Source organism: Streptomyces shaanxiensis (assembly GCF_039537145.1).
Lineage (GTDB): Bacteria > Actinomycetota > Actinomycetes > Streptomycetales > Streptomycetaceae > Streptomyces > Streptomyces shaanxiensis.
The window spans coordinates 1-57,671 of record NZ_BAAAZY010000021.1; the positions used below are offsets into that span (position 1 = coordinate 1).

A 57,671-nucleotide genomic window follows, 5' to 3' on the forward strand; every position below is an offset into this window, starting at 1 on the left:
GTCGGCGGGCGGTGGGGGGAGCGTCGAGAGGGCGGTGGGCGGGGATATCGGAGGGGTGGTGGGGGTGTCGTGCGGGCATCGGGCGGGGCGCTGAACGGGCGGCGGGCAGGGCATCGGACGGGCATCGGGCAGGGCGCCGCACCGGCATCGGGCAGGGCGTCGGCCCGGTGGCGGGTGGGCATCGGTGAGGGCGCCGAACCGGCGCGGCGGCTGGCCGGGGTGGGTCCATCCCGTGGACGTACCGGCGACGGAGCCGCTGCGCGGGCGATCATGTCGGCATGCCCGTTGTCGACATCCCCGGTTCCAAGTCCATCACCGCCCGCGCCCTCTTCCTGGCGGCGGCGGCCGACGGTGTCACCACCCTCGTACGGCCGCTGCGCTCCGACGACACGGAGGGCTTCGCCGAGGGGCTGGCCCGGCTCGGGTACCGGGTCGGCCGGACCCCGGACACCTGGCAGGTCGACGGCCGCCCGCAGGGCCCCGCGGTCGCCGAGGCGGACGTCTACTGCCGCGACGGCGCGACCACGGCCCGCTTCCTGCCGACGCTGGCCGCGGCCGGCCACGGCACGTACCGCTTCGACGCCTCGCCCCAGATGCGCCGCCGCCCCCTGCTCCCGCTGACCCGCGCCCTGCGCGACCTCGGCGTGGACCTGCGGCACGAGGAGCAGGAGGGCCACCATCCGCTGACGGTCGCGGCGGCCGGCGTCGAGGGCGGGGAGGTGACGCTGGACGCGGGTCAGTCGTCGCAGTACCTGACGGCGCTGCTGCTGCTCGGGCCGCTGACCCGAACGGGCCTGCGGATCACGGTGACCGACCTGGTCTCGGTGCCGTACGTCGAGATCACGATCGCGATGATGCGGGCCTTCGGGGTGGAGGTGCGGTGCGAGGGCGACGTCTTCGTCGTCCCGCCCGGCGGCTACGGCGCCACGACGTACGCGGTCGAGCCCGACGCGTCGACCGCGAGCTACTTCTTCGCGGCGGCCGCCGTCACCGGCGGCGAGGTGACGGTCCCGGGGCTGGGCGAGGGGGCGCTCCAGGGCGACCTGGGCTTCGTCGACGTACTGCGCCGGATGGGCGCCGAGGTGTCGGTGGGCGCGGAGTCGACCACGGTCCGGGGGAGCGGCGAACTGCGGGGCGTCACCGTCAACATGCGGGACATCTCCGACACCATGCCGACCCTCGCGGCCGTCGCGCCGTTCGCCTCCGGGCCGGTGCGGATCGAGGACGTGGCGAACACGCGGGTGAAGGAGTGCGACCGGCTGGAGGCGTGCGCGGAGAATCTGCGGCGGCTGGGGGTGGAGGTGGCCACCGGCCCGGACTGGATCGAGATCCAGCCGGGTCCCGCTGGTGGTCCCGTCGGCGCGGAGATCAAGTCGTACGGCGACCACCGCATCGTCATGTCCTTCGCGGTGACCGGGCTGCGGGTACCGGGTATCTCGTTCGACGACCCTGGGTGCGTACGGAAGACCTTTCCGGGTTTTCACGAGGAGTTCGGGGCGCTGCGGGCGCGGTTGTGACGGGGGCCGGCGGGTGAGCTGCAGGCTGCGGGAGCCGGGCCTGGAGGGCGTGTTGGTGCGGCTGGAGCGGCTGGGGCGCCTGCACGCCGCCGATCCGTCGGTGGCGGCGGAGGAGGAGGGCCGCGGGAGCCACGCGGTCACCTGCGTGCCAGGGGCTCGTGAGGTCGGCGACTGCATCGACGCGCAGCCCGCCCGCGCGGCGACGGGCCGGCCGGTGCCGTACGCGCAGGTCTCCGTCGCCTCGGGCCGCGCGGTCGGTGCCACCTCCCAGTGGGCGCCGCGCTGCCGGTGCTCCGGCGACCGACTCGACGCCGTCGAGGTCGGTTTCACCTGGCCGACCCGGTCCGTCCAGGGCACGGCGTCACCGCCGAGGCCGAACTGCTGCTCTTCCGCACGCCCAACCGCTGCTCCGCTCCCGGCGCCCCTGTCGCGGGCGCCGTAGCCCGCCCCCCGGCCCAGTGGACGTCGGCGCATTGGCTCGCCACGGCAGGGATCGGCGACCATCGACGCCATGACCGCCTACCTCATCCTCCACGGCTGGCAGAACCACCGCCCCGAGGACCACTGGCAGCACTGGCTCGCCGACCGTCTCGCCGGCATCGGCCACCAGGTCGTCTATCCGCAGCTCCCCGATCCCGACGACCCCGAACCGGAGGTCTGGCTGGAGGAGTTGGCACGGCACCTCGGCGAGCTCGACGCGGGGGCGGAACGGGTCGTGGTCGCGCACAGCCTGTCCGCCGTGCTGTGGCTGCACGCCGTCGCACGCGGGATGCCCGGGCTCGACGCCGTGGACCGGGTACTGCTCGTGGCCCCACCGTCCGGCGCCGTACTCGCCCGGCACCCGGAGGTCGCCCGATTCGCCCCGCCGCCCCTGGAGTTCACCCTTCCCGGCCCCACCCGCCTGGTCGCGGGCGACGACGACCCGTACTGCGAGGAGGGCGCCGACACCGTCTATGGCGCCCCGCTCGCCCTCCCGACCGACATCCTCCCGGGCGCCGCCCATCTCGACCTGGATGCCGGGTACGGGCCGTGGCCCGCCGTGCTGGGCTGGTGCCTCGACCCCACCACGCCGATCATGGCTCGTCCGGAGTGACCTTCCCGTCCCGCAGCTCCGGCGTAGCGGCGCCCACGTAGGCCACCGCCAGTACGCACAGCAGCCCGCCCGTGACCAGGGCGGTCGCGCCGGAGGACCAGCCGGCGACCAGGCCGCCGCGCAGATTGCCGAGGTGCGGGCCGCCCTGGCCGACGATCTGCTCGGCGGCCGTCACCCGGCCCAGCAGGGCGTCGGGAGTACGGGTCTGGACGATCGTGGTGCGCGAGACGACCGCCAGGGCATCGGCGGCACCCGCCACCGCCAGCAGCCCGAGCCCGGCCCACGGGTCGGTCGTCAGGCCGAACAGCGCCAGTGCCACGCCCCACGTGCCCGACGCGCCCAGCATCACCAGGCCGGGGCGGCCCAGCCGGGTGACCGAACCCGACAGGGCCGTCGCCGTGACGCCGCCCACCGCGAGGGCGGAGACGAACAGGCCGAGGGTGCGCGGGTTGCCGCCGAAGCGTTCCGCGTTGACCAGTGGGAAGAGGCTGGCCGGCATGGCGAGGACCGTGGCGGCGAGGTCGGTGATGAGCGCGCCGCGCACCACGCGGTGGCCGGCCAGGAAGCGCAGGCCGTCCAGGACGCCGTGCAGCCCGGCCCGCGACGGCTCGCCCTCGGGCGGCAGCGCGGGCAGGCCGAAGGCGCCGTAGAAGGCGAGGCCGAAGCTCAGGGCGTCCAGCAGATAGCAGACGCCGATACCGAACCAGCCGAGGAACAGCCCGCCCAGCGCCGGACCGAGCAGCATCATCGCCTGGCCGGTGACCTGGTTGAGGGCCAGCCCCGCCGCCACCTGCTCCTTCGGCAGCAGCCGCGGCACGAACACGCCCGCCGCCGGCGCGCCGACCGCACCGAAACAGGCCCCGGCAGCCACCAGCGCGAGGATCCCGGCCACCGGCATGCCGCCGGTGAAGCCCTGCACCGCGAGCAGCAGCGCGCACACCGCCTGCCCCACGGTGGCGATCAGAAAGATCCGCCGCCGGTCCCCCCGGTCCACCCAAGCCCCGGCGAAGAGCCCCACCCCCACCATGGGCACCACCTGCGCCACCCCGACCGCACCACTCCAGACCGCGCTGTGCGTCATCTCCCAGACCTGGTACATGACGGTCACCATGGTCATGAAGCCACCCAGCACGGACACCGTCCGCCCGATCAGCAGCCGCCGGAAAACGGGGGAGGCGCGCAGCGGCCGTACGTCGATGAACGTACGGGCGAGGCTCATGAGGGCATGACGGGGCGGGGGGTGGGTTCGGGCACGAGGGGGGACGTTATACGGCGGGCCCTACGCGGGACCAGCGAATTACGGTCGCCGGCGGTCACCGCCGCCCGCCACGACCGGTGCGCGCCCGGCCTGAACCACCTCGCCTTCCACGGGTTCGAGGTGGAACTCGTGGCCGTCCCCTGACGGCGCAGCGGGCTCGGCGCCTCTGCCGTCGGCGTGGGCGTGGGCGCCTAGGCCGACTCGTTCAGCAGCCGTGCCAGGTGGTCGCGGCCCGCGTCGAGCAGTTCGGGCAGCGGGGCGGCGTCCTCGTACCACCGCTTCTCGTACTCCCAGCACAGCCAGCCGTCCCAGCCGTGGCGGGAGAGGACCTCCACGCACTCGGCGATGGGCAGTACTCCGGCGCCGAGCGGGAGCGGGGTCGTGTCGTCGGCGGAGGCGATGTCCTTGAGCTGGACGTAGCCGAGGTACGGGGCGAGGGCCGCGTAGCTCTCCGAGGGCTGCTCGCCGCCCAGCCAGGTGTGCATGACGTCCCACAGCGAGCCGACGTGGCGGTGGCCGACCAGGCCCAGGACGCGGATCGAGTCGGCTGCGGTGCGGTGCGAGTCGTGGGTCTCCAGCAGGATCCGTACGCCCATGTCGGCGGCGTACTCCGCGGCCGTACCCAGCCGCCGCGCGGCGATCGCGTCCGCCGACTGCCGGCTCTGCTCGGGGTCGGCGCCGGGGAAGACGCGGACGAAGGGGGCGCCGAGGTCGTGGGCGAGGTCGACGAGCCTGCGGACCTCCTCGATCACGGGCCCGTCGTCACCGGGCGCGGCGACCCGGGCGTACCCGGCCAGGCCCAGCAGCTCGACGCCGGCGGTCTTGAACTCGGCCGCCACGTCGGCCCGTTCGGCGGGGCCGAGCCCCAGATGCACCGGTTCCTCCGGGTGCGTGCGCAGCTCGACGCCGTGATACCCGTGCGCCGACGCCAGGCGCAGCACCTCGGGGAGGGGGAGACCGGGGACACCAAGGGTGGAGAACGCCAGTTTCATGCAACCCACCTTGCCAGGGAAACCGGGGGACGCCCATCCGGCGGGGGCGGTCGGCCGAGCAGGCCCGAGCGGGCCCGAGCGGGCCCTGGGCTTGCCCGGAGCGCCCCCCCCGGGCCGCCCCGGCGCCTCACTCCGACGTGCCGTGCAGGTCCAGGCGCCAGTCCTGCCCGTTCAGGTCCTTGCCGAAGGAGCGGTGGGGTTTCTCGGTGACGAGGACGAAGCCGTGGCGCTGGTAGACGCGGCGGGCGGCGGCCAGGACGTCGTTGGTCCACAGGACGAGTTCGCGGTAGCCGACCCCGCGGGCGAAGTCGACGACGGCGGCGACGAGCCGGTCGCCGATGCCGAGGCCGCGCGCGTCGGGCTCGACCAGCAACAGCCGCAGCCGTGCGGTCGCCGGGGCCTCGTCCCGTACGCACATCACGCAGCCCACCGGCCGCCCGTCCAGCTCGGCGATCCACACCCGCTCCAGATGCGGATCGTGATCCTCCGCGAAGTCCGCGACGATCCTCGCCACCAGCCCCTCGTAGTCGGCGTTGAAGCCGTACTCGGCGGCGTACAGCGCGGCGTTGCGCTGCACGATCCAGCCGAGGTCGCCGGGGCCGGGCTCGCGCAGCAGGACGTCCTCGCGCAGGGGCGGCCGACCGTGGGACAGGATGGTGCGTACGGTCGTCAGCGCCTCGGCGAGGCGCGGCCGTTCGTCCGCCGGCACGGTCGACAGCAGCGAGCCGACCGATTCGTTGGCCCGCTCCTCCAGCAGCTTGCCGGTCTCCCGGCCGCGCGCGGTGAGCGTGACGCGACGGCGGCGCGGGTCGTGCCGGGAGGGCGTGCGCTCGATGAGCCCGTCCTGCTCGAACTTGTTCAGGATCCGGCTCAGATACCCCGCGTCCAGCGAGAGCTCGGCCCGCAGATCGGCCGCGTCCGTACGCGGGGAGTGCGCGAGCTCGTACAGGACGCGGGACTCGGTGAGGGTGTACGGGGCGTAGAGGTGGCGGCTGTAGTCGAGGGCGCCGATGACGTTCGTGTAGAAGCGGTTGAAGGCGCGGATGTCATGGACGGTCATGGTCGTCGATCCCCGGATGCTTGACTCAGATGTTTGACTCAGTCAGAGATATCGCCATGTCGAGCCTAGGACGCCCGCGCCTTTACGGCTACCCCTCGGCTACCCCTCCGCGGCGGCCGGCCGGTAGACGCACACCTGGGCGCCCGTCTTCGCGGCGGTCGTGGACACCAGCTCGAACGGCCGCTTCCCACCGTCGGCCGGGAAGACCGACTTGCCGCCGCCGAGCAGCACTGGCATCACGATGAGCTGGAGCTCGTCGACCAGGCCCTCCTGGATGAGGGTCCGTACGAGGGTGGGGCTGCCCATCATCGCCAGGTCGCCACCCTCGGCCGCACGCAGCTCGCGGATCCGGGCGACGGCTTCGGAACCGGGGATGAGGCTGGTGTTCTCCCAGGTCAGGTCGGCGTCGGTGAGGGTGCTGGAGACGACGTACTTCTTGATCGAGTTCATCCGGTCGGCAAAGGGGTCCCCGGCCCGCTCCGGCCACGCCCCGGCCATGGTCTGCCAGGTACGGCGCCCGAACAGCAGCGCCTCGGCATTGCGCATCCCCGCGTCGAACGCGCCGCCGAGGACCTCCTCGTCGAAGTACGGATGCGACCAGCCACCGTGCGCGAAGCCGCCGTCGGTGTCCTCCTGGGGGCCGCCGGGCGCCTGCACGACGCCGTCGAGGCTGATGAACTCGGTGATGACGATGCGCATGGGAGGTGCTCCTGTTTCTCGCTCGGGTGAGGACGCAGGGGAGACCGGGGCGGGGCCCGGAACTCATCGGTGGGAGAGTCCTACGTTCGGAACGAGGGATTCGGCAGGGGCTGGGGGCTGAGGGCTGGGGGCGGGGGCCTTCGTGAGGTTCGCGACCTTTGCGATCGAGGTCCTCTGCCGTCAGCTCCTCGCGCCGCGGCCTCGGTGGCGTAGCCGTGACCCCAGGCCGAGCGGGCGAGCCGCCAGCCGATCTCCACTCGTGGACGGCATGTTGAAGTCGTACGAAGGGTCCCGGAAGTGTTGCCTGACCGGCTCCAGCATGTCGCCTGAAGCCGGAGAAATCCCGGTCATCCCCCTCACGCGGCAATGGCCCCCGACCGCCAACTCGCGGAAACGACCTGCCGGATGGTGTCCATCCTCTGCTGAAACAGGACCGGCCGCCCTCCCGAGCGGTTGGCGACCTGCGACCTCCGACGGACACCAGCCGCGAAGGCCGGCCGCACCCAGCCCCGAAGGCCGACCACACCGAGCCCCGAAGACCGACCGCACCCAGCCCGGCCCGAACCCCGACCTACCCCCGAGGCCCCCCAGAAGACCCCCGAACCATCAACTCCCCCCGAATCGTCGCGATCCCCCCGGGCGGCGCATCCTCCCGCCCCATCGCGATCCGCCCGGCCCGCGCCCCGGCCTCCGCCAACGGCAGCCTCACCGTCGTGAGCGAAGGCACCGCGTCGATGCTGAACGGCAGGTCGTCGAAGCCCGCCACCGACACGTCGTCCGGGATGCGCAGCCCGGAGTCGCGCAGTGCCGCGCACGCGCCGAGGGCGACGGAGTCGTTCGCCGCGACCACGGCAGTCAGGGACGGGTCCCGGCGCAGCAGCTCCAGGGTCGCCTCGTAGCCGGACTGGCGGTCATAGCGGCCGTACACCGTCCATCGCGGGTCTTCCGAGATCCCGTGCGCCTCCAGCGCGGCCCGGTGGCCCTCCAGGCGGTGCCGGGTGGTGGTCCGCTCCTCCGGGCCCGCGATGTAGCCCAGCCGCCGGTGCCCGAGCCCGATGAGGTGTTCGGTCAGCTCACGGCCGCCCCCGCGGTTGTCGAAGGTCAGCGCGATCGCACCCGTGTCCGGCGCCGGCGGCCGACCGCACAGCACCACCTTCGTCCCGGCGTCCGCCAGCTTGCGCAGCTTGGAGGCCACGGCCGCCGCGTGGGGTGCGTCCTCCACGGCGCCGCCGGTCAGGACGACCGCCGCGGCCCGCTGCCGCTGCAGCAGGGTCAGGTAGGTCAGCTCCCGCTCCGGCGAGCCGCCCGTGTTGCAGACCACCGCCAGCCGCTCACCGCCCGCGCGTCCGCCCGGCCCGCCGATCTCCGACTGGATCGCGCTCGCCATGATCCCGAAGAAGGGGTCGGCGATGTCGTTGACCAGGATGCCGACCAGGTCGGACGTGGCCGCGGCCAGTGCGCTCGCCGGCCCGTTCAGCACGTAGTCCAGCTCGTCCACCGCCCGTAGCACCCGCTCACGGGTGGTGGCGGCCACGGGGTAGTTCCCGTTCAGCACGCGCGACACCGTCGCGGGGGAGACCTGGGCGCGGGCCGCCACGTCCGCCAGGGTCACCGTCATCTCGTCGTCCTCCGGTCGTGCATCTCGTCGTACACCTCGTACGCGCTCACAGGCGGGCTTGCGCCCCCGTACTCACTGGCAGGCCTAAGCCCACGTACTCGCAGGCAGGCTTACGCCCACGTAGACAGGCCGCCCACGTCCACGGTTCCGTGTGTGCCGAGCAGACCATACGGCCAACTGGACCCGTTGTTCGTCCCCTCGAACAACTCAGGCTGGTCACGGTCTTGTCCAGACCGCTGCTCAGAGGCTAGCTTCTAATGACATAGAAAGCGCTTGCTGTGACGCTCGCCAGTTGAAAGACAGGGCGTACGCGGCGCCTACCCCGCGTACGAAGGGAACGACGTGACACGCAAGACGGTGCGTATCGCCATGAACGGTGTGACGGGGCGCATGGGCTACCGCCAGCACCTGGTCCGCTCCATCCTGGCCATCCGCGAGCAGGGCGGACTCGACCTCGGCGACGGCACCGTGCTGTGGCCGGAGCCGATCCTGGTCGGTCGCCGTGAGCACGCGCTGAAGGCGCTCGCCGAGCAGCACGGCCTGGACCCGGAGAACATCTCGACCGACGTCGACGCGGTCCTCGCCGACCCCACCGTCGAGATCTACTTCGACGCCCAGGTCACCTCCGCCCGCGAGGAGGCGATCAAGAAGGCGATCGCCGCCGGCAAGCACATCTACACCGAGAAGCCGACCGCGACGGGGCTGGAGGGCGCCCTGGAGCTCGCGCGCCTGGCCGCCGACGCAGGCATCAAGCACGGCGTCGTCCAGGACAAGCTCTTCCTCCCCGGCCTGCTCAAGCTCAAGCGGCTCATCGACGGCGGCTTCTTCGGCCGGATCCTCTCCATCCGCGGCGAGTTCGGCTACTGGGTCTTCGAGGGCGACTGGCAGACCGCGCAGCGCCCGTCCTGGAACTACCGCGCCGAGGACGGCGGCGGCATCGTCGTCGACATGTTCCCGCACTGGGAGTACGTCCTGCACGAGCTGTTCGGCCGGGTGAAGTCCGTCCAGGCCATCGCCACCACCCACATCCCGCAGCGCTGGGACGAGAACGACAAGCCCTACGACGCCACCGCCGACGACGCCGCCTACGGCATCTTCGAGCTCGACGGCGGTGCCATCGCCCAGATCAACTCCAGCTGGGCCGTGCGCGTCAACCGCGACGAGCTGGTGGAGTTCCAGGTCGACGGCACGGAAGGGTCCGCGGTCGCCGGTCTGCGCAACTGCCGCGTCCAGCACCGCTCCCTCACCCCCAAGCCGGTCTGGAACCCGGACATCCCGGCCACCTACTCCTTCCGCGACCAGTGGCAGGAGGTCCCGGACAACGCCGACTTCGACAACGGCTTCAAGGCCCAGTGGGAGCTGTTCCTCAAGCACGTCTACGCCGACGCCCCCTACCACTGGGACCTCCTCGCCGGCGCCCGCGGCGTCCAGCTCGCCGAGCTGGGCCTGAAGTCCTCGGCCGAGGGTCGCCGTCTCGACGTGCCGGAGATCTCGCTGTGACCATCCAACTGCCTGACTTCAAGGGTGGGTTGAGGGCGTACGAGCCCCGCCCGGAACCCCTCGCCCTCACGCCGGGCGCGCCCTTCAGCTCGCGTACGGTCTTCTCCGCGGCGCACGTCGTCGCCGACCCCTACGCCGACGCCACCCCCGACTCGCCCGCCGCCGTCGACTGGGACGCCACCCTCGCCTTCCGCCGCCACCTGTGGTCCCACGGGCTCGGCGTCGCCGAGGCGATGGACACCGCCCAGCGCGGGATGGGCCTGGACTGGGCCGGTGCGGCCGAGCTGATCCGGCGCAGTGCCGCCGAGGCCAAGTCGGTCGGCGGGCTGATCGCCTGCGGTGTCGGCACCGACCAGCTCACCGGCCCGGCGTCCCTGGACGAGGTCCGGGCGGCGTACGAGGAGCAGCTCGCGCTCGTCGAGGAGTCCGGCGCGCGGGCGATCCTGATGGCCTCCCGCGCCCTCGCGGCCGCCGCCTCCGGTCCCGAGGACTATCTGGAGGTCTACGGCCACCTCCTGCGCCAGGCCTCAGAGCCGGTGGTCCTGCACTGGCTGGGCCCGATGTTCGACCCGGCGCTGGAGGGCTACTGGGGTTCGTCCGACCTGGACGCGGCCACGGACACCTTCCTGGAGGTCATCGCCGCGCACCCGGACAAGGTGGACGGCATCAAGGTGTCGCTGCTGGAGGCCCAGCGGGAGATCGACATCCGCCGCCGCCTCCCGCAGGGCGTGCGCTGCTACACGGGCGACGACTTCAACTACCCCGAGCTGATCGCCGGCGACGAGAAGGGTTTCAGCCACGCCCTGCTCGGCATCTTCGACCCGCTGGGGCCGCTGGCGGCTCAGGCGGTGCGGGTGCTGGACACGGGGAACGTGCCCGGCTTCCGCGAACTCCTCGACCCCACGGTCGAACTGTCCCGCCACCTCTTCCAGACCCCCACCCGCTTCTACAAGACGGGCGTGGTCTTCCTGGCCTGGCTGGCCGGCCACCAGTCGCACTTCACCATGGTCGGCGGCCTGCAGTCGGCCCGCTCCCTCCCGCACTTCGCCCGTGCCTACGAGCTCGCCGACGGACTGGGTCTGTTCCCGGACCCGAAGCTGGCCGAGGAGCGGATGAAGAACCTGCTGTCGCTGTACGGAGTCGCCCAGTGAGCGCCACGGATCCCGCCGATCTCGCCCGTTTCTCCATCAACCAGATGACCGTCAAGCAGCTGTCGATGCCGGAGCTGGCCGAGGAGTGCGGCCGGCTGGGCATCGGCAACGTCGGCCTGTGGCGCGAACCCGTCCAGTCGTACGGCCTGGAGGCGACGGCCAAGCTGGTCCGCGACGCCGGCCTGACGGTCACCACCCTCTGCCGCGGCGGCTTCTTCACCGCGATCGACCCGGACGAGCGGGCGAAGGCGCTGGAGGACAACCGCCGGGCCGTCGACGAGGCGGCGACGCTGGGCACGGACGTACTGGTGCTGGTCTCCGGCGGCCTGCCCGCCGGCTCCAGGGATCTGCACGGCGCGCGGGAGCGGATCGCCGACGCGCTGGGCGAGCTGGGCCCGTACGCCGAGGAACGCGGCGTCAAGCTCGCCATCGAGCCGCTGCACCCGATGTACGCCTCCGACCGGTGCGTGGTGTCGACCCTGGCCCAGGCTCTCGACCTCGCGGAACGCTTCCCGGCCCAGCAGGTCGGCGTCACGGTGGACACGTACCACATCTGGTGGGACGACACGGCGCCGGAGCAGATCGCCCGGGCGGGGGCGGGCGGCCGTATCCACACCTTCCAGCTCGCCGACTGGACCACCCCGCTGCCCGAGGGCGTGCTCACCGGGCGCGGTCAGATCGGGGACGGGGCGATCGACATGCGGGAGTGGAAGGGGTACGTGGAGGCGGCGGGCTACACCGGCGCCATCGAGGTCGAGCTGTTCAACGACGGGCTGTGGGCCCGGGACGGGCGCGAGGTGCTCGCGGAGACGGCGTCTCGGTTCGTGGAGCACGTCATCCGGTGACCTCGTGCGATCTGCCCCGCATCGGCGTTCTCGTCCGTGCGGGGCAGTTTCATGCCAGGAACGAGTTGGTGAGAGTTCCCTCTACACAGGCCACAGGCCCCTCAAGGACGGCAGCACGGTCACGCTCCAGGTGAAGAAGGGCACCGCCTATCTCCTCGCCGCCCGTTTCGTGAGCACCGCCAGCTCCACCGGAATCACCATCTGCACCACCCGTGACACCGCCTCCGGCGCCAGACCCGTCCGCCGGGCCACCGCGTGGGCCACCGACTCGGCCTCCTCGGCCAGCACCCCGGCCATCAGGCCACCGGTCGCGAAGCCCCCCAGCGTGGCCACGCCCGTGAGCGGGGCCTCGTGCGGTGTCGCGACCGTGTCGGCCTCGCCGGACAGTGCCGTCACCGTCGTACCGACCATCTGCCGGGCGCCCGCCTCGTCCGTGCCCAGCAGCCCCGCGATGTCCCAGATCCGATCGTCGCCGAGCTCTGCGAGCACGTCGTCCTGGAGTGACGTGAGGGGGTTTTCGTCTACCTCGGACATGCCTAAACGCTACGTCCGCCCCGAATCGTCGGCACGCCGAGAGGGTGCCGGGGGACGCGGAAAAAATTTCGCGGACACCGTGCAACCCTCCGCCCACTTCGCGGGTCGTACTTGGCATCAGGACTTCTGGAGGGGGATCTGGGGGGATCGCGGGGGTCCTGACGGGAGGGGAAAACCCGAGGGGCTCGGTCGACGGACCGGGCCCCTCGAAGCTTTCCCGCGGCCGGCGAGGCGTCCCGGAGGCCCGGGTCCTCAGCTGCGGTCGGCCCTCATCGGACGCAGTCGGCCCTCAGAAGAAGACGCCGCAGCGCAACAGCACATTCGCGTACGGCCGTGCCTCACCGGTCCGCACGACCAGCCGCGCCCCGGCCGACAGCTCCTTCAGCCGCTCGTGCGTGACCAGCTCCAGCTCGGGAAACTCCCCGTCCAGCAGCGCGGCCGCCGCCGGGTTGGCATCGCGCATCTCCTTCGCCGCCGTCGCGCCCTCCACGACCAGTTCGGCCAGCAGGCCGTCCAGCACCACGGCGAACGACGGCACCCCGGCCCGGAAGGCCAGATCCACGACTCGGGGGCCGTCGGGTATCGGCATGCCCACGTCGCATACGAGCACCCCGTCGCCGTGGCCCAGCTCGGCCAGCGCGCCGGAGAGGTGACGGTTCAGGATTCCGGCCTTCTTCACCGGGCCTCGACCTCCGCCGCGGTCGGGAAGGACTCCTGCGCGCCCTCCTTCGTGACCGCCGCCGCCCCGACCCGGGCCGCGTACGCCGCCGCCTCGGCCAGGGACGAGCCCGCCCCCAGCTTCCAGGCCAGCGCGGCCGCGAACGCGTCGCCCGCGCCCGTCGTGTCCACCGCGTCCACCTTCACGGACGGCACCCGCGTCACGCCCTCCGCGGAGGCCACCAGCGCGCCCTTCGCGCCCAGGGTCACCACCACCGAGCGGGGCCCCTTGGCCAGCAGGATCCGCGCCCAGTCCTCCGGCGTCTCGCCCACCGCGGAGTCGCCGAGGATGACCTTCGCCTCGTGCTCGTTCACGATCAGCGGGTCGCAGGCCGCCAGCACCTCGCTCGGCAGCGGCCGGGGCGGGGACGGGTTGAGGACGAAGCGGCTGCCGTCCGCCAGGCTGCGTACGGCCTCCACGACCGTCTCCAGCGGGATCTCCAGCTGGGCCGACACCACCCGGGACGCCTGGAAGAGGCTCGCGGCGGCCCGTACGTCCTGCGGAGTGAGCCTGCCGTTGGCCCCGGGCGAGACCACGATGCTGTTGTCCCCGGACGGATCCACCGTGATCAGCGCGACGCCGGTCGGCGCACCGCCGACCAGGACGCCCACGGTGTCCACGCCGGCCGCCCGCTGAGAGTCGAGCAGCAACCGGCCGTGGCCGTCGTCGCCGACCCGGGCCAGCAGCGCCGTACGGGCGCCGAGCCGGGCGGCCGCGACCGCCTGGTTCGCGCCTTTGCCGCCCGGGTGGACGGCCAGGTCGGAGCCGAGCACGGTCTCCCCGGCCCCCGGCCGGCGCTCGACACCGATCACCAGGTCGGCGTTGGCCGACCCTACGACCAGGAGGTCGTAGTCATACATGAGGTTGCTCCCCTGATTGGTCCCCGTAGTGACGCCTGGTCTCCGCAACGAGTACGGCGGGCGGATCCCCATTGGACCCGCCCGCCCGACGGTCTGTCCGTCTCAGCCCGTGAATCCGGCCACGTTCTCCTTCGTGACCACCTTCACCGGCACCATCACCGACTTCTCGACCTTGTCGCCCTGCGCGGCCTTCACCGCGTTCTGCACGGCGATCCTGCCGAGCTCCGTCGGCTGCTGCGCCACCGACGCGAACAGAGTGCCCGCCTTGACGGCTTTCAGGCCGTCCGCGGTTCCGTCGAAGCCGATGACCTGGACGGACGTGCCGGCCTTGGAGCCGAGCGCCTTGATCGCGCCGAGTGCCATCTCGTCGTTCTCGGCGAAGACGCCGTCGATGTCCGGGTTGGCCTGCAGCAGGTTGGTCATGACGTCCAGGCCCTTGGTGCGGTCCCAGTCGGCGGGCTGCTTGGCGACGACCTTGATGCCCGGGTAGGCCTTCAGGCCCTCGGCGAAGCCGGCGCCGCGTTCACGGCTGGCGGAGGTGCCGGCCTGGCCCTGGAGGATCACGATCGTGCCCTTGCCGCCCAGCTTCTCGGCGAGCGCCTCGGCGGCGAGCTTGCCGCCGGTGACGTTGTCGGAGGCGACGAGCGCGGCGGTGGTGGCGTTGTTGACCGCCCGGTCGACGGCGACGAGCGGGATGTCCGACTTGTTCACGCCCTTCGCCGCCGGCGTCACCGCGTCGGAGTCCACCGGGTTGACGATGATCGTGCCGAGGCCCTCACTTGTGAAGTTCTGCAGCTGGTTGGCCTGCTGCGAGGCGTCGTTCTGCGCGTCCGTGACCGTCAGGTCGACGCCCAGCTTCTTCGCCTCCTCCTGCGCCCCGGCCCGGATCGACACGAAGAACGGGTTGTTCAGGGTCGACAGGGAGAGGCCGATCTTCTGGCTCTTCGCCTCCGAGGAGCCGCTGTGCAGGAGGGACGTGGCCCCGACGACCGCCGCCGCGACCACGGCCGCGAGCAGATACGTCGCCGCCTGCTTGCCCTTGCCGCCCTGGGACGTGCCCGCGGCCACCGGGGTCGCCCCGGCCTTGCGGCGCACGGTGTCGAGGAGCACGGCGAGCGCGATCACGACACCGATGACCACCTGCTGCCAGAAGGCGGACACGGAAAGGAGGTTCAGCCCGTTGCGCAGCACCGCCAGGATCAGCGCGCCGATCAGCGTGCCGGACGCCTTGCCCGTGCCGCCGGCCAGCGAGGCGCCGCCGATGACGACCGCCGCGATGGCGTCGAGCTCGTAGCCCTGCGCGGCCTGCGGCTGCGCGGAGGAGAGCCGGGCGGCGAGCACGATGCCCGCGGCGGCGGCGAACAGACCGGAGAAGGCGTAGATGGCGAGCTTCTGCTTCTTCACCCGCAGCCCGGAGAGGCGGGCCGCCTCCTCGTTGCCGCCGATCGCGTACATCGAGCGGCCGATGTACGTCCGTCCCAGCACGAACGCCGTGATCAGCCCCATGCCGACCATCACGAGCACCGGCACCGGCAGCCAGCCGCCGAGCGTGTCGCCGAGGTGCGAGACCGAGTCGGGGAACGCGATGGGGGAGCCCTGCGAGATCACCAGGGACAGGCCGCGGGCCACCGACAGCATGGCCAGCGTCGCGATGAACGGCGGGAGTTTGCCGTACGACACCAGGAAGCCGTTGACCAGGCCGCACGCTATGCCGGTCGCGATGGCCAGGAGCACGGCGAGGAAGACCGGGACGCCCTCCGACGTCGCGCTCCAGGCGAGGACGGTGGCCGACAGGGCGGCGACCGAGCCGACCGACAGGTCGATGCCCGCCGAGACGATCACGAAGGTCACACCGAAGGCGAGGATGGCGGTCACGGCCGCCTGGACGCCGACGTTGAGCAGGTTGTCCGTCGTCATGAAGTCGCCGGACAGCGCCGACATCGCGATGACGAGGACGATCAGCGCGGTGAGCGCGCCGTTGTCGAGCAGGAGGCGGCGAAGCCCCGAGGCGCCACTCGCGCCCGTCGTGCTCTTGAGCGTGTCAGCGGCCACGGGGGGCCTCCTTCTCAGTGGTGGGGTTGCTGACGGCGAGCGCCATCACGGCGTCCTGGGTGGCCTCGTCGGCGGGGAGTTCGCCCGCGATCCGGCCCTGGGCCATGACCAGGACCCGGTCGCTCATGCCGAGGACCTCGGGCAGGTCGCTGGAGATCATGAGGACGGCGGCACCGGCTGCCGTCAGTTCGTTGATGAGCTGGTAGATCTCGACCTTGGCGCCGACGTCGATCCCGCGCGTCGGCTCGTCGAGGATCAGCACCTTGGTGTCGGCCAGCAGCCACTTGCCGATGACGACTTTCTGCTGGTTGCCGCCGGACAACGTCCGTACGTGCTGGCCGAGTCCGGCCATCCGCACGCCGAGCTGCTCGGCGATCCGGGCGGCGGCCTCCCGCTGCCCCTTGAGATCGACGAGCCCGCCGCGGGTCGCGGACCGCATGGTCACCAGGCCGAGGTTCTCCTCGACGGACGCGTCGAGGACCAGCCCCTGGCCCTTGCGGTCCTCGGGGATCAGCCCGATGCCGGCCGCCATGGCGGCGCCCACGTCATGGCCCTTCAGGGCCGTCCCGGAGACCTTCACGGCGCCCTTGTCGTACGGATCGGCCCCGAAGACCGCCCGCACGACCTCGGTACGGCCGGCGCCCACGAGCCCGGCGATACCGACGACCTCGCCGGCGTGCACCTGGAAGGCGACGTCATGGAAGACGCCGTCGCGGGTGAGCCCCTCCACGGAGAGCAACGCGGCTCCCGCCTCGGCCCGTTCACGCGGGTACTGCTGCTCGATGGAGCGCCCCACCATGAGCCGTACGAGCTCGTCCTCGGGCGTGGCGGCCGGGACCTGCCCGACGCTCCTGCCGTCCCGGATGACCGTCACCCGGTCGCCCAGGGCGGCGATCTCCTCCAGGTGATGCGTGATGAAGACGATCCCGACGCCGTCCTCGCGCAGCTTGCGCACGATCGAGAAGAGCTTCTCGACCTCCTCGGAGGTGAGCACGGCGGTCGGCTCGTCCATGATCAGCACGCGCGCGTTCAGGCTCAGCGCCTTGGCGATCTCGACCATCTGCAGGCGCGCGATGCCGAGTTCACGCACACGCGCGCGTGGCGACACGTTCACGCCCACGCGCGCGAGGAGGACCTCGGCGTCGGCCTCCATCCTCTTCCGGTCGATCATCCCGAAGCGGCGCGGTTGGCGGCCCAGGAAGATGTTCTCGGCGACCGTGAGGTCGGGTACGAGGTTGAACTCCTGGTAGATGGTGGCGATCCCGAGGCGCTCGGAGTCCTGCGCACCGTGGATGCGCGTCTCCTCGCCGCCGACCAGGATCCGCCCGGCGTCGGGCGTGTAGGCGCCGGAGAGCATCTTGATGAGGGTGCTCTTGCCCGCGCCGTTCTCACCGAGCAGCACATGCACCTCGCCCCGGCGCAGATCGAAGTCGACGCCGTCCAGCGCGACCACGCCCGGGAAGGCCTTCCTGATGCCCTCGATGCGCAGCAACTCGTCCGCGTTGCTCACGACTGGCTCCTGTTCGTTACGGGGGTCTCGGCGGGGTCCTCGCCGCAGGAGCGGCGTACGACGAGACGGGCGGGGAGGGTGACGGACTCGCCGGGCCGTCCCTCGATGCGGTCGACCAGGGCGCGTACGGCGGCCCGGCCCAGGTCGCCGGTCGGCTGGGCGATGGCGGTGATCGGCGGATCGGTGTGCACGAACCACCGGATGTCGTCGAACGCGGCGAGCGCGATGTCGTCCGGTACGCGCAGCCCACGCGCGCGTACGGCGTCCAGCGCGCCGAGCGCCATCAGGTTGTCGGCCGCGAACACGACCTCGGGCGGCTCGGGCAGGTCGAGGAAGCCCTCGGTGACGCGCCGCCCGCTCTCGGCCTGGAAGTCGCCCTGGCCTATGTAGGCGTCGGGGAGTTCGAGACCGTACGCGGCGAGCGCCTCCCGGAAGGCCTCGACGCGCTCGCGTCCGGTGGTGGTCGCCGCGGGGCCCGCGATGATGGCGAGCCTGCGATGCCCCAGCCCGTGCAGATGCGCCACGAGATCCCGTACGGCGGCCTGCCCGTCCGCCCGCACCACCGGCACGTCCACGCCCGGGATCCACCGGTCCACGAAGACCATCGGCGTCCCCGCCCGCACGGCGTCCAGCATCAGCGGCGAGCCGCCGTCGGTGGGGGAGACGAGCAGGCCGTCGATACGGCGGTCCAGCAGGTTCCGTACGTGGTGGTCCTGGAGGTCGGGCCGCTCGTCGGCGTTGCCGATGATGACGCTGTAGCCGAGCGCGCGGGCCTCCTCCTCGACGGAGCGGGCCAGCTCGGTGAAGTAGGGGTTGAGCACGTCGCTGATGACCAGGCCGAGGGTGTGGGTCTGGTCGGTGCGCAGGGAGCGGGCGACGGCGTTCGGGCGGTAGCCCAGGGTCTCGACGGCCGCCAGCACGCGCGTGCGTGCCTCGGCGCTGACCGACGGATGGTCGTTCAGGACGCGCGAGACCGTGGCGACGGAGACCCCCGCCTCGGCAGCGACGTCCTTGATGCTCGCCATCGCCGCTCCACCTCCTTGTGGATCGTTCGTGGAGTCGATGCGGATCGGTCGCGGATCGCGCTTGGAATCGATTACATCGACGTGTACGGAGGATTGGAATCGATTACACGGGGGTTAATCAAGCCCTCAACCACATCCCGAAACCGGATCGTGATGTCGCGGCGCACTCCGGGGCGGTCCAACCTGGAGGAACAGGGGGCGTTCTCGCAGGCCCTCGTGGGCCGGAGCGGAGGAGTCATGACGGCAGCGACCCGCGACGAGGTACCCGTCGCCCTGGCAGGCGACGGCGTGGAGGTGCGCACCAAGCCCATGGGCGGCGGCATGTCCGTCGGCTACATCCGCCTGCCGGAGGGCACGGACATGGGCCCCGCCCTCAAGGGCCTCGACGGCGACGCCTGCCAGTGCCCGCACTGGGGCTACCTGCTGAAGGGGCGGCTGCGGATGCTCACGGCCGAGGGCGAGGAGCACTACGAGGCGGGGCAGGCGTACTACTGGGCGCCCGGTCATGTCCCCGTGGCCCTGGAGGACTGCGAGTTGGTGGAGTTCTCGCCGACCGAGGACTTCCAGAAGGTCATCGACCACGTGACGTCACAGGCGGGGTGAGGCCGACGGCCGCCGGGTGTGCACAGGCAGCCCGCGTTGTCGGACCCGGCCGGTACCGTCGGATCATGTCCAATCAGGCGGGGACTTCCACGGGCGAACGGCGGCTCGCCGTGCTCGAAGGCGTGCTGGAGCGGATCACGTACGCCAACGAGGAGAACGGCTACACGGTCGCCCGTGTCGACACCGGGCGCGGCGGGGGCGACCTGCTCACGGTCGTCGGCGCGCTGCTCGGCGCCCAGGCCGGCGAGTCGCTGCGTATGGAGGGCCGTTGGGGCTCCCACCCCCAGTACGGAAAGCAATTTCTCGTCGAGAACTACACGACCGTCCTCCCGGCCACCGTCCAGGGCATCCGCCGCTACCTCGGCTCCGGCCTGGTCAAGGGCATCGGCCCGGTCTTCGCCGACCGCATCACCCAGCACTTCGGGATGGACACCCTGAAGATCATCGAGGAGGAGCCCAAACGGCTCATCGAGGTCCCCGGCCTCGGCCCCAAGCGCACCAAGAAGATCGCCGACGCCTGGGAGGAGCAGAAGGCGATCAAGGAGGTCATGCTCTTCCTCCAGACGGTGGAGGTGTCCACGTCCATCGCCGTGCGCATCTACAAGAAGTACGGCGACGCCTCGATCTCCGTCGTGAAGAACCAGCCCTACCGGCTGGCCGCCGACGTCTGGGGCATCGGCTTCCTCACCGCCGACAAGATCGCCCAGTCCGTCGGCATCCCGCACGACAGCCCGGAGCGGGTCAAGGCGGGCTTGCAGTACGCGCTGTCGCAGGCCACCGACCAGGGCAACTGCTATCTCCCCGAGGAACGGCTGATCGCGGACGCGGTCAAGCTCCTCCAGGTCGACACCGGCCTCGTCATCGAGTGCCTCGCGGAGCTGGCCCAGGTCCCCGAGGACGGCGGCGACCCCGGTGTCGTACGGGAGAAGGTCCCCGGTCCCGACGGCGGTTCGGGCGATCCCGTCACCGCCGTCTACCTCGTCCCCTTCCACCGGGCCGAACTCTCCCTCTCCGCCCAGCTGTTGCGCCTGCTGCGCACCGACGAGGACCGCATGCCGGGCTTCCGTGACGTGGCCTGGGACAAGGCGCTGGGCTGGCTGAAGGGCCGCACCGGCGCCGACCTCGCCTCCGAGCAGGAGGCCGCCGTGAAGCTGGCACTGACGGAGAAGGTCGCCGTCCTCACCGGCGGCCCCGGCTGCGGCAAGTCCTTCACCGTGCGCTCGATCGTGGAGTTGGCCCGCGCCAAGAAGGCCAGGGTCGTGCTCGCCGCCCCCACCGGCCGCGCCGCCAAGCGCCTCGCCGAGCTCACCGGAGCGGAGGCCTCCACGGTCCACCGCCTGCTGGAGCTCAAGCCCGGCGGCGACGCGGCCTACGACAAGGACCGCCCGCTCCAGGCCGACCTGGTCGTGGTCGACGAGGCGTCCATGCTGGATCTGCTGCTGGCCAACAAGCTGGTCAAGGCCGTACCGCCGGGCGCCCATCTGCTCTTCGTGGGCGACGTCGACCAGTTGCCCAGCGTGGGGGCGGGGGAGGTCCTCAGGGACCTGCTCGCCGACGGCAGCCCCATCCCGGCCGTGCGCCTCACGCGCGTCTTCCGTCAGGCCCAGCAGTCGGGCGTGGTGACCAACGCGCACCGGATCAACGCCGGGCAGCACCCCGTCACCGACGGCATGAAGGACTTCTTCCTCTTCGTCGAGGACGACACGGAGGAGGCCGGACGGCTCACGGTGGACGTGGCGGCCCGTCGTATTCCGGCCAAGTTCGGCCTCGATCCGCGCCGGGACGTCCAGGTGCTGGCCCCCATGCACCGCGGCCCCGCCGGCGCGGGCACGCTGAACGGTCTGCTGCAGCAGGCCATCACGCCGGGACGCCCCGATCTCGCGGAGAAGCGCTTCGGCGGCCGGGTCTTCCGTGTCGGCGACAAGGTCACCCAGATTCGCAACAATTACGAGAAGGGGGAGAACGGTGTCTTCAACGGCACCGTGGGCGTGGTGACCTCGCTCGACCCGGTCGACCAGCGCCTCACGGTGCTGACGGACGAGGACGAGGAGGTTCCGTACGAATTCGACGAACTGGATGAACTCGCGCATGCGTACGCGGTGACCATTCACCGTTCACAGGGAAGTGAATATCCCGCAGTGGTGATCCCCGTCACCACAGGAGCATGGATGATGCTCCAGCGGAACCTCCTGTACACCGCCGTGACCCGGGCCAAGCAACTGGTCGTTCTCGTGGGGTCACGCAAGGCGATCGGTCAGGCGGTGCGCACGGTGTCGGCAGGGCGGCGCTGCACGGCGCTCGACTTCCGGCTCGCGGGCTCCTGACTCCGTTTCAGGTCCGCCGGCCGACCCCGTCCTGACCTGGCGATTCGTGAGGCATCGAAAAAAATGATCGATCAAACGAGTCGTGAAGGTCACAGACCACTTCCAGATGGGGAAAACAGGGGGCAGGATGGCAGGTTGGCGGCACTGAGTGCCGCCAATAGGCCCAATGGTCGACCCCGAGTGCACTCTCCTGAGCCAAATGGGGGAGGGTAGAGACAGTCAGGGCAACCTCGAAGATGAGGCACAACGTCGGTGAGGGAAGACGTGAGCGACAACTCTGTAGTACTGCGGTACGGCGACGGCGAGTACACCTACCCGGTGATTGACAGCACCGTCGGCGACAAGGGCTTCGACATCGGCAAGCTCCGCGCCCAGACCGGTCTGGTGACGCTGGACAGCGGCTACGGCAACACCGCCGCCTATAAATCCGCCGTCACCTACCTCGACGGCGAGGCGGGCATCCTCCGCTACCGCGGCTACCCGATCGAGCAGCTGGCCGAGCGCTCCACCTTCCTGGAGGTGGCCTACCTGCTGATCAACGGTGAGCTGCCGACCGTCGACGAGCTCTCGACCTTCAAGAACGACATCACGCAGCACACCCTGCTGCACGAGGACGTCAAGAACTTCTACAAGGGCTTCCCGCGCGACGCCCACCCGATGGCCATGCTGTCGTCGGTCGTCTCCGCGCTGTCCACGTTCTACCAGGACAGCCACAACCCGTTCGACGAGACGCAGCGCAACCTCTCGACGATCCGTCTGCTCGCCAAGCTTCCGACGATCGCGGCGTACGCGTACAAGAAGTCGATCGGCCACCCGTTCGTCTACCCGCGCAACGACCTCGGTTACGTCGAGAACTTCCTGCGGATGACCTTCTCGGTGCCGGCGCAGGAGTTCGAGCTCGACCCGGTCGTCGTCGCCGCGCTCGACAAGCTGCTGATCCTGCACGCGGACCACGAGCAGAACTGTTCGACGTCGACGGTCCGTCTGGTCGGCTCGTCGCAGGCGAACATGTTCGCGTCGATCTCCGCCGGTATCTCCGCGCTCTGGGGCCCGCTGCACGGCGGCGCCAACCAGTCCGTCCTGGAGATGCTGGAGGGCATCCAGGCCTCCGGCGGCGACGTCGACTCCTTCATCCGCAAGGTGAAGAACAAGGAGGACGGCGTCCGCCTGATGGGCTTCGGCCACCGGGTCTACAAGAACTTCGACCCACGCGCCAAGATCATCAAGGCCGCCGCGCACGACGTCCTCTCGGCCCTCGGCAAGTCCGACGAGCTGCTGGACATCGCCCTGAAGCTCGAGGAGCACGCGCTCTCCGACGACTACTTCGTCTCGCGCAGCCTCTACCCGAACGTCGACTTCTACACCGGCCTGATCTACCGGGCCATGGGCTTCCCGACCGAGATGTTCACGGTCCTGTTCGCCCTCGGCCGTCTGCCGGGCTGGATCGCCCAGTGGCACGAGATGATCAAGGAGCCGGGCTCCCGCATCGGCCGCCCGCGCCAGATCTACACGGGCGTGGTGGAGCGCGACTTCGTTCCCGTCGAGGAGCGCTGAGCCTCGTTCCTCGGAGCCTCGTGCCCGACCTCGGTCGGGTGCGGGGCTCTTGTGTGTGCGCCCGCGTCTCTTGAGCGGACGGCGGGCAGCGGACGGGGCGGACAGCGGATAACAGAAGGCGCCCTGGCGGCGGTCCCCCCACGGGCCGACGTCCAGGGCGCCTTCCCATGTCCCGGTGCGGATTCCCCCCACGGGATCCGGCCGGGCGTCTGAGAGACCAGCGCCTGAATTCGCTGTCTTTCGGTGTTGCCGTTTGAGCAGAACGAGCAGAACTCGTCGTACTCATGGTTGTGTGCGGTCTGCCGGGACAGCGCACGCTCGGGAGGGCCGCTCAAAGCTTCCCGATGTACGTGCCCCGGCAACGCAACTCTGAGGAAGTCCCCCAAGACATCCTCAGATGCCAGCAAGCGCCCCCCAAGACGCTCTCTGACATCGTCAACTTAGACCTTCGAACCCCTTCGATGGTTACGTTCACATCACTGTGATCTGCGTCTCTTGCATATGTCCGTTAGATACGCAAGAGCCCCGATATGTCGATCGGGACCCAAGCGTAAGGATGATGCGTGAGCCTTGTGAAGAGCTTATGTGAGCTGGGCGTCGGACTCCAGAGGGGCCCAGTGGGGTTCTTACTACGAATTCACCGGAACGTCCGCAGCCGCAGGCTGTTCGTCACCACGAACAGCGACGAGAAGGCCATCGCGGCCCCCGCGATCATCGGGTTCAGCAACCCCGCCGCGGCCAGCGGCAACGCGGCGACGTTGTACCCGAAGGCCCACACGAGGTTGCCCTTGATCGTGGCCAGCGTCCGGCGGGACAGCCGGATCGCGTCCGCGGCCACCCGTAGGTCCCCGCGCACCAGCGTCAGATCGCCCGCTTCGATCGCCGCGTCCGTGCCCGTCCCCATGGCGAGACCCAGATCGGCGGTGGCGAGCGCGGCCGCGTCGTTGACGCCGTCGCCGACCATGGCGACACACCGCCCCTCGCGCTGCAGCCGCCGCACCGCCTCGACCTTGTCCTCGGGCAGGACCTCCGCGCTCACCTGATCGGCATCGATGCCGACCGCGTCCGCCACCGCCTCGGCGACCGTCCGGTTGTCCCCGGTCAGCAGTACCGGGGTGAGTCCCAGCGCGCGCAGTGCGCGCACCGCCTCGGCGCTGGTCTCCTTCACCGCGTCCGCGACGGCGACGACACCGTGCGCCGCCCCGTCCCACCCGACCACGACGGCCGTACGACCGCCCCTCTCGGCCTCTTCCCGGGCGCGGGCGAGCTCGGGTGGCAGCTCCCCGAAAAGGCGCCCCACGGCCACGTCACGGCCCTCCACGCGTGCGCGTACGCCGCGCCCGGGGATGTTCTCGAACCCCTCGACCTCTGGCAGTCGTCCGACCCGCTCCTCGGCGCCGGCGGCCACGGCCCGGGCGACGGGATGCTCGGAGGCGTGCTCCACGGCGCCCGCGAGCCGCAGCACCTGCTCCTCGTCGGCGCCTTCGGCGACGTACACCTTCTGGAGGGTCATACGACCGGTGGTGACCGTGCCGGTCTTGTCCAGGACGACGGTGTCGACCCGGCGCGTGGACTCCAGCACCTCGGGACCCTTGATCAGGATGCCGAGCTGCGCGCCGCGTCCCGTGCCGACCATCAGGGCCGTGGGCGTGGCGAGCCCCAGTGCACAGGGGCAGGCGATGATCAGTACCGCGACGGCCGCGGTGAAGGCGGCGACCGTGTCGTCGGTGATGCCGAGCCAGGCCCCGAAGGTGGCGACCGCGAGCAGGATGACCGCAGGGACGAACACCGCGGAGATCCGGTCGGCGAGCCGCTGCACCTCGGCCTTGCCGTTCTGCGCGTCCTCCACCAGCTTCGCCATGCGCGCCAGCTGTGTGTCGGCGCCGACCCGGGTCGCCTCGACGACGAGCCGGCCGCCCGCGTTGACCGTCGCGCCGGTGACCGCGTCCCCGACCGTCACGTCGACCGGCACCGACTCGCCGGTCAGCATGGCGGTGTTCACCGCGGAGACGCCCTCGACGACGGTGCCGTCGGTGGCGATCTTCTCGCCGGGCCGTACGACGAACCGGTCGCCGACGGCCAGCCGGTCGACCGGGACACGGACCTCGCGGCCGTCCCGCAGGACCGACACGTCCTTCGCGCCGAGCTCCATCAGGGCACGCAGTGCCGCTCCCGCGCGCCGCTTGGCGCGGGCCTCCAGATAGCGGCCCAGGAGGATGAAGGTGACGACCCCGGAGGCCACCTCGAGATAGATCTGCGAGGCGCCGTCCACGCGCGCGACCGTGAACTCGAAGTCGTCGCGCATGCCGCTCATGCCCGCGTCCCCCAGGAACAGCGCCCACAGCGACCAGCCGAACGCCGCCAGCGTGCCCATCGAGATCAGCGTGTCCATGGTCGCCGCACCGTGCCGGGCGTTCGTGAACGCGGCGCGGTGGAAGGGCAGCCCGCCCCAGACGACGACCGGCGAGGCGAGGGTGAGCGCGAGCCACTGCCAGTTGTCGAACTGCAGGGCCGGGATCATCGACAGCAGGATGACGGGGACCGCGAGCAGGGCGGAGACGGTGAAACGCCGGCGGTAGGCGGCCAGTTCGGGGTCTTCCGGGGCCTGCTCCGGCGCGGGCTGCGGGGGAGCAGGCTCCTCGGCGGTGTACCCCGTCTTCTCCACCACGGCGATGAGGTCGGCGACCTCCGTGCCCGCGGGGTAGCTGACCTTCGCCTTCTCCGTCGCGTAGTTCACCGTGGCGGTGACGCCGGCCATGCGGTTGAGCTTCTTCTCGACGCGGGCCGCGCAGGAGGCGCAGGTCATCCCGCCGATGAGCAGCTCGACATCGGAGGTGGTGACGGCAGCGCCGGTCGGGCCGGTTGTGCCGACTGCACCGGTCGTGTCGGCTGCACCGGTCGTGTCGGCTGCGCCGGTCGGGCCGGTGGCCCCCGGTATCGGCGGTTGGTCGGTGGTGCGGGGCATGTCCGGCTCAGATCTTGGCGACCAGCTCGAAGCCCGCCTCGTCGACGGCCGCGCGAACGGCTTCCTCGTCCAGCGCGGCCGCGGAGACGACGGTGACCTCGCCGGTCGAGGCGACGGCCTTCACCGAGGTGACGCCGGGGAGTTCGGAGATCTCGCCGGACACGGCACCCTCGCAGTGCCCGCAGCTCATGCCGCTCACCTTGTAGACGGCGGTGACGGAACCCGGGGTGTCGGTCTGCGCGGTCATGTCGTTCTCCTCGTCGAGGCATGTGGGGCTGACGGGGCCCAAGGGGGCCTCCCGTATCCCACGCTATACCCCTACGGGGTAATTACTCCAAGGGGGAGTGGTCAGTGGGTCGGCCCGAGTCTGTCGCCGACCAGTGGGGCGAGGTAGCGGATCAGCGCGTTCTTCAGCTCCAGGACGTACGCGTCGCGCTCGGTGCCCTCGTGGGCGAGGACCAGTTCCAGGCCCGCCTTGTACAGGCCCAGGCACATGTGCGCGGTCCGGGAGAGGTCGGCCGGCCGGATGTCCGGCAGGACTGAGGAGAGCAGGTCCTCGATCCGGGAGAGCAGGGTCGCGTGCAGGGCGTCGTGCTCCTCGGTGATGCGGCCGGGGATGTCGGGGCCGTGCATCAGCGCGAAGAACACCGGGTGCTCGCAGTTGAAGGCGATGAACCGGTCGACGGCCGCGCCGACCGCCTGTTCCAGGGGGGTCGTGGGGTCCACCGGCGCGAGCGCCTCGCCGTACGTCTCGCGCATCTCGTGCATGAGCCGGTCGCCCAGCTCGATCGCGATCGCTTCCTTGTTCGGGAAGAACTGGTACAGCGTGCCCGGCGAGACGCCCGCCTCGCGGGCGATGGCGTTGGTGCTGGCGGCCGTGTAGCCGGTGGTGGTGAAGACGGTGGCCGCGGCTTCCAGGAGTTGGGCGATACGGCGCTCGCCGCGGGCCTGGCGGCGGCGCGGCTGGTCCTTCTCGCCGGCCCCCTGGTGGTCCTGCTGACCTTCCTGGACCTGATGGACCTGCTGGTTCTGGTTGGCCTTCTCCCGGTTGGCGGGCACGCGTTATCCCCAGTTCTCCGGACGCGATTGACAAACGCGAGCGGTCGCTCGCATTCTTGAGAAACGCGAGCGATCTCTCGTGTTTGCCAGTCTATGGCAGCGACGGCTCCATGCTGCCCGGCTGTGCCCACGTGGATCAGGCGCGCGCATCGGGCGATGAGCAGCATGGATCAGGGTGAAGGGGACACCGCACAATGACCGAAGTCAACAGGCCACCCCGCGTCGGAGGCTGGACCCGCTTCGTGACGGCACGCCCCCGCTTGTCGCTGCTCGTGGCCCTGGTGCTCACCGCGCTCGCGGTGGTGGCCGGCAGCGGCGTCGCCGACCGGCTGGGCAGCGGCGGCTGGGAGGACCCGAACGCCGAGTCGACGTACGCGACCAAGGCACTGGAGCGCGAGTTCCCCGCGTCCCAGCCCAACCTCCTGCTCCTCGTGGACGCGGGCAGCGCCTCGGTGGACGACCCTGCGGTCGCCGCCGAGGCCCGGCGGCTCACGGAGCGCCTGGCCGCCGAGAAGGGCGTCACAGGGGTCGGCTCCTACTGGCAGGCGGACTCTTCGTCGGCTCCCGCTCTGCGCGCCGAGGACGGCCATGAGGCGCTGATCGCCGCCCGCATCACGGGCGAGGAGAAGGAGATGGGGGAGACCCTGGACCGCCTCGCACCCGAGTTCCGGGGCGCGCACGGTCCGGTGGAGGTCAGCGTCGGCGGCCCGGTCGCCGTGCGGCACGAGATGCAGACGACCATCCAGGAGGACCTGACCCGCGCCGAGGTGATCGCCCTGCCGGTCACCCTGGTGCTGCTGGTGATGGTCTTCGGCAGCGCGGTCGCGGCCCTGCTGCCGCTCGGCATCGGCATCGTCGCGATCCTCGGCACGAACGCGGTGCTGCGCGGCCTGACCGAGCTCACGGACGTGTCGGTCTTCGCGATGAACCTCACCACGGCCCTGGGCCTGGGCCTCGCCATCGACTACGCCCTGTTCATCGTCCGCCGCTTCCGCGAGGAACTCGCCACGGGCGCCGAGCCCTTGGCGGCGGTCGGCACGACCCTGCGCACGGCCGGCCGCACGGTCCTCTTCTCGGCCCTGACGGTCGCGGTCTCCCTCGCGGCGATGCTGCTCTTCCCGCAGTACTTCCTGCGCTCCTTCGCCTACGCGGGGATAGCGGTGGTGCTGCTGGCCGCGGCGGCCGCGCTGATCCTGCTCCCGGCGGCACTGGTCCTGCTCGGCCACCGGGTCAACTCCCTGGACCTGCGGCGCCTGTTCCGGCGGGGGCGGCCGAAGGGGGCCCGTCAGGAGTCCGGTCAGGAGTCCGGTCAGGCATCCGATCAGGCGTCCGGTGCGACGGAGGGCGGGGCCTGGACCCGCACCGCGAACCTCGTCATGCGCCGTGCCCCCTTCTTCGCCCTGGGCACCACCGCCGTCCTGGTCCTGCTCGGACTGCCCTTCCTGGGCGTGAAGTTCGGCACCGCGGACGACCGCCAGCTGCCGTCGAGCGCCGAGTCCCATGTGGTGCAGCAGCACATCCGCGACGGCTTCCCGGGCAGCCCCGGCGGCGGTCTGGAGGTCTTCGCCGAGGGACGGGCGACGCAGGCGCAGTACGCCGACTACAAGAAGCGGATCGCCACCCTCCCGGATGTGCTCCGGGTCGACGGGCCGCTGGTGAAGGGCGACTCGGCGTACTTCACGGTGCTGCCGAAGGGCGAGGCGGTCGACGAACCGGCCCAGCGCCTGGTGGGTGAACTGCGCGCCGCGAAGGCGCCGTTCGACACCGAGGTGACCGGCACCGCGGCCGTGCTGGTCGACTCCAAGGACGCGATAGCGCAGCAACTGCCCCTGGCGGCCGCCTTCATCGCGATCGTCACCCTGCTGCTGGTGTTCCTGCTGACCGGCAGTGTGCTGATACCGATCCAGGCGGTCGTGCTCAACGCGCTGAGCCTGACGGCGATGTTCGGCGCGGTGGTCTGGGTCTTCCAGGACGGCCATCTGTCCGGACTGCTCGGCTTCACCAGCCCCGGCTCGATCGAGACGACCCTCCCGGTGCTGATGTTCTGCGTCGCCTTCGGCCTGTCGATGGACTACGGCGTGTTCCTGCTCTCCCGCATCAAGGAGGAGTACGACGCGACGGGCGACCACGACCAGGCGGTCCGCCACGGTCTGCAACGCACCGGCGGTCTGATAACCGCCGCCGCCGTGATCCTCGCGGTGGTGATGGTCGCGATCGGCACCTCCCGGGTGACCAACACCAAGATGCTCGGCCTCGGTATCGCCCTCGCGGTGCTGATGGACGCGATGATCGTCCGCAGCCTCCTGGTGCCGGCGGTCATGCGCCTCACGGGGCGGGCGACCTGGTGGGCGCCGGGGCCGCTGCGGCGGTTCCATGACCGGTTCGGGGTGAGCGAGGGAGAGTCGAACGGGCCGACGGCGGCCCCGGCACCGGAACCCGCACAGGAGCGGGACAAGGTGAGCGCGCGCGGCTGACCCTGCCGGAGGGGCCTCAGGGGCGCGGGGCTGTCGTACGCGACCGAGTGGCCCGGGGAAAGTCCTTGGGCCACTCGGACAAGCCTGCTTCCTATCGGCTTGCGGCTCCGCCGCGCGCGGGGTGCACCTCGCCGCCGCGCACCCCAGCTGATCAGGGCGCGTGGGTGCCGTACCGCGAACCCAGCGGAGCGTCTAGCGTTCGCGATGATCTCCGTGCAAGGGGCGCGGCCGAAGGGAGACGGGCATGCGGGCTGTGGTGTTCGAGCGGTACGGGGAAGCGGCCGAGGTGCGTGAGGTGCCCGACCCGCACCCAGCCCCCCATGGAGTGACCGTGCGCGTCGAGGCGACAGGGCTGTGCCGCAGTGACTGGCACGGCTGGCAGGGGCACGACCCGGACATCACGCTGCCGCATGTGCCGGGCCATGAACTCGCCGGTGTCGTCGAGGCGGTGGGCGACCGGGTGACCGGCTGGCGCCCCGGCGACCGGGTCACCGTGCCGTTCGTGTGCGCCTGCGGCAGCTGTGCGGCGTGTGCGGCGGGCGACCAGCAGGTGTGCGAGCGGCAGACCCAGCCCGGCTTCACCCACTGGGGTTCCTTCGCGCAGTACGTGGCGCTGGACCACGCCGACGTCAACCTTGTCGCCGTGCCCGAGGAGATGTCCTTCGCGACGGCGGCCTCGCTCGGCTGCCGGTTCGCCACGGCGTTCCGGGCGGTCGTGCAGCAGGGCCGGGTGGCGGCGGGGGAGTGGGTCGCGGTGCACGGCTGCGGCGGGGTGGGCCTGTCGGCGGTGATGATCGCGGCGGCGTCGGGCGCACGGGTGATCGCGGTGGACGTCTCGCCGCAGGCCCTGGACCTGGCGCGGACGTTCGGGGCGGTGGAGTGCGTGGACGCGTCGGGCGTGCCCGACACGTCGGCGGCGATCCACGCCCTGACCGGCGGCGGCGCCCACCTCTCCCTGGACGCCCTCGGCTCCCCCGTCACCTGCGCCGCGTCCGTCAACAGCCTGCGCCGCCGGGGCCGGCACATCCAGGTGGGCCTGCTGCCCTCGGAGTCAGGCACGACCCCGGTCCCCATGGCCCGCGCCATCGCCCTGGAGCTCGAACTCCTGGGCAGCCACGGCATGGCGGCGCACACCTACCCGCCGATGCTGGAGCTGGTACGGGCGGGGGTGCTGCGGCCGGATCTGCTGGTGACGTCGACGATCGCGCTGGACGCGGTGCCGAGCGCGCTGGAGGCGATGGGGACGGCGCCGGGGGCGGGGGTGACCGTCATCGAGCCGTGGAGCTGACGTTCATCGAGCCGTGGAGCTGAGGGTCATGAAGGCGTGGAGCTGAGGGCGGCGACGGGGCGGCCGTGCCGGGCGGGCCACTCGCGGTCGAGGATGGCCATGACCACCCAGTCGACCCACTCGCCGTCCCTCAGATCGGCCTCCCGCCGGACTCCCTCCACCACGAACCCGACCTTCTCGTAGGCCCGCAGGGCACGGTGGTTGTGGCCGTAGACCTCCAACTCGATTCGGTGCAGCCCGAGTTGCTCGAAGCCGTGGCCGACGATGAGGCGGATGGCCTCGGTGCCCAGCCCCCTGTCGCGTCCCCGGGGCCCGATGAGCGTGCGGAACGTACAGCTGCGGGCCTTGGCGTCCCACTCGTACAGGACGACCTCGCCGACGAGTTCGCCGGTGGCGCGGTCGGTGACGGCGAGGTCGAGGCGGTCGGGCTGGTCGGAGCGGGAGCCGTACCAGGAACGCACCTGCTCCGGGGTGAGCTCCCGGGAGGGCTCGTCGGTGAAGCGGAGGACCTCGGGGTCCTCGAGGATCTCCCACATGACGTCGGCGTCGGCCTCCGTGAACGGCCGGAGCACGGTCTTGTCGCCGGTGAGCGTGGGTTTGACGGAGAAGTCCATGGGACGACTGTGCCCCACGTGGCTGGTGGGGCACAGCTTGTTTTCCGGGAGGTCGGCAGGTCAGGGGGTCAGTCCGTCCGGCGTCCTCTGTTGCCCGGCCGGGACTCCACCCAGGCCCGGACGGTGTCGGGGTACCAGAAGGGCTTGCCGCCCTCCACATGGTCGGGCGGGGGCAGCAGCCCGTGCTTGCGATAGGACCGCACGGTGTCCGGCTGCACCTTGATGTGTGCGGCGATCTCCTTGTACGACCAGAGGGTTCGGTCGGTCATCATTTGCACCTCCTCGCGCGCGCCGCGGCGGCGACCGGGGGCGGTCGTCGGGGGGACCGTGCGCTGCGCCGGTGATCACAAAGCCTGTGTCCGGTCAACGACGCACAGTGAGGAGGGGGCAGTGCCTGTGCACGGGGTGTGACGCAGGGCCCGCGTACTTGCGACATGCGTGACAGGAAAGATGCGCTTGTGACACAAGTACCGCAAAGGCGCCCGCCGGTACAGGGGCGCGGCGCGTTGACAGACGCCGGTTCCGCCGCAGGTCCAACGCAACGGTGGGTCGGACCCGCTGCGCCGGGCCCGACCCACCAGCTCCCCCGCCTCTGCGGCTCGCCGAGGATCAAAGCCTGCATTCAGCCAAGGTCACGGGTCTTGGAAAAATGCGCACCGCGGCCGGATGCGAGCACGAGACTGGTCGCCTCGCCCGTCAGCCGGTCCGGCACGGGTGTCCCGACCGGCACCCCTCGCGCCGCCGTGAACTCGCGCGGCGTGCACCCCGTCATCGCCTTGAACTCCCCGCTCAGATGCGCCTGGTCGTAGAACCCACAGGCCGCCGCGGTCTCCGCCTGGCCGCGCCCCGCGGCCAGCAGCCGACGCGCCCGTTGCAGCCGCAGCACACGTGCCGCCGCCTTCGGGCCCAGCCCGATCTGCTCCCGGAAGCGGTTCTCCAGGTGCCGTACGCTCCACCCCACCTCGTCGGCGAGCCGCCCCACCGGCATCGACCCACCCGTGCGTATCAGCTCCGCCCAGGCCCGCACCACCCGGGCCGAACACGGCGTACCGGCCGCCGACCAGCGCGCCAACACGTCGTCGAGCAGCCCGAACCGTTCCGCCCAGGTCGGCAACGCGGCCAGCGCGGCGGCGAGTTCGCCGATTCGGGTGGGCAGGGCATGCGGCAGGTCGTCGGGGTCGACGGTGCGATTGGCGAGCTCGTACTGCGGTGTCCCGAACAACGTGAACGCCGCCCACGGCATCAACAGCACCTCGATACCGCCCAGCCGACCACTGTGCTCACCGACGGCGGGGGTGGTGGTCGGCCCGCAGTACACGGAGACGAGGGTGTCCGGGGGGCGGTTGGCGCGAGTGATCCGCACCGGTTCGCCGAAACCGAGCAGCAGGCTCGCCGCCCCGATCGGCACTTCCAGCCGCCGCCGAGGCCGCTCCAGACAGAGCCGGATCCCGCGATAACTGATCACCCCGGGCTGGAGACGGGGATGGGGTGCGGTGAGGGCCACCTCCCACGAACCCCCTGGCCCGTGTCCGGACCGCACACGCACGGCACCAATCATCCAGCCATAGTGCAACGCCCCAAGGGGCGCGGGGCAGTTTTCGATATGCGGCTCCGCCGCGTGGGCGCGACCAGCCCCGAACAACCTGCAGACGCCCCACCACAGAACCCGGCAGATGAGTAGGCGCCCTGCTACGCCCCGCAGCTCCGAAGAAACGCCCGCGTCCGCCGAGCGATAGGCAGCGGAGCGTCCGGCTCGCAGGGGTACATGTCCTGCTCGACAATCGCGAACAGGTCGACATCCAGCTTCTGCGCAGCCTCCAGCACGGGCCCCAACGCAGGCACCCCGCCCGGCGGCTCGCACATCACACCCTGTGCCACGGCCGGCCCGAACGGCGTCCCCTTGGCCCGTGCGTCGGCGAGGATCTCGGGGTCGACCTGCTTGAGGTGCAGGTACCCGATCCGCGACCCGTACGTCTCGATCAGCTTGACGCTGTCGCCGCCGCAGTACGCGTAGTGCCCGGTGTCCAGGCACAGCGACACCAGGTCGGAGTCGGTCCCGTCCAGGAACCGGACGACGTTCTCCTCGCTGTCGATGTGCGTGTCGGCGTGCGGGTGGACGACGATCCGCAGCCCGTACCGCTCGCGCACCTCATGCCCCAGCCGCTCGGTCAGCGAGGTCAGGTTCCGCCACTGCTCGGGGGTCAGCGTGTCCGGCTCCAGCACCTCGCCGGTCTTGTCGTCCCGCCAGAAGGACGGGATGACGACCAGGTGCTCGGCCCCCATCGCCTGTGCGAGCACCGCGTTGTCGGCGACGTGCGCCCAGGTCTTCTCCCACACGGCCTCGCCGTGATGCAGACCGGTGAACACGGTCCCCGCCGACACTTTCAGGCCACGCTTCGCCGTCTCCTCGGTGAGGACGGCGGGATCGGTCGGCAGATACCCGTACGGCCCCAGCTCGATCCACTCGTAGCCGGACTCGGCGACCTCGTCGAGGAAGCGCAGCCAGGGGACCTGCTGGGGGTCGTCGGGGAACCACACACCCCAAGAGTCGGGAGCCGAGCCGATCCGGATGCGGGACAGTGAGGACTGAGGTGACAACGACGTCATGGCGGTCAGCTTCAGCGCCTGTGGCAAGCGCTGTCAAGGTCTGGTCCGAATGTCTGGACAAAACATTGACAGGGGTGCGTGCACCGGACTACAAAGCCGGGAGAGCCGATACGAAGGGAACGCGATGGCGTACGACCTGATCACCATGGGGCGGATCGGGGTGGACCTCTACCCGCTGCAGACCGGCGTCCCGCTGCCGCAGGTCACCTCCTTCGGCAAGTTCCTCGGCGGCTCGGCGACGAACGTCGCGGTGGCCGCGGCCCGCCTGGGGCGGCAGAGCGCGGTCATCACCCGGACCGGCGACGACCCCTTCGGCACCTACCTCCACGAGGCCCTCCAGGGCTTCGGCGTCGACGACCGCTGGGTCACCCCGGTCCCGGGCCTGCCCACCCCGGTCACCTTCTGCGAGGTCTTCCCGCCGGACGACTTCCCGCTGTACTTCTACCGGCAGCCCAAGGCCCCGGACCTGGAGATCGACGCCCACGAGCTCGACCTCGACGCCATCCGTGACGCCCGCATCTTCTGGGTCACCGGCACCGGCCTGAGCGAGGAGCCCAGCCGTACGGCGACGCTCGCGGCTCTCGCCCATCGCGCCAAGTCCGGCATCACGGTCTTCGACCTCGACTGGCGCCCCATGTTCTGGAAGGACCCGAACACGGCCCGTCCCTTCTACGCCGAGGCCCTCAAGCACACCACCGTCGCCGTCGGCAACCTCGACGAGGTGGAGGTCGCGACCGGCGTACGCGAGCCCCATGCCGCCGCCCGCGCGCTGCTGGACGCCGGTGTCGAGATCGCCGTGGTCAAGCAGGGCCCCAAGGGCGTCCTCGCCGTCAACAGCCAGGGCGAGCAGGCCGAGGTCCCGCCCCTCCCGGTGAACGTCCTCAACGGCCTCGGCGCCGGCGACGCCTTCGGCGGTTCCCTCTGCCACGGGCTCCTCAACGGCTGGAACCTGGAGAAGACCATGCGGCACGCCAACGCCGCCGGCGCCATCGTCGCCTCTCGCCTGGAGTGCTCCTCCGCGATGCCGACGCCGGACGAGATCGAGGCCGCCATCGCCGCGGGGGCCGTCAAGTGAGCGTCGACATCGCCGAACTGGTCCGCCTGCGCACCCAGCGTCCGGAAGCGGTCGCGGAGGCGGCGGCCCGCCGTACCCGCCGGCCCCTCCTCGGCGACTCCGGCCGGCTGATGATCGTCGCCGCCGACCACCCGGCCCGCGGCGCCCTCGGCGTCGGCGACCGCAGGTTCGCCATGGCCAACCGCGCCGACCTGCTCGAACGCCTCTGCCTGGCGCTGTCCCGCCCCGGCGTCGACGGCGTCCTCGCGACCGCCGACATCCTCGACGACCTGCTCCTCCTCGGCGCGCTCGACGGCAAGGTCGTCATGGGCTCCATGAACCGCGGCGGCCTCCAGGGCGCCAGTTTCGAACTCGACGACCGCTTCACCGGCCACCGCCCCGAGGACATCCAGCGCCTCGGCTTCGACGCCGGCAAGCTGCTCCTGCGCATCGACTACGCCGACCCGGGCTCCCTCACCACCCTGGAGTCCACCGCCCGCGCCATCGACGACATGGCCGCGCGTCAACTCCCCGTCTTCGTCGAGCCGTTCATCAGCCACCGCACCCCCGAGGGCAAGGTCAGGAACGACCTGTCCGCGGAGGCCGTCACCAGGTCCGTCGCCATCGCCTCCGGGCTCGGCGGCACCTCGGCCTACACCTGGCTGAAGGTGCCGGTCACCGACAACCCCGACGACATGGCCGAGGTCATGGCGACCTCCACGCTGCCCGCCGTGCTGCTCGGCGGCGAGGTCGGGGACGATCAGGACGGGGCGTACGAGAAGTGGCGGGGTGCGCTCCAACTGCCCACCGTGCGGGGCCTGGTGGTGGGACGCTCGTTGCTCTACCCGGCCGACGGCGACGTGACCGCCGCGGTGGACACTGCCGTAGGACTGCTGTGAGGTCCCCATGACCACGAGCCGGACGCTCCGTCCCCTCAGGCCGCGAGGCGACACCGCCCCGCGGCCCGGCCACACGGACGCGGCCGGCCCCGCACGACACGCAACACCACGTCGGCTCTCCCAGCGGAGCGCCGACGCACCGATCGCCTCCGGCGCGGGTCGCCGCTTTGCTTTGGCAGGAGCGAAGTGCGAGCGAAGACTCCCCGCCCGCTACGGCCCCGCGCCGGAGGTCCCCCACCCGCGCCATCGAGTCGGACGGGGTCGCGGAACCGTACGAGAGTGCCGGATCCGCTTCTTTTCGGCCCACCCAGAAAGCACAGGGGGTTACCGATGACCTCAACGACGAGGCTCACGGTCGCACAGGCGCTCGTCCGCTTCCTGTCCGCCCAGCACACCGAGCGCGACGGCGTACGGCAGCGCCTGATCGGCGCGACCTGGGGAATCTTCGGCCACGGCAACGTCGCCGGGATCGGCCAGGCGCTCATCGAGTACGGCGCCGCGTCCAGTGGCGGGACAGCACCCACCATGCCGTACCACCAGGGCCGCAACGAACAGTCGATGGTGCACGCGGCGGTCGGCTACGCCCGCCAGTCGAACCGCCTCTCCACCCACGCGGTCACCACGTCCATCGGCCCCGGCGCCACCAACCTCGTCACCGGCGCCGCCCTCGCCACCGTCAACCACCTCCCGGTCCTGCTCCTCCCCGGCGACGTCTTCGCCACCCGCCCCGCCGACCCGGTCCTCCAGCAGCTCGAAGTCCCGTACGCCGGCGATGTGTCGGTCAACGACTGTCTGCGCCCGGTGTCGAAGTACTTCGACCGGATCACCCGCCCCGAAGCCCTGATCCCGTCCGCGCTGAACGCCATGCGGGTACTGACGGACCCCGTCGAGACCGGCGCGGTGACGCTCGCGCTCCCGCAGGACGTGCAGGCCGAGGCCTATGACTGGCCGGACGACTTCTTCGCCGCGCGGACCTGGGTGGTACGCCGCCCCGGCGCCGACCCGACCGAACTCGCCGAGGCCGTACGGGCGATCAGGTCCGCCCGCAGGCCCCTGGTCGTCGCGGGCGGCGGCGTCCACCACAGTCGCGCCGAGGAGGCCCTTGCCGAGTTCGCCGAGGTCACGCGCATCCCGGTCGCCTCCACCCAGGCCGGCAAGGGCTCCCTGCGCTTCGACCACCCCCAGGACGTCGGCGGAGTCGGCCACACCGGCACCGCCACCGCCGACGAACTCGCCCGCACCGCCGACCTGGTGATCGGCGTCGGCACCCGCTACACCGACTTCACCACCGCCTCCGGCACCCTCTTCGCCGGCGACGGCATCCGCTTCCTCAACCTCAACATCGCGCCCTTCGACGGCCACAAGCTCGCCGGCATGCCGCTGATCGCGGACGCCCGCACCGGCCTGGAGGAGCTGACCGAGAGGCTGGAGATGCACGGCCACCGGGTCGCCGACAGCTACATCGCCGAGTACACCGAGGACAAGGAGCGCTGGGAGCAGCGCGTCGACGCCTGCTACGAGGCCGACGAGCCGGACGTACGGCCGACGCAGCCGCAGGTGCTTGGCGCGCTGGACGCGATCGTCGACGAGTCGGACGTGATCATCAACGCGGCCGGCTCCCTCCCCGGAGACCTGCACAAACTGTGGCGGGCGCGCTCGCGGGACCAGTACCACCTGGAGTACGGCTACTCCTGCATGGGCTACGAGATCCCGGCCGCGATCGGCGTGAAGCTGGCGGCTCCCGAGCGCAACGTGTGGGCGCTGGTCGGCGACGGCACGTACCTGATGATGCCGACGGAGATCGTGACCGCCGTGCAGGAGGGCGTCGCGATCAAGGTGTTGCTCGTGCAGAACCACGGGTACGCGTCCATCGGCGGCCTGTCGGAGGAGACGGGGGCCGAGCGCTTCGGCACCGCGTACCGGTACCGCTCGGAGGACGGCACGTTCACGGGCGCCCCGCTCCCCGTCGACCTGGCCGCCAACGCCGCGAGCCTCGGCATGCGGGTGCTGCGCGCGAAGACCGTCAGCGATCTCCGCGAGGCGCTCGCCGAGGCCCGCGCCGCGGACACTCCCACATGTGTCTACGTCGAGACCCAAACGGCAGACACAGTGTCGGGCCCGCCGCCCGCGCAGGCCTGGTGGGATGTTCCCGTGGCCGAGACCGCGACGCGACCGTCGGCGGTCAAGGCCCGTGAGCTCTACGAACGGCACGTCTCGACCCGACGCCGCCATCTGTGAAGGAGAAACCGGTCATGACGAAGATCGTCAACCACTGGATCGGCGGCAAGACCGCCGAGGGCGCGTCGGGCACGTTCGGGCCGGTCACCGACCCGGCGACCGGCGCGGTCACCACGAAGGTCGCCTTCGCCTCGGTCGACGAGGTGGACGCGGCGGTCGCGGCCGCCAAGGAGGCCTACGCGACCTGGGGCCAGTCCTCGCTGGCCAGGCGCACCGCGATCCTGTTCAAGTTCCGCGCACTGCTGGACGCGCACCGCGACGAGATCGCCGAGCTGATCACCGCCGAGCACGGCAAGGTGCACTCCGACGCCCTCGGCGAGGTGGCGCGCGGCCTGGAGATCGTCGACCTGGCGTGTGGCATCACCGTGCAGCTGAAGGGCGAGCTGTCGACGGAGGTCGCCAGCCGGGTGGACGTCTCCTCGATCCGGCAGCCGCTGGGTGTCGTCGCGGGCATCACACCGTTCAACTTCCCGGCGATGGTGCCGATGTGGATGTTCCCGATCGCCATCGCGTGCGGCAACACCTTCGTGCTCAAGCCGAGCGAGAAGGACCCGTCGGCGTCCATCAAGATCGCCGAGCTGCTGGCGGAGGCCGGTCTCCCGGACGGCGTCTTCAACGTCGTCCACGGCGACAAGGTGGCCGTCGACCGCCTTCTGGAGCACCCGGACGTCAAGGCCGTCTCCTTCGTCGGATCGACCCCGATCGCCCGCTACATCCACACCACCGCCGCCGCCAACCACAAGCGCGTCCAGGCCCTGGGCGGCGCCAAGAACCACATGCTGGTCCTCCCGGACGCCGACCTGGACGCGGCCGCGGACGCCGCCGTGTCGGCCGCGTACGGCTCCGCGGGCGAGCGCTGCATGGCCATCTCCGCGGTCGTCGCGGTCGGCTCGATCGGCGACGAGCTGGTGGAGAAGATCCGCGAGCGCGCCGAGAAGATCAAGATCGGTCCCGGCAACGACCCGACCTCCGAGATGGGCCCGCTGATCACCGCCGCGCACCGCGACAAGGTGGCCTCCTACGTCACCGGCGCCGCGGCCGAGGGCGCCGAGGTGGTCCTCGACGGCACCGGCTACACGGTCGACGGCTTCGAGGACGGCCACTGGATCGGCATCTCGCTCCTGGACAAGGTGCCCACGTCCGCGAAGGCGTACCAGGACGAGATCTTCGGCCCGGTCCTGTGCGTCCTGCGCGCCGAGACGTACGAGGACGGCGTGGCGCTGATCAACAGCTCGCCGTTCGGCAACGGCACCGCGATCTTCACCCGGGACGGCGGCGCCGCCCGCCGCTTCCAGCTGGAGATCGAGGCCGGCATGGTCGGCGTGAACGTCCCGATCCCGGTCCCCGTCGGCTATCACAGCTTCGGCGGCTGGAAGGACTCGCTCTTCGGCGACCACCACATCTACGGCAACGACGGCACGCACTTCTACACGCGAGGCAAGGTCGTCACCACCCGCTGGCCCGACCCCGCCGACGCCCCGTCCGGCGTCGACCTCGGCTTCCCGCGCAACCACTGACGCACCGACCTGAGCGTGTGGGGCCGTCCGGATCGCGGACGGCCCCATTTTTTTGCGGGCCCGCGCTGCGGTTCCCGCATGCTCGAAAGTCGCGCTGTACACGGCTTTGACGCAACGTTAACACGCGTCAAGTCGCCCTCTGGCGACGAATTCCGAAGGGAATGAGCCATTGACGTGACGGTTTCCGTCAATGTTGCATCCCCCTCGTGACCGACACCCTCACCCCTGTCGAGGGCGCCGTCGTCGAGGCGTCGGACAGCCCCCAGAAGCTCAAGCGCTCCATCGGCGTCGTCGGCGGCACCCTGCTCACGCTCTCCTGCGTGACCCCCGCCTCCACCCTCTTCGTCGTCGTCCCCGACCTGTTCGGCTCGCTCGGCACCGCCACCGCCCTCACGATCGCCATCGGTTCCCTGCTCTGCATCGCCGTGGCGTTCTGCTACGCGGAGCTGGGTACCCTCATCCCCAGCGCGGGCGGCGAGTACGCGATGGTGTCCACGCTGGCCGGACGGCTGGCGGGCTGGCTGGTCTTCGTGCTGTCCCTGCTGGTCGTCATGATCGTCCCGCCGGTGATCGCGATGGGCACGGCCGACTACCTCGCCCCGCTCGTCCACCTCGACCCGTCCCTGGCCGGCGCCGCCGTCATGCTGCTCGCCACCCTCGCCGGCCTGCTCGACCTGCGCGCCAACGCCTGGATCACCGGCGTCTTCCTGGTCCTGGAGGTCATCGCCGCGGCCGTCGTGGCGGTACTGGGCTTCGCGCACGCCGAGCGCGGCCCCGGCAGCCTGCTGTCGATGGAGGTGGCCGCCCCGGACGGCCGTACGGACACGGTGACGGCCCTGCTGATCGTCTCCGGACTCGCCATCGCCCTCTTCGTCACCCAGGGCTTCTCGACCGCCGTCTACCTCTCCGAGGAACTGGAGAACCCGCGCCGCAACGTCGCCCGCACGGTCCTGGCCACCCTCGGGATCTCCGCCGTGATCATCCTGGTCCCGGTCGTCGCGATCACCCTGGGCGCGTCGGACCTCCAGGAGCTGACCGGCGGCGACATCGGCACCATGGTGACGGCCTGGTCCAACTCCGCGACCGGCACCTTCGTCAGCCTCTGCGTGGCCCTCGCGATCATCAACGCGGGCATCGTCATGGTCATCCAGAACTCCCGCGTCCTGTTCGCCTCCGCCCGCGACAAGGCCTGGCCCCAGCCGGTCAACAACGTCCTCGCCAAGCTCGGCCGCTTCGGCTCCCCGTGGGTGTCGACGCTGGCGGTGGGCGTACCGGGCGCGGCCCTGTGCTTCGTGAACCTCGACACCCTGTACGGCGTCACGGGCGTCTCGGTGACCGGCATGTACCTGCTGGTGGCGGTCGCCGCGCTGACGTCCCGCCGAGGCCCCCACAAGCACACGCCCGCGTGGCGAATGCCGCTGTGGCCGGCGATGCCGGTGCTGCTGATCGCGGTCCTGCTGTACGTCCTGAGCCGGCAGGAGACGACGTACCTGCTGTGGACGGGCGGGATAGTGGCGGTGGCCACCCTGTACTGGGCGCTGTACCTGCGCCCGCGCCGGGACACACGCTGGCTGGTCTCCATACCGACGGACGAGCAGGCGCCCCTTTAGGGGCGCGGGGCTGCATCGATTTGCTGCTCCGCCGCGTGGGCGTGACAAGCCACGACGCAGCCGCACTCGGCAGAGCACAGAACGGATCGAGCCCTCAGCCGCCGTACCACGGATGCGGTAGACAAAATCCCCGGCGTACCCCCACGGGAGGTCCCGTGATTCAGCCCTCGGTCGATAACTTGCCGACAGGTTGGCCCCGTACCGTTGAACCATGGATCTTCGACTGCCCGCACTGCGAGGGCGAGTACGGAGGCCGCGCCGGTGGATCGCCGCCGCGGCCTCCGTCGTCGTCCTCGCCGGTGCCGGGACCTGGACGGCCGTCGCCGACGACGACACGCCCGCGGTGCAGCACGCCGACCGCGTCATGGACATGGGGGACGGGGTCCGCATCGACACCTCGTTCTTCACCTCCGGCGCCTCAGAACGCCGCCCGGCCGTCCTGCTGGGACACGGCTTCGGCGGCAGCAAGGACGACGTACGGCAGCAGGCCGAGGACCTCGCCCGGGACGGGTACGCCGTCCTCACCTGGTCCGCCCGCGGCTTCGGGAAGTCGACCGGCAAGGTCGGGCTGAACGACCCGAAGGGCGAGGTCGCCGACGTCTCCAGGCTGCTGGACTGGCTGGCGAAGCAGCCCCAGGTCGAGCTCGACAAGAGCGGCGACCCCCGGGTCGGCATGGCGGGCGGCTCCTACGGCGGCGCGATCTCGCTGCTGGCCGCCGGCCACGACGACCGCGTGGACGCCATCGCCCCGGCGATCACGTACTGGAACCTCGCGGACGCCCTGTTCCCGAACGGCGTGTTCAAGAAGCTCTGGGCGGGCATCTTCGTCAACTCGGCCGGCGGCTGCGACAAGTTCGAGACGCAGATCTGCGAGATGTACGACCGGGTCGCCGAGTCCGGCACCCCGGACGCCGCGGCCCGCACCATGCTGGAGGAGCGCTCGCCGTCCGCCGTCGGCGACCGCATCAAGGTGCCCACCCTGCTCATGCAGGGCCAGTCCGACTCCCTCTTCCCCCTCGGCCAGGCCGACCAGGCGGCGAAGGCCATCAGCGCCAACGGCGCCCCGGTCGACGTCGACTGGATCTCCGGCGGCCATGACGGCGGCGACATGGAGACGAGCCGGATCCAGGGCCGCGTGAAGTCCTGGTTCGACCGCTACCTCAAGGACGACAAGAGCGCCGACACGGGCCCGGCCTTCCGCGTCACCCGCACCCTCGGCACCGGCACCGGAGACGGCGAGCCCCGGCTCAGCGGCGTCAGCGCGGACAAGTACCCCGGCCTGCAGGGCAAGGAGCGCGAGATCGCCCTCACCGGGCGCGAGCAGAGCTTCGCGAACCCGGCCGGCGCCAGCCCGCCCGCCGTATCGGCCCTGCCCGGATTCGGCAGCTCCGGCGGACTCGCCCAGCTGTCCTCGCTCGGCGTCGGGGTGTCCCTCGACTTCCCGGGCCAGTACGCCGCGTTCGAGTCGGCGCCCGTCCGGGAGGACCTGCAGATCACCGGGTCGCCGACGGTCACCGTCCATGTGAAGTCCACCAGCGAGGACGCCGTGCTCTTCGCCAAGGTGTACGACGTCGGCCCGGGCGGCCAGGGCCAGCAGGTGCTCCCCTCCCAGCTGGTCGAACCCGTCCGCGTCGAGGGCGCGAAGGCCGGCAAGGACGTCACGATCACCCTCCCGGCGATCGACCACGAGATCGACGACGGGCACCGCCTGCGCCTGGTCCTCGCCTCCACCGACCTCGGCTACGCCTCCCCGACGGCCCCGGCGACGTACACGGTCTCCCTGAAGGGTGAGCTGTCGGTCCCGACGGCGCTCGGCGACACCGACACCGCGTCCACGCTGTCCGCCTGGGTGTGGTGGCTGCCCCTCGCGGGCGCCGGGATCGCGCTGGCCCTGCTGGTGACCGGACGGCGCCGCACCAAGGCGCCCGCCGCCCCCGAGCCGGCACTGGCCGAAGTGCCGCTCCAGATCACGGACTTGAGCAAGCGGTACGCGAAGTCCGCCGACCGTTACGCGGTCAGGGACCTGTCCTTCCGGGTGGAGAAGGGCCAGGTGCTCGGCCTGCTCGGCCCGAACGGCGCCGGCAAGACGACGACACTGCGCATGCTGATGGGCCTGATCAAGCCGGACGGCGGAGAGATCCGCGTCTTCGGCCACGCGATCGCGCCCGGCGCCCCCGTGCTCTCCCGCGTCGGCGCCTTCGTCGAGGGTGCGGGCTTCCTTCCGCATCTGTCCGGCCGCGAGAACCTGGAGCTGTACTGGCAGGCCACCGGCCGTCCGCCGCAGGACGCCCACCTGGACGAGGCCCTGGAGATCGCGGGCCTCGGCGACGCGCTCGCCCGAGCGGTCCGCACCTACTCGCAGGGCATGCGCCAGCGCCTCGCCATCGCCCAGGCCATGCTCGGCCTGCCGGACCTGCTGATCCTCGACGAGCCGACGAACGGCCTCGACCCGCCACAGATCCGCGAGATGCGCGAGGTCATGATCCGGTACGCGGCGGCCGGCCGCACGGTCATCGTCTCCAGCCACCTGCTGGCGGAGGTCGAGCAGACCTGCACCCACCTCGTGGTGATGGACCACGGCAAGCTCGTCCAGGCGGGCCCGGTCGGCGAGATCGTCGGCTCGGGCGACACCCTGCTGGTCGGCACCGGCACGCCGGTGGACGAGCCCCTCGTCGAGAAGGTCGCCGCCCTGCCGGGCGTGGCCTCGGCGGTGAGCACCGACGGCGGCCTGCTCATACAGCTCGACGCGGACGGCAGCGCACAGCGCCTGATCGCCGAACTCGTCCGGCTGGAAGTCCCGGTGGAGGCGGTGGGCCCGCACCGCCGCCTCGAAGACGCCTTCCTCACCCTGATCGGAGACTCCGCATGAGCAGCACGCTGACGGGCCGCGCGGAGGTCGCCGACGGCTACCGCGCGGGCCGCACCCTGCCCATCCGGGTCGAGCTGGTCCGGCAGCTGAAGCGGCGCCGCACGCTCGTCATGGGCGGCATCCTGTTCGCCCTGCCGTTCGTCCTGCTCATCGCCTTCCAGGTGGGCGGCGCACCGGACTCACGCAACGGTGGGACCGGCCTGATGGACACGGCCACCTTGTCCGGGGCGAACTTCGCCGCGGTCAACCTGTTCGCCTCCGCGGGCTTCCTGCTCGTCGTCCCCGTCGCCCTGTTCTGCGGGGACACGGTCGCCTCGGAGGCCAGCTGGTCCTCCCTGCGCTATCTGCTGGCCGCGCCCGTGCCCCGGGCACGCCTGCTGTGGTCCAAGCTCGTCGTCGGGCTGAGCCTCAGCCTGGCCGCGATGATCCTGCTGCCGGTCGTCGCACTCGCCGTGGGCACGGCGGCGTACGGCTGGGGCCCGCTGGAGCTCCCCACCGGCAGCTCACTGGCCGCCGGCACCGCGGCCCAGCGCCTTGTGATCACCGTGGCGTACATCTTCGTGTCCCAACTGGTCACCGCCGCCCTGGCGTTCTGGCTGTCCACCCGGACGGACGCACCGCTGGGCGCGGTCGGCGGCGCGGTCGGCCTGACCATCATCGGCAACGTCCTCGACGAGGTGACGGCCCTGGGCGACTGGCGGGAGTTCCTGCCCTCGCACTGGCAGTACGCCTGGCTGGACGCCGTACGACCCCAACTCGACTGGACCGACATGATCCAGGGCACGTCCCTGTCGATAACGTACGCCATGGTGCTGTTCGCGCTGGCCTTCCGCGGTTTTGCCCGCAAGGACGTGGTGTCGTAGGTCAACGGAGGATCACCCACCGGTCTCGAAGGGCCGCCCCCGTGCCCTCTTCGAGACTCATCCGCAACGCTCCGTAGCGCACGTTCCGGCCCCCTGGCCCGTCACAGTCACAGAAGTCGACGTCAACGGACCAAGGGGGCACGGATGATGGAGCGATACCGAGGACAACGAATACGAGGCCTCCTGGCACTCGGCGCGGCGGCGGGCCTGCTGCTCACCGGCTGCGGCGCCAACGACAGCGGGGACTCCGCGGCGGACAACAACGGCTACGCCAGCGGCTTCCCGGCCCCCGACTACACGCACAGCACCGGCGGAACGGGCGAACAGAAGAACAACGACGGCAACGACGACTCGGAGTCCCGCGAGTTCGCGCCCGCCCCCGACTACCTCTCCACCTTCGCCCTCGACGTCGACACCGCCTCCTACGGCTACGCGCGCCGGTCCCTCGCCGACGGCCGGCTGCCCGACCCGTCGACGGTCCGCCCCGAGGAGTTCGTCAACAGCTTCCGCCAGGACTACGACCGCCCCGACGGCAACGGCTTCACGGTCACCGTCGACGGCGCCCGCACCGACCGCGAGGACTGGTCCCTGGTCCGCGTGGGCCTGGCCACGCGCCCGGCCGCCGATGCCGACGAGCGCCCGCCCGCCGCCCTCACCTTCGTCATCGACATCTCCGGCTCGATGGCCGAACCCGGCCGCCTGGACCTCGCCAAGGAATCCTTGGGCGTCATGACGAACCAACTCCGCGACGACGACTCGGTCGCGATCGTCACCTTCAGCGACGAGGCGGAGACGGTCCTGCCGATGACCCGCCTCGACGACAACCGCGGCGACATCCACGACGCGATCGACAGCCTGGAGCCCACGGACTCCACCAACCTGGGCGCAGGCGTGGAAACCGGCTACGAAACAGCCGTGGAAGGCCTCCGGGAGGGCGCCACGAACCGCGTCGTCCTCGTCTCCGACGCCCTGGCCAACACCGGCGACACCGACGCGGACAGCATCCTCGAACGCATCGCCTCCGAGCGCCGTGAACACGGCATCACCCTCTTCGGCGTGGGCGTCGGCAGCGACTACGGCGACGCCCTGATGGAACGCCTGGCCGACAAGGGCGACGGCCACACGACATATGTCTCCTCCGACGACGAAGCCCGCGAGGTCTTCTGCGAGGAGCTTCCGAAGAACATCGACCTCACGGCGCGCGACGCCAAGGCCCAGGTCGCCTTCGACGAAACGACGGTCTCCGAGTTCCGCCTCATCGGTTACGACAACCGGCAGGTCGCCGACGAGGACTTCCGGGACGACAGCGTCGACGGCGGCGAGGTCGGGCCCGGCCACACGGTGACGGCCCTCTACGCCGTCCGCACCCGCCCCGGTACGGAGGGCCACCTCGCCACGGCGAGCGTCCGTTGGCTCGACCCCGGGTCCAGGGCCCCGCACGAGGAGTCGGGCCGTCTGGAGACCGGTGCCCTCCAGGACTCCGTCTGGAGCGCGAGCCCCCGCTTCCAGGTGACCGCCACGGCCGCCTATTTCGCCGACGCCCTCCGCCTCGGCGACGACCGCTGGAACGCCCTGCCGGGCACGTCCGGCCTCGCCGAACTGGCCGACCGTGCCGACAGGTTGGCGACCACCACGGAGGACGAGGAGGTACGCCACCTCGCCGACGCGATCCACCGTGCGACCGACCTCACGGGCCAGGACTGACCCGCCCCGGCGCACCAGTCCTTTTCCTCGCCCCCGCCGCCCCTACCCGTCCCGTCCCTGGGGGCTGCCGCCCCCAGACCCCCGCTTCGGCCCTGAAGGGGCCTCGTCCTCAAACGCCGGACGGGCTGAAATGCCTGGGCCGGCGTCTTGAGGCGAGGGCTCGCTGGGGGCCGCGTACCCCCACGGGCCCGCAGTCGCCTACGGCGGGAAGGGGACGTGCCGGGGGGTGTCCGCCCGCAGTGGCCGGCGTCAACACGCAGCACCTCCCGGCCTAAGTCCAGCCGCCGGTCCGAGGACGGACACCCCCCGGCACGGCCCCGACCCACAACCCACCCGCAGGCGCTACGCGCACCCCCACCGAGGCCGCACAGGCCGCCGCAGGCACCCCACATCGCACCCGCACCCAACCACCACCAGACCCATTGACCTTCCGCTACGCGCGAGTAAGTTGACCCCCCGGTAAGTCCACCTGGCACCGGGAGCCGACATGGGCGTACGCAAGGACCTGAAGCGGGCGAAGCAGCGCACCGACCTGATGGCGCGCACCAGAGTCGAAATCACGAAGGACGACCGCGGAGTGGTCCGCGAGGCCCGCACCCCACCCCTCGCCGCCCACCCCACCACCGGCACCACCGCCGACCTCCCCTACACCAACGCCGCCGAGGCGCCCGACGCCGTGGTCCTCCGCCGCAAGCGGGGCACCACCTGGCACCCCGTCACCACCACCGGCTTCGCCCGCGAAGTCACCGCCGTGGCCAAGGGATTGATCGCGGCAGGACTCGAACCCGGCGGCCGGGTCGCCGTGATGTCCCGTACCCGCTACGAGTGGACGGTCCTGGACTTCGCCATATGGGCCGCGGGCGGCCAGACCGTTCCCGTCTACGCCACCTCCTCCGCCGACCAGGTGGAGTGGATCGTCCGCGACTCGGGCGCCCACTACGTCATAACCGAGACGGAGGAGAACACCGAGACGGTGACGACAGCCACGGCCGGCCACCAACATCCCCCGCGCATATGGCAGTTGGACGCGCCGCAGAAGGCCGATGAGCTCACCGCCCTCACCGCTCTCGCCGCCCTCACCACCCTCGGCCGGCACCTCCCCGACGACGAAGTCACCAAGCGCCGCGCGGCCCTCACCCCCGACACCATCGCCACCGTCTGCTACACCTCCGGCACCACCGGCCAACCGAAGGGCTGCGTCCTCACCCACGGCAACCTCCACGCCGAGGCCGCCAACACGGTCCAACTGCTCCACCCGATCTTCAAGGAGGTCACCGGCCAGGACGCCTCCACCCTCCTCTTCCTCCCGCTCGCCCACATCCTCGGCCGCACCCTCCAGATCGCCTGCCTGATGGCCCGCATCGAGATCGGCCACTGCCCCAGCATCAAGCCCGACGAACTCCGCCCGGCCTTCAGGGAGTTCCGCCCGACCTTCCTCGTCGGTGTCCCCTACCTCTTCGAGAAGATCCACGACACCGGCCGCGCGACGGCGGAGAAGATCGGCCGCGGCGCCTCCTTCGACCGCGCCGACCGCATCGGCGTCCGCTTCGGCGAGGCGTATCTGAACAAGTTCCTGGACGAGGGCAAGGGCCCCGGACCCGGCCTCTACGCCGCCTGGGCCCTGTACGACCTGCTGGTCTACCGCCGTATCCGCAAGGAACTCGGCGGCCGCATGCGCTACGCCATCAGCGGCGGCTCCCCGCTGGACCGCAACCTCAACCTGTTCTTCTACGCCGCCGGAATCATCGTCTACGAGGGCTACGGCCTCACGGAGACGACGGCCGCCGCCACCATCGTCCCGCCCCTCAAACCCCGCCCGGGCACGGTCGGCCGGCCCGTCCCCGGCACCGCCGTCCGTATCGCCGAGGACGGCGAGGTGCTCATCAAGGGCGGCATCGTCTTCGGCTCGTACTGGAACAACCCGGCCGCCACGGAGGCCGTGCTCCAAGGCGACTGGTTCGCCACGGGCGACCTCGGCTCCCTCGACGAGGACGGCTACCTCACCATCACCGGCCGCAAGAAGGACATCCTCGTCACCTCCGGCGGCAAGAACGTCTCCCCGGCCGTGCTGGAGGACCGTCTGCGCAGCCGTTCGCCCATCGGCCAGTGCATGGTCGTAGGCGACAACCGCCCCTTCGTCGGCGCCCTGATCACGCTCGACCCCGAGGCGGTGGCCCACTGGCTCGCCGTACGCAAACTGCCCGCCGACACCCCGCCGGCCGAGGTGATCGGGGACCCCCGGATGCGCGCCGAGGTCCAGAAGGCCGTCGACTACGCCAACGAGGCTGTCTCCCGGGCTGAGTCGATCCGCGCGTTCATCCTGGTCGAGGGCGAGTTCAACGAGGACAACGGCATGCTGACGCCGTCCCTGAAGGTCAAGCGGCACGCGGTGGCGGCGGCGTACGCGGACGAGATCGAGGCGCTGTACGGCAAGTGAGGGAGGTGCGCGACGGGCGGACCGTTCGTGACTGACTGACCGTTCGCGGTCACTCTTGCGGGCGATCCATGCCGGGTCGCCGTACTCGATTGGTGTATTAAGCGCATATATGACCCTGTATCGCTGAGTGGGAGGGAGCTGCCCCGAAGGAGGACGCATGGACCCCGAACACCGCCGGTCCAGCCCCAGGTGCCACGCGCGCCTGAGGCGACTGGCGTTCGCCACCGCCGGAGTATTCGCGTCAGCGGCCCTGGTCCCGGGCCCGGCCGTCGCGGACGACGCCGCGTCCCGTCCCGACCCGCCGGACCGCGCCGCCATGGTGACGGACCCGGCACCGCATCCCGAACCCGCCGCGTCCCCGACCTCGTCCCCGACCGCGTCCCCCACGCCCCCGGGCGCCACGCACTCCCCGCCGGGAGCGGCCGCGCGCGGCCCCGCGTTCGGGGCGTACCTCCACTACGGGCCCGTCGGCCTGCAGCGCATGAAGCAGCTCAGCCGCTGGCTCGGCGGGCACGAACTGCGCGTGGGGCACACCTATCTGCCGGGGGACGTCTGGCACAACATCGAGGGCGCGCACGGCTTCCTCGACAGCTGGGCCAAGTGGCGGCGGGCCAAGGCCGACCGGCTGCTCGTGCTCAACGTGCCGATGATGGAACGCAACGAGGAGAACGTCCCCGACGACGACGTCAGGGAGCTGCTGCGGCGCGGCGCTTCCGGCGAGTTCGACGACCACTTCGAGGCGCTGGCCGAGCGGCTGGTCGACCTGGACGTGCCGGACACCGTCATCGTGCTCGGCTGGGAGATGAACGGCGTCACCTACACCCACCGCTGCGGCCCCGACCCGGAGAGCTGGAAGCAGTACTGGCAGCGCATCGTCACCGTCATGCGCTCGGTCCCCGGGCAGAAGTTCAGGTTCGACTTCGCCCCGAGCCGCGGCATGGACGCGATTCCCTGGCCGGAGTGCTACCCGGGCGACGAGTTCGTCGACATCCTCGGCATGGACGCCTACGACCAGCCGGGCGGGCTCAGCTTCGACGAGCAGGTGTCCGAGCCCTACGGCCTGCAGCACCACGTGGACTTCGCGCGCCGGCACCGCAAGCCGATCTCGTATCCGGAATGGGGACTGTTCCGCAACGGCGACAACATCACGTACATGCTGCGCATGCTCGCCTGGATGGACGAGCACAAGCCGCTGTACAACACCATCACCGACTACTGCCCGCACGGCGTCTGGCTGTGCTCCGACAACCCCCGGGCCGCCGCCCTGTACCGCGCGCTGTTGTCCCGCCCCCGTCTGCCGCAGCCGGAACCGGGGCCGTCCGTTCCCGCCCCGACCGACCCGACCGCCCCGACCGACCCGACCGCCCCGACCGGGCCGACGGTCCCAGCCGGGACCAAGCCGCAGCCGGCACCGAAGCCGACACCGGTGCCGGCCAGGCCGCCGACGCCGACGCCCAAGCCCTCCAAGCTGCCCCACTGCACACCGCTGGACCTGGAGAACCGGCTCGAGCACGAGATCGGCGGCAAGCTCACCGTCTGCCTCCAGTGGGCGGAGCGCTACCGGTGATCGGCGGGACCGGGGTCCCCGCGCAGGACCTTCTTGGCCCGGCGACGCGCGGCCGCCTCGCCGGCCGCGAGGGCCAGCAGCGGGAGGGTGCGGCGCCGGGCCAGCAGGAAACGCTGGTTGGTGACGGTCTCGGGGTGCCAGCGGTACTTGTACGGTTCGGCGCCGCGCAGCAGGCTCAGCACCCGCGGCCCGTCGCCGGACGTGGCGTGCTCGGTGGAGGCGTGCAGCAGCATCGCCGCCACGTCCACCTTGCGCTCCCGCAACCGCGGGTGGAAGCCGTACAGATACGTGCCCGCCATCTGTCCTGACAGCAGATTCAGATTGACGGCCACCACCGCGCCGTCGAGCAGGAACTCCGTCACCGCGGCCTGACCGGACCGGGCCATGGGGACCACCGACCGGACCAGGTGCTCCAGGAACCGAGGCCGCGCGTGCTCCGGCGACATGTGTCTGCCCTGCCACTGCAGCCGGTGCAGCTCGACGAGCCGGCGCAGGGCCGCCTCGGTCTCGTCGTGGCGTACGACACGCCACTCGACGCCGAGCCGAACGATCCGCTTCACCTTGTTGCGGACCCGCTGGGCGTGCCTCGACGACAGCCGTCCGACCAACTCGTCCACGGGCACGGCGGGCAACTCCAGGCACACGGAGTCACGCAGCCGGTGACGCGGGCCACGCCAGCAGAGGAAGACCCGCTCCATCGCACCACCCGGGCGCACCTCACCGAAGTCGACCAGGGCGTCGCGGGCCATGTCGGCCAGCGCGTCCGCCAGCGCCCAGGCGCCCTGCGTGGCCGCCCTGCCGTCGACGAGGACATCGCAGAAGTCGGTGATGGCACCGCCGATCGGCACCAGCGTCGGCAGCGGGCGGTGGGCGCGCATCAGCGGCGCCGCCGCCACCAGTTCACCGCCGCTGCGCACCAGGACCAGCCGCAGTCTGCCCGGCCCGCCGTACGACAGCCACCACGAGTGCAGCCAGGCATGGCTCTGGAACGGCGTCGCCGACGGGCACGCCCGGTGCAGGCGGTCCCACTCCCCGGCCAGGCCCGCGAAGGCGCGCTCGTCGGTGCACACCTCCACCGACAGCGCGCGGCCGGGCGCGGTCATCCAAGCGTCCCGTGGGCGTCCGCCGCGTTGGCCGGGCTGGGCACCGACGCCCGCGTCTGGTCGTCGTCGCCGTCGGTCCGCCGCGGCCGGGCCAGCAGCGCGAGGCCGCTCAGCAGGCCGCCGGCGCTCGCGCCCACGAGCGCGGTCAGCGCCGGGGACGCGGACGACGGCTCGCTGGGCTTCAGGGCACGGGCGAGGCGCTCGAGCCGGATACCGGTCGCGTCCTTGGTGTGGTTCGCCTGGGTGACCAGCGCGTAGGACACGGCGTTGGCGATGTCGACGGCCTGGCCCGGGCGCGACGCGGTCGCCGACACCGCGACCATCGGCGCGTCCGGCGAGGTCGCCACCTGCACGCTCTCGCGCAGCGTCGCGACCGGCACGCCCGCCCACACCTGCGCGTCCCCGAGCACCGCGAGCTGCGCGGCCACCCGGCCGTACGCCTGCGCGAAACCGAGCGCGTCGGCGTAGTCGGCGTCGGTCCGGCCGGTGGGCACGGCGACGACGGAACTCGTCGCCGTGTACTCCGGCGGCCTCAACTGGCCGTAGGCGCCTCCGGCCACGGCACCGAGCAGCGCGCCGACCGGCAGCCACCACCACGAGGGCCGTCCCTTCGCCCGAGCACGGCCGGACAGCGGGGTCCGCGGAGCGGGGTTGTCCGTCATGAGGAACTCACTTCCGAGGTCGAGCCGGACAGAGCGGCCGTGTACAGATCCATCAGTTGCCGGGCGCTGCTCGCGATGTCGTAGCGGTGCACGACGTCCGGGACGGTCCGCTCGCCCGGTCCCGCCGCCCGCAGCCGCAGCAGCTCGCGTGCGTACGCCCCGGCACCGCCCGTGATACGCCGGGCTCCGGGCACCGCGTCCGGCGGCAGGTCCTCCACCGCGGGGCAGCTCGCGTACAGCACGGGCAGTCCCGCGGCCAGCGCCTCCACGACGGCGAGCCCGAAGGACTCCTCCGGCGACGGCGAGGCGAGCACGTCCATCGCGGACAGCAGGGCGACCAGGTCGGGTGCCTTGTCGCCGGGTTCGGGCAGATACGGCCGCTCGCCGGTCAGCACCACCCGGTCCGCGACCCCGAGCATCTGGGCGGTGCGCCGCAGCACCGCCTCCTCGGGGCCGCCGCCGACCAGCAACAGCCATACGTTGATGGGCAGCAGGGCCAGCGCCTGCACGAGCAGGTCGAAGCGCTTGCCCGGGGTGAGGCGCCCCACACCGCCGACGACGAACGCGTTCTCCGGCAGCCCGTGGAACGCCCGGGCCTGCTTGCGGCGCGCCTCGTCGTACCGGAACCGGGGCGCGTCGATCCCGTTCGGGATGACCCGGATGCGCTGCCCGGGCACGCCCCAGGTCCGCAGCCGTTCGGCCACCGTCGGCGAGACGGCGACCGTGGCGAGGCCGAGGCGCTCGCCGGCCAGGTACAGCGCGCGCACGCCCGCGGTCAGCGGACGGCCCTCCAGCCGGGAGCCGCCGATCGAGTGCTCGGTGGCCACGACGGTCCTGACTCCGGCGAGCCGCGCGGCGATACGGCCGTACAGACAGGCCCGGTAGAGGTGGGTGTGGACGAGGTCGTAGCCGCCGGCGCGGATCAGCTCGGCCAGGCGGGGTACCGCGCGGAGGTCACGGTTGCCGCGCATCCCGAGGTGGGTGACGTTGACACCGTCGGCGGTCAGGCCGGCGGCGACCTGGCCGGGGTTGGTCAGCGCCACCACGTCGCACTCCGCGGTCAAGTGGCGGAGCAGCAGGCGCAGTTGCTGCTCCGCTCCGCCGGCGCCGAGGCCGGTGATGATGTGGAGGGCTTTCACACCGCCTCCAGGGCACGACCGTGGACCCGGGCCAGACGGCGCTTCAGCTCCAGCCGCACCGAGGTGTCCGCCCGCCCGATGTGGATGCGGGGCAGCGCGAAGTCGCCGCAGCCGGCCGGACCGGCGGCGATCGAGCAGGCGTAGCGGTAACCGGCCCGGCGCACGGCGTCGGCGGCACGCTCGTCGACGTAGCCGTACGGATAGCAGAAGCCCTCGACGTCGTCGTCGATGACGGCGGCGAGCCGGTGGCGGCTGTCGGTGACCTCGGTGTGCAGCACGTCGTCGGTGGCCTTGGTCAGATCGCGGTGGGTCAGGCCGTGTGAGGCGACCTCCATGCCCGCGACCACGGCACGGCGGATGCCGTCCACGTCGAGCAGCGGCTTGCGCGGGCCGATCGGCTCCCAGATGTTCTCGCCGCCGATCAGCCCGGGCAGCACGAACACGGTCGCCGTGAAACCCCGGCGGCGCAGCATGGGCAGGGCGGTGGTGACGAAGTCCGTGTACCCGTCGTCGAAGGTGAGCCCCACCAGGCCGCGCTCGGTGCCCCGGGCGCGCGCGGCGAGCAGCTCCCGGACGCTCACCCCGCGCAGGCCGCGGCCGGCCATCCAGGCGAGCTGTCGTTCGAGGCGGGCGGGTGTGACGGTGACGTTGTAGGGGTCGTCGGGGCAGTCCGAGACGGAGTGGTACATGGCCACCCAGGCGGCGGGGCCCCTTTTCGGGCGTCCCCCCACGGTTGGTTCGGGAACGGGTTCGGCCGTGCGCGGAACGGTGGATGTGTCAGCGACCATGGCGCAGCTTTCGTGTGACGGAGCGGTGGACGGAGCGGTGGACGGAGTGCGCGACGGGAGCCAGGAGGGACCGGGCGCCCGCCGCGTCGAGGACCAAGGCCAGGGGGAGGAACACGGCGGCCACGCAGATGCAGCCGGCGGCGACGGACGGCGCCGGCGAGGCGAAGAGCCCCGCACCGGCCAGCCCGGCCCCGGTGGCGCACACGGCCGCGCACACCGGTCGGGCCAGCGCGGCGACGACCCGGCGGACGCGTACGGGCACCGTGCGCGGACCCAGACCGTTCAGCAGGAGCAGTGCCGTGACGGTGATGCCGGCCGCGTTGGCGGCGGCGATGCCGCGGGCGCCCCAGGGCTGAACGGCCCAGGCGCTGAGGGCGACCGTGGTGAGCGCGCCCACGACCATCGCGCCCAGCGGGTACCAGGTGGTCCGGGCGGCCGAGAAGTACGACATGACGAGCGCCCCCACCAGCGTGTGCCCGAGCAGCCCGGCCGCGTAGACCCGCATGACGGCGGCGGTCGTCGCGGTGTCCTGCGCCGTGAACGCACCGCGCTGGAAAAGCAGTTGGACGATCTGCGGCGCGCATGCCACGACCACGGCGGCGCCGAACAGAACCAGGCAGGCCGTCAGCACCAGGTCCCGCTCGACCCGGTCCCTGGCCCGCCGCGTGTCACCCTCGGCGATGGCCCGCGCCACCACCGGGAAGGTCACGACACACACCATCAGCGCCAGCGACATCGGCAACTGGGCGACCTTCTGGGCGTAGTTGAGATGCGAGATCGCCCCGGCGGGCAGCCCGGACGCGAAGTACCGCTCGATGAGGACCTGCGACTGCCGGCACAGGGCGAAGAGCAGCACGGCACAGACGAGCCCGAGCGCCAGCCGCCGCCCGGTGGCCGGGAGTTGTGCCCCGGGCCCTGGGGGTCGGGGTCGGCTACCGCTTCCGTGGTGCGTCGTCGCGTTCGCGGGCGGGTGGGGTTGCCCGGTGGTCGGGAGTTGCGCCCCGGGCCCTGGGGGTCGGGGTCGGCCGCCGCTCCCGTCGTGCATCGCCGCGTTCGCGGACAGGCCGGGCTGCCCGGCGGCCAACGCTCCCGCCGGCGACCCTGGCAGCCTGCCACCGCCCCCGTCGTACACCCCCGCGCCCACGGACCGGCCGCGCCGCCCGGTGATCCGTCGCCACAGGGGCGGTGCCAGGAGGGTGGCCATGAGGAACCCGCCCAGAGCGACGCCGAGAGCCGCGGACCGTACGCCCCAGTGCTCGGTCAGCGCGAACATCGTGGTGATGATCGCGCTGTTGTACGCGATGTAGATCGCGCCCGGGGCGAGATAGCTGCCGTGGGCCCGCAGCGCCGCACCGCAGTAGCCGGCCAGCCCGAAACTCAGCACGCAGGTCGCGGTCAGCCGGGTGCAGGACACCGCCAGAGCCGGGTCGGGCAGGCCGGGCGCCAGGACGGAGACCAGCAGCGGCGCGCCGGCCGCGAGCACGGCGGCCGCGCCGGCGAGGGCGAGGCACAGCCGCGGCAGCGTGGCGGCGACCAGGGCGTGCACGGGGTCGGGGCCGCCGATCCCGCGCGCCCGCCGCGCCAGCGCCACACTGAACGCGGGCACGAGCACGAACGCCATCCCGTCCTCGATCAGCAGCGTCGACGCCATCTCGGGCACCGTCCAGGCCACCAGGAACGCGTCCGTGTCGGCACCGGCACCGAAGAGGTGCGCAAGCGTCTGATCCCGCCCGAGCCCGAGGAGCGCCCCGGCCATGGACAGCGCGGCGGAGAGCAAGGTCGCCCTCGCGAGGAAGCGCCTCGATGATGCGACGGCGGGCCGGCCGTCCATGTCGGCGCGTCGCCCGGCGGCGACCAGGTGGTGCGCGCCGGTCGCGTACCCGGGGCGGATGCCCTCGACCACGGGCCTGTCGCCCACGCCGCCCGGGTGCTGCTCCGGGGCGTCACCGGCGGCTGCCGACCAGGGCCTCACCGTGAGCCCGATTCCGCGGCCGCGGCCGTCACCTCGTCGGCGGCCGGGGCCGCCGTCGCCCCGCCCGCGGCCGGCGCCGTCGGTTCGTCGTCTGCCAGCGCCCACCAGGCGGCGAGCCCGAAGCAGACGGCCGTAAGGACGGTGGAGGGCCCGCCGATGTCGGCGAACAGGAAGTTCACGAGCTGCCACAGGAGCAGCCCGCAGGCCGCGAGCGCGCAGTCCCGGGCGCGTCCGCCTCGCCCGCCCCGCCCACACCGTCCGCCCCGCCGCAGCCGGCGCACCGCGCACACCAGCAGGGCCAGCCAGCCGCCCGCCACCGTGAGCAGCCCCAGCAGCCCCTGCTCGCTGAGGATCAGCAGGTACATGTTGTGCGGGGACAGCAGCGGTTGGCGCCGGAAGGCCTGGCCGGCGCCCGCCGTGTCGCTGCCCGACGACAGCGCGAGCGAGGCGTGCCCGTCCCGGTGTGCGGGGAAGGCCTTCAGCCCCACGCCCGTCACCGGATGCTCGCGCCACATGCCGGCCGCCGCCGCCCACAGGGTGTACCGGTCGACGACCGACTGGTCCGGCGCGTCGGCGACCTGGGTGATGCTGGTCAGCCGCTCCTGCACCGCCGCCGCGCCCACCCCGAACCCGCCGACCAGCACGACGCAGGCCGCGACCGCCGCCGCGAACACCTTCGCCGCCCGCCGCACCCCGGCCACCAACAGCTGCGCCCCGCAGACCACCGCCGTGGCGATCCAGGCACCCCGGCTGAAGGACAGCGCGAGCGGCACGAGCAGCGCCAGCGCACATCCGGCCGCCAACACCCGCTGCCGCCGCGCCCGCGCCCCGAGGGCGAGACCGGTCGCGGCCACCATCCCGTACGAGACGACGTTCGCCATCCCCATCACGTCGGACGGCCCGAACGTGCCCACCGCCCGGATGTCGGCCCCCTGATACAGGGCCCCGGTCCCGGTGAGGTTCTGGTGCACCCCGATCGCTCCCTGCCACACCGCGAGGCCGACCAGGGACCACAGCACCAGCCGGGCGCCCCTCCGGTCGCGCACCAGCAGCATCACCGCGACCGGGACGAGCACGAACAGCTGCAGATAGCGGGCCAGTCCGGTGATCGCGTCGCCGCCGGTCGCCGCCCCCGCAGCGGCCACCGCGATGCCCACCACGGGCAGAGCGCACACGACCGCCGCCGTCCGCGTCAGCGGCCGCCGCGCCCGCCGTGCGGTGTGCACGACGGCCCCCAGCACGACCAGTCCCGATGCGGCGTCCGCGAGTGTGACGTCGCTGTCCGGTGCGACCGGCAGCCCCAGCAGGACGACGACCGCCACCACCGGC

General features: G+C 71.7%; 45 protein-coding genes and 2 pseudogenes (1 of these 47 running past the window's edge). 22 read left to right on the top strand and 25 right to left on the bottom strand.

Translation table 11 applies throughout. From position 1 onward, the window contains the following. The first annotated feature begins 278 nt into the window (after nt 1–278). From aroA to ABD932_RS32190, 3 genes are all read left to right on the top strand, one after another. Nucleotides 279–1,517 (top strand): 3-phosphoshikimate 1-carboxyvinyltransferase, encoded by a 1,239-nt coding sequence (gene aroA / locus ABD932_RS32180; protein ID WP_345018124.1) that lies wholly within the window; start codon nt 279–281, stop codon nt 1,515–1,517. A 13-nt stretch (nt 1,518–1,530) separates the two neighbouring features. Beyond that, nucleotides 1,531–1,959 carry a hypothetical protein gene (locus ABD932_RS32185; RefSeq protein WP_345018128.1) on the top strand — a complete coding sequence of 143 codons (429 nt, stop codon included), beginning with the start codon at nt 1,531–1,533 and terminating at the stop codon, nt 1,957–1,959. 69 nt (nt 1,960–2,028) lie between these two features. Further along, nucleotides 2,029–2,610 carry an RBBP9/YdeN family alpha/beta hydrolase gene (locus ABD932_RS32190; protein WP_345018131.1) on the top strand — a complete coding sequence of 194 codons (582 nt, stop codon included), beginning with the start codon at nt 2,029–2,031 and terminating at the stop codon, nt 2,608–2,610. On the opposite strand, the gene ABD932_RS32195 is transcribed toward ABD932_RS32190, so the two are convergent. From ABD932_RS32195 to ABD932_RS32215, 6 genes and pseudogenes are all read right to left on the bottom strand, one after another. After that, the gene (locus tag ABD932_RS32195) at nt 2,591–3,829 is read right to left on the bottom strand and encodes an MFS transporter (protein ID WP_345018135.1); all 1,239 of its coding nucleotides are present in this window, start codon (nt 3,827–3,829) and stop codon (nt 2,591–2,593) included. The two genes, ABD932_RS32190 and ABD932_RS32195, sit on opposite strands and share 20 nt — an antisense overlap. Nucleotides 3,830–4,059: 230 nt before the next feature. After that, nucleotides 4,060–4,860 (bottom strand): sugar phosphate isomerase/epimerase family protein, encoded by an 801-nt coding sequence (locus ABD932_RS32200; protein WP_345018137.1) that lies wholly within the window; start codon nt 4,858–4,860, stop codon nt 4,060–4,062. 127 nt (nt 4,861–4,987) lie between these two features. Next, entirely contained in the window at nt 4,988–5,920 is a 933-nt protein-coding gene (locus ABD932_RS32205; protein ID WP_345018139.1) for a bifunctional helix-turn-helix transcriptional regulator/GNAT family N-acetyltransferase, read from the bottom strand. A 99-nt stretch (nt 5,921–6,019) separates the two neighbouring features. After that, on the bottom strand, nt 6,020–6,619 hold the full coding sequence (locus ABD932_RS32210; protein WP_345018141.1) for a dihydrofolate reductase family protein: 600 nt from the start codon (nt 6,617–6,619) through the stop codon (nt 6,020–6,022). 194 nt (nt 6,620–6,813) lie between these two features. Then, nucleotides 6,814–6,876, bottom strand: a pseudogene (locus ABD932_RS44090) (GNAT family N-acetyltransferase); the annotation flags it as partial. Between the two features lie 314 nt (nt 6,877–7,190). After that, nucleotides 7,191–8,237, bottom strand: coding sequence for a LacI family DNA-binding transcriptional regulator (locus ABD932_RS32215; protein ID WP_345018143.1), 1,047 nt, complete (start codon nt 8,235–8,237; stop codon nt 7,191–7,193). 342 nt (nt 8,238–8,579) lie between these two features. On the opposite strand from ABD932_RS32215, the gene ABD932_RS32220 reads away from it, so the two are divergent. From ABD932_RS32220 to ABD932_RS32230, 3 genes are read left to right on the top strand one after another with little or no spacing between them, the layout of a single operon-like run. Further along, complete coding sequence (locus ABD932_RS32220) at nt 8,580–9,737, top strand: Gfo/Idh/MocA family protein (RefSeq protein ID WP_345018145.1); 1,158 nt, start codon at nt 8,580–8,582, stop codon at nt 9,735–9,737. After that, nucleotides 9,734–10,888 (top strand): dihydrodipicolinate synthase family protein, encoded by a 1,155-nt coding sequence (locus ABD932_RS32225; RefSeq protein WP_345018147.1) that lies wholly within the window; start codon nt 9,734–9,736, stop codon nt 10,886–10,888. The genes ABD932_RS32220 and ABD932_RS32225 overlap by 4 nt, the downstream gene beginning before the upstream one ends. 44 nt (nt 10,889–10,932) lie before the next feature. Further along, nucleotides 10,933–11,733 carry a sugar phosphate isomerase/epimerase family protein gene (locus ABD932_RS32230; RefSeq protein ID WP_345018340.1) on the top strand — a complete coding sequence of 267 codons (801 nt, stop codon included), beginning with the start codon at nt 10,933–10,935 and terminating at the stop codon, nt 11,731–11,733. Nucleotides 11,734–11,880: 147 nt separating this feature from the next. On the opposite strand, the gene ABD932_RS32235 is transcribed toward ABD932_RS32230, so the two are convergent. From ABD932_RS32235 to ABD932_RS32260, 6 genes are all read right to left on the bottom strand, one after another. After that, nucleotides 11,881–12,267 (bottom strand): DUF937 domain-containing protein, encoded by a 387-nt coding sequence (locus ABD932_RS32235; protein ID WP_345018149.1) that lies wholly within the window; start codon nt 12,265–12,267, stop codon nt 11,881–11,883. A 289-nt stretch (nt 12,268–12,556) separates the two neighbouring features. After that, a complete protein-coding gene (rbsD, locus tag ABD932_RS32240) occupies nt 12,557–12,946 on the bottom strand; it encodes a D-ribose pyranase (RefSeq protein WP_345018151.1) in 390 nt (129 codons plus the stop codon). Further along, complete coding sequence (locus ABD932_RS32245; RefSeq protein ID WP_345018153.1) at nt 12,943–13,845, bottom strand: ribokinase; 903 nt, start codon at nt 13,843–13,845, stop codon at nt 12,943–12,945. Before ABD932_RS32245 ends, rbsD begins: the two co-directional genes overlap by 4 nt. Nucleotides 13,846–13,947: 102 nt before the next feature. Then, nucleotides 13,948–15,897, bottom strand: a complete 1,950-nt coding sequence (locus ABD932_RS32250) for an ABC transporter permease/substrate-binding protein (protein WP_345018155.1) — start codon at nt 15,895–15,897, stop codon at nt 13,948–13,950. Beyond that, nucleotides 15,887–17,407 carry a sugar ABC transporter ATP-binding protein gene (locus ABD932_RS32255; RefSeq protein WP_345018157.1) on the bottom strand — a complete coding sequence of 507 codons (1,521 nt, stop codon included), beginning with the start codon at nt 17,405–17,407 and terminating at the stop codon, nt 15,887–15,889. The genes ABD932_RS32250 and ABD932_RS32255 overlap by 11 nt, the downstream gene beginning before the upstream one ends. Continuing rightward, entirely contained in the window at nt 17,404–18,432 is a 1,029-nt protein-coding gene (locus ABD932_RS32260) for a LacI family DNA-binding transcriptional regulator (protein WP_345018159.1), read from the bottom strand. Before ABD932_RS32260 ends, ABD932_RS32255 begins: the two co-directional genes overlap by 4 nt. A 237-nt stretch (nt 18,433–18,669) precedes the next feature. Between ABD932_RS32260 and ABD932_RS32265 the strand changes: the two genes are divergently transcribed. The 3 genes from ABD932_RS32265 (at nt 18,670) to ABD932_RS32275 (ending at nt 22,913) form a co-directional block, all read left to right on the top strand. Then, entirely contained in the window at nt 18,670–19,035 is a 366-nt protein-coding gene (locus ABD932_RS32265; protein ID WP_345018161.1) for a cupin domain-containing protein, read from the top strand. A gap of 65 nt (nt 19,036–19,100) precedes the next feature. Further along, nucleotides 19,101–21,359, top strand: a complete 2,259-nt coding sequence (recD2, locus tag ABD932_RS32270) for an SF1B family DNA helicase RecD2 (protein ID WP_345018163.1) — start codon at nt 19,101–19,103, stop codon at nt 21,357–21,359. 264 nt (nt 21,360–21,623) lie between these two features. Next, a complete protein-coding gene (locus ABD932_RS32275; protein ID WP_345018165.1) occupies nt 21,624–22,913 on the top strand; it encodes a citrate synthase in 1,290 nt (429 codons plus the stop codon). Nucleotides 22,914–23,550: 637 nt separating this feature from the next. Here ABD932_RS32275 and ABD932_RS32280 read toward each other — a convergent pair. The 3 genes from ABD932_RS32280 to ABD932_RS32290 form a co-directional block, all read right to left on the bottom strand. Next, entirely contained in the window at nt 23,551–25,719 is a 2,169-nt protein-coding gene (locus tag ABD932_RS32280; RefSeq protein WP_345018342.1) for a heavy metal translocating P-type ATPase, read from the bottom strand. A gap of 166 nt (nt 25,720–25,885) precedes the next feature. Then, nucleotides 25,886–26,125: a heavy-metal-associated domain-containing protein gene (locus ABD932_RS32285; RefSeq protein ID WP_345018167.1), complete on the bottom strand. Its 240-nt coding sequence runs from the start codon at nt 26,123–26,125 to the stop codon at nt 25,886–25,888. Between the two features lie 101 nt (nt 26,126–26,226). Continuing rightward, nucleotides 26,227–26,808, bottom strand: coding sequence for a TetR/AcrR family transcriptional regulator (locus ABD932_RS32290; protein WP_345018344.1), 582 nt, complete (start codon nt 26,806–26,808; stop codon nt 26,227–26,229). A 323-nt stretch (nt 26,809–27,131) separates the two neighbouring features. Between ABD932_RS32290 and ABD932_RS32295 the strand changes: the two genes are divergently transcribed. Further along, the gene (locus ABD932_RS32295) at nt 27,132–29,411 is read left to right on the top strand and encodes an MMPL family transporter (protein ID WP_345018169.1); all 2,280 of its coding nucleotides are present in this window, start codon (nt 27,132–27,134) and stop codon (nt 29,409–29,411) included. Between the two features lie 244 nt (nt 29,412–29,655). Then, on the top strand, nt 29,656–30,699 hold the full coding sequence (locus ABD932_RS32300) for a zinc-dependent alcohol dehydrogenase family protein (RefSeq protein WP_345018171.1): 1,044 nt from the start codon (nt 29,656–29,658) through the stop codon (nt 30,697–30,699). Nucleotides 30,700–30,725: 26 nt separating this feature from the next. Here the strand turns inward: ABD932_RS32300 and ABD932_RS32305 are convergent, their stop codons facing one another. From ABD932_RS32305 to ABD932_RS32320, 4 genes are all read right to left on the bottom strand, one after another. Then, nucleotides 30,726–31,313, bottom strand: coding sequence for a GNAT family N-acetyltransferase (locus ABD932_RS32305; RefSeq protein WP_345018173.1), 588 nt, complete (start codon nt 31,311–31,313; stop codon nt 30,726–30,728). Between the two features lie 68 nt (nt 31,314–31,381). Then, on the bottom strand, nt 31,382–31,582 hold the full coding sequence (locus ABD932_RS32310) for a helix-turn-helix transcriptional regulator (RefSeq protein ID WP_345018345.1): 201 nt from the start codon (nt 31,580–31,582) through the stop codon (nt 31,382–31,384). 353 nt (nt 31,583–31,935) lie between these two features. After that, a complete protein-coding gene (locus tag ABD932_RS32315) occupies nt 31,936–32,748 on the bottom strand; it encodes a helix-turn-helix domain-containing protein (RefSeq protein ID WP_345018347.1) in 813 nt (270 codons plus the stop codon). A 254-nt stretch (nt 32,749–33,002) separates the two neighbouring features. Continuing rightward, nucleotides 33,003–33,920, bottom strand: coding sequence for a sugar phosphate isomerase/epimerase family protein (locus ABD932_RS32320; RefSeq protein WP_345018348.1), 918 nt, complete (start codon nt 33,918–33,920; stop codon nt 33,003–33,005). Between the two features lie 124 nt (nt 33,921–34,044). On the opposite strand from ABD932_RS32320, the gene iolC reads away from it, so the two are divergent. The 11 genes and pseudogenes from iolC to ABD932_RS32375 all read left to right on the top strand — a co-directional run bounded on the left by iolC (nt 34,045) and on the right by ABD932_RS32375 (nt 50,678). Next, nucleotides 34,045–34,995: a 5-dehydro-2-deoxygluconokinase gene (gene iolC, locus ABD932_RS32325; protein ID WP_345018175.1), complete on the top strand. Its 951-nt coding sequence runs from the start codon at nt 34,045–34,047 to the stop codon at nt 34,993–34,995. Beyond that, nucleotides 34,992–35,873 carry a Cgl0159 family (beta/alpha)8-fold protein gene (locus tag ABD932_RS32330; RefSeq protein ID WP_345018177.1) on the top strand — a complete coding sequence of 294 codons (882 nt, stop codon included), beginning with the start codon at nt 34,992–34,994 and terminating at the stop codon, nt 35,871–35,873. Before iolC ends, ABD932_RS32330 begins: the two co-directional genes overlap by 4 nt. Before the next feature lie 124 nt (nt 35,874–35,997). Next, nucleotides 35,998–36,144 (top strand): annotated as a pseudogene (locus tag ABD932_RS32335) (5-deoxy-glucuronate isomerase); the annotation flags it as partial. Between the two features lie 59 nt (nt 36,145–36,203). After that, on the top strand, nt 36,204–38,111 hold the full coding sequence (gene iolD / locus ABD932_RS32340; RefSeq protein WP_345018179.1) for a 3D-(3,5/4)-trihydroxycyclohexane-1,2-dione acylhydrolase (decyclizing): 1,908 nt from the start codon (nt 36,204–36,206) through the stop codon (nt 38,109–38,111). 14 nt (nt 38,112–38,125) lie between these two features. Further along, nucleotides 38,126–39,628 carry a CoA-acylating methylmalonate-semialdehyde dehydrogenase gene (mmsA, locus tag ABD932_RS32345; protein WP_345018181.1) on the top strand — a complete coding sequence of 501 codons (1,503 nt, stop codon included), beginning with the start codon at nt 38,126–38,128 and terminating at the stop codon, nt 39,626–39,628. A 206-nt stretch (nt 39,629–39,834) separates the two neighbouring features. Beyond that, nucleotides 39,835–41,238 carry an APC family permease gene (locus tag ABD932_RS32350; RefSeq protein ID WP_345018183.1) on the top strand — a complete coding sequence of 468 codons (1,404 nt, stop codon included), beginning with the start codon at nt 39,835–39,837 and terminating at the stop codon, nt 41,236–41,238. Nucleotides 41,239–41,449: 211 nt separating this feature from the next. Then, entirely contained in the window at nt 41,450–44,107 is a 2,658-nt protein-coding gene (locus ABD932_RS32355; RefSeq protein ID WP_345018185.1) for a CocE/NonD family hydrolase, read from the top strand. Then, the gene (locus ABD932_RS32360) at nt 44,104–44,970 is read left to right on the top strand and encodes an ABC transporter permease (protein ID WP_345018187.1); all 867 of its coding nucleotides are present in this window, start codon (nt 44,104–44,106) and stop codon (nt 44,968–44,970) included. The genes ABD932_RS32355 and ABD932_RS32360 overlap by 4 nt, the downstream gene beginning before the upstream one ends. Before the next feature lie 147 nt (nt 44,971–45,117). Further along, the gene (locus ABD932_RS32365; protein WP_345018350.1) at nt 45,118–46,674 is read left to right on the top strand and encodes a vWA domain-containing protein; all 1,557 of its coding nucleotides are present in this window, start codon (nt 45,118–45,120) and stop codon (nt 46,672–46,674) included. 487 nt (nt 46,675–47,161) lie between these two features. Beyond that, entirely contained in the window at nt 47,162–49,111 is a 1,950-nt protein-coding gene (locus tag ABD932_RS32370) for an AMP-dependent synthetase/ligase (RefSeq protein WP_345018189.1), read from the top strand. A gap of 157 nt (nt 49,112–49,268) precedes the next feature. Continuing rightward, nucleotides 49,269–50,678: a glycosyl hydrolase gene (locus tag ABD932_RS32375; RefSeq protein ID WP_345018191.1), complete on the top strand. Its 1,410-nt coding sequence runs from the start codon at nt 49,269–49,271 to the stop codon at nt 50,676–50,678. On the opposite strand, the gene ABD932_RS32380 is transcribed toward ABD932_RS32375, so the two are convergent. From ABD932_RS32380 to ABD932_RS32405, 6 genes are all read right to left on the bottom strand, one after another. Further along, nucleotides 50,669–51,781: a GNAT family N-acetyltransferase gene (locus ABD932_RS32380; RefSeq protein ID WP_345018193.1), complete on the bottom strand. Its 1,113-nt coding sequence runs from the start codon at nt 51,779–51,781 to the stop codon at nt 50,669–50,671. The genes ABD932_RS32375 and ABD932_RS32380 overlap by 10 nt on opposite strands. Then, nucleotides 51,778–52,443, bottom strand: coding sequence for a YveK family protein (locus ABD932_RS32385; protein WP_345018195.1), 666 nt, complete (start codon nt 52,441–52,443; stop codon nt 51,778–51,780). Before ABD932_RS32385 ends, ABD932_RS32380 begins: the two co-directional genes overlap by 4 nt. Beyond that, entirely contained in the window at nt 52,440–53,582 is a 1,143-nt protein-coding gene (locus tag ABD932_RS32390; RefSeq protein ID WP_250093207.1) for a glycosyltransferase, read from the bottom strand. Before ABD932_RS32390 ends, ABD932_RS32385 begins: the two co-directional genes overlap by 4 nt. After that, nucleotides 53,579–54,370 (bottom strand): polysaccharide deacetylase family protein, encoded by a 792-nt coding sequence (locus tag ABD932_RS32395; RefSeq protein ID WP_425587545.1) that lies wholly within the window; start codon nt 54,368–54,370, stop codon nt 53,579–53,581. Before ABD932_RS32395 ends, ABD932_RS32390 begins: the two co-directional genes overlap by 4 nt. Further along, nucleotides 54,360–56,201: a lipid II flippase MurJ gene (locus ABD932_RS32400; protein ID WP_345018353.1), complete on the bottom strand. Its 1,842-nt coding sequence runs from the start codon at nt 56,199–56,201 to the stop codon at nt 54,360–54,362. The genes ABD932_RS32395 and ABD932_RS32400 overlap by 11 nt, the downstream gene beginning before the upstream one ends. 137 nt (nt 56,202–56,338) lie before the next feature. Beyond that, nucleotides 56,339–57,671, bottom strand: partial view of an O-antigen ligase family protein gene (locus tag ABD932_RS32405; RefSeq protein WP_345018196.1) — the 3' portion only. 83 nt of this gene lie beyond the right edge of the window; 1,333 of the gene's 1,416 nt are visible here — the last part of the coding sequence; its start codon lies off the right edge, out of view — the gene reads right to left on this strand; it ends in the stop codon at nt 56,339–56,341.

Bases quoted from the DNA above. Each gene is read 5' to 3' on its own strand.
- aroA (WP_345018124.1), top strand. From the start codon at position 279: ATGCCCGTTGTCGACATCCCCGGTTCCAAGTCCATCACCGCCCGCGCC.
- ABD932_RS32190 (WP_345018131.1), top strand. From the start codon at position 2,029: ATGACCGCCTACCTCATCCTCCACGGCTGGCAGAACCACCGCCCCGAG.
- ABD932_RS32195 (WP_345018135.1), bottom strand. From the start codon at position 3,829: ATGAGCCTCGCCCGTACGTTCATCGACGTACGGCCGCTGCGCGCCTCC.
- ABD932_RS32200 (WP_345018137.1), bottom strand. From the start codon at position 4,860: ATGAAACTGGCGTTCTCCACCCTTGGTGTCCCCGGTCTCCCCCTCCCC.
- ABD932_RS32205 (WP_345018139.1), bottom strand. From the start codon at position 5,920: ATGACCGTCCATGACATCCGCGCCTTCAACCGCTTCTACACGAACGTC.
- ABD932_RS32210 (WP_345018141.1), bottom strand. From the start codon at position 6,619: ATGCGCATCGTCATCACCGAGTTCATCAGCCTCGACGGCGTCGTGCAG.
- ABD932_RS32215 (WP_345018143.1), bottom strand. From the start codon at position 8,237: ATGACGGTGACCCTGGCGGACGTGGCGGCCCGCGCCCAGGTCTCCCCC.
- ABD932_RS32230 (WP_345018340.1), top strand. From the start codon at position 10,933: ATGACCGTCAAGCAGCTGTCGATGCCGGAGCTGGCCGAGGAGTGCGGC.
- ABD932_RS32235 (WP_345018149.1), bottom strand. From the start codon at position 12,267: ATGTCCGAGGTAGACGAAAACCCCCTCACGTCACTCCAGGACGACGTG.
- ABD932_RS32245 (WP_345018153.1), bottom strand. From the start codon at position 13,845: ATGTATGACTACGACCTCCTGGTCGTAGGGTCGGCCAACGCCGACCTG.
- ABD932_RS32260 (WP_345018159.1), bottom strand. From the start codon at position 18,432: ATGGCGAGCATCAAGGACGTCGCTGCCGAGGCGGGGGTCTCCGTCGCC.
- ABD932_RS32265 (WP_345018161.1), top strand. From the start codon at position 18,670: ATGACGGCAGCGACCCGCGACGAGGTACCCGTCGCCCTGGCAGGCGAC.
- recD2 (WP_345018163.1), top strand. From the start codon at position 19,101: ATGTCCAATCAGGCGGGGACTTCCACGGGCGAACGGCGGCTCGCCGTG.
- ABD932_RS32280 (WP_345018342.1), bottom strand. From the start codon at position 25,719: ATGACCTGCGCCTCCTGCGCGGCCCGCGTCGAGAAGAAGCTCAACCGC.
- ABD932_RS32285 (WP_345018167.1), bottom strand. From the start codon at position 26,125: ATGACCGCGCAGACCGACACCCCGGGTTCCGTCACCGCCGTCTACAAG.
- ABD932_RS32295 (WP_345018169.1), top strand. From the start codon at position 27,132: ATGACCGAAGTCAACAGGCCACCCCGCGTCGGAGGCTGGACCCGCTTC.
- ABD932_RS32300 (WP_345018171.1), top strand. From the start codon at position 29,656: ATGCGGGCTGTGGTGTTCGAGCGGTACGGGGAAGCGGCCGAGGTGCGT.
- ABD932_RS32305 (WP_345018173.1), bottom strand. From the start codon at position 31,313: ATGGACTTCTCCGTCAAACCCACGCTCACCGGCGACAAGACCGTGCTC.
- ABD932_RS32310 (WP_345018345.1), bottom strand. From the start codon at position 31,582: ATGACCGACCGAACCCTCTGGTCGTACAAGGAGATCGCCGCACACATC.
- ABD932_RS32320 (WP_345018348.1), bottom strand. From the start codon at position 33,920: ATGACGTCGTTGTCACCTCAGTCCTCACTGTCCCGCATCCGGATCGGC.
- iolC (WP_345018175.1), top strand. From the start codon at position 34,045: ATGGCGTACGACCTGATCACCATGGGGCGGATCGGGGTGGACCTCTAC.
- iolD (WP_345018179.1), top strand. From the start codon at position 36,204: ATGACCTCAACGACGAGGCTCACGGTCGCACAGGCGCTCGTCCGCTTC.
- mmsA (WP_345018181.1), top strand. From the start codon at position 38,126: ATGACGAAGATCGTCAACCACTGGATCGGCGGCAAGACCGCCGAGGGC.
- ABD932_RS32355 (WP_345018185.1), top strand. From the start codon at position 41,450: ATGGATCTTCGACTGCCCGCACTGCGAGGGCGAGTACGGAGGCCGCGC.
- ABD932_RS32360 (WP_345018187.1), top strand. From the start codon at position 44,104: ATGAGCAGCACGCTGACGGGCCGCGCGGAGGTCGCCGACGGCTACCGC.
- ABD932_RS32365 (WP_345018350.1), top strand. From the start codon at position 45,118: ATGGAGCGATACCGAGGACAACGAATACGAGGCCTCCTGGCACTCGGC.
- ABD932_RS32370 (WP_345018189.1), top strand. From the start codon at position 47,162: ATGGGCGTACGCAAGGACCTGAAGCGGGCGAAGCAGCGCACCGACCTG.
- ABD932_RS32375 (WP_345018191.1), top strand. From the start codon at position 49,269: ATGGACCCCGAACACCGCCGGTCCAGCCCCAGGTGCCACGCGCGCCTG.
- ABD932_RS32380 (WP_345018193.1), bottom strand. From the start codon at position 51,781: ATGACCGCGCCCGGCCGCGCGCTGTCGGTGGAGGTGTGCACCGACGAG.
- ABD932_RS32385 (WP_345018195.1), bottom strand. From the start codon at position 52,443: ATGACGGACAACCCCGCTCCGCGGACCCCGCTGTCCGGCCGTGCTCGG.
- ABD932_RS32395 (WP_425587545.1), bottom strand. From the start codon at position 54,370: ATGGTCGCTGACACATCCACCGTTCCGCGCACGGCCGAACCCGTTCCC.
- ABD932_RS32400 (WP_345018353.1), bottom strand. From the start codon at position 56,201: ATGGACGGCCGGCCCGCCGTCGCATCATCGAGGCGCTTCCTCGCGAGG.